Raw genomic sequence first — 55,108 nt, 5'->3', positions numbered from 1 at the left:
ATTTGAAAATTTGATGGTCAGTAATTAACCCTCATCCCTTATAATACGGGGATGTACGTGCGATTTCCCTGCCGTCCATGTCCTATACCTAGCAAAAGACAGTATATGATCACAGCCAATAGTGATCGTCAAATCGATCGTCAAATCGATCGTCTATTAAGTTGTTATTTTGGGAGATTCACGATACTTTGAAGCAATACATCAACACGTCTGAGCCTTTATTCCATATAGGCTTTTCATGATCTTGCCCTGACAGCATTTGAAAATTTGATGGTCGGTCCGTAATCAACCCTCATCCCTTATAATACGGGGATATTCGTGCGATTTTCCTGTGTTTCCCTTAGCTCGCTAGTGATTGTACTCATCTAACTTAATGTTCAAACTGTTGGTGCGAATCAAATTACTACTGAGCCAACAACGCCAATAACAAGTATTTAATTCTGTTAGCCGATGAATTTCTTGTACCAAGGCATCGCCTTATGGATACCATCTTGAATTCGATACTCTGGGGCATAACCCAGCTTTTCATGTGCTTTTGCAATATTGGCCTGCGAGTGCCTTACATCACCGGCACGGAAATCGCGATAAGAAGGAGGAGCGCAATGCTGAACATCGAGATCATTCAGTGCGCGCTGAATGGAGAAATAGAGTTCGTTTAAGGTGGTTCTGTCACCTAAGGCCACATTGTACACTTCATCTTTCGCATTATTTGGTGCTGTAGCTGCCAAAATATTCATTTGCACTGTATTATCGATAAAGCAAAAATCGCGACTGGTTTCACCATCGCCGTTAATGAATACCTCTTCACCTTGTATCATTGACGCTGTCCACTTTGGAATAACCGCCGCGTAAGCACCATTCGGATCTTGACGTGGGCCAAATACGTTAAAATAACGCAGTCCTATACTTTTAAACCCATAAGTGCGAGCAAACACATTTGCATAAAGCTCATTGACATACTTAGTTACAGCATAAGGTGATAATGGGTTACCGATATTTTCTTCAAGCTTAGGCAGCGCTGGGTGGTCGCCATAGGTTGAGCTACTTGCCGCATAGGTAAAGCTTTTTACTTGCTCTTCTTTGGCTGCTGTGAGCATATTAAGAAAACCCGTAATATTCGCTGCATTAGACGTGATAGGATCCGCGATAGAGCGTGGCACACTGCCTAGAGCCGCTTGGTGTAATACGTAATCTACGCCTTTAACGGCATCATTACAGACTTCATAATTACGAATATCACCATCTATGAACGTAAAATTATCCCACTGGCAAGCCTCAACTAAACCTTTTACTTCATCCAAGTTACGCTGATGGCCAGTTGCAAAGTTATCTAAACCCACCACTTTTTGGTTTAGTTTTAATAATGTTTCTAGAAGGTTGGAGCCAATAAAACCAGCAACACCAGTTACTAACCAGGTTTTGGGAGTGGCAACAATTTCGCTTTTGATTTGTTCGAATTTAGTCATGATGTCTCTTTACTAACAATTCAGTGCTTAAGGGGGGAAGGAGGGATAAACATTCTGTTAAGTAACGAATATCTACCCTCCCGTAAACCAACCTATAAACGCATATCTACGTCTGATTTATCCAGTACGTATTTCAAGTCGTAGAGTACGTGAGACTCTTTACCTAATGCGTGAATTTCTGCCGCACCCATTTGCTTAAACTCATTGTGGCCTACCGCCATGATAATGGCATCGTAGTGGTTGGATTTCGGCTGGGTTAACGATAAGCCGTACTCATGTTGCGCTTCTTCATTTGAACACCAAGGATCAACAATATCGACATTGATGTTGTATTCTTTTAGTTCAGCGACAATATCAACTACTTTCGTATTACGCAGATCTGGGCAGTTTTCTTTAAAAGTAAGCCCCATCACTAATACGTTGGCTCCTTCAACATGGATACGTTGCTTGAGCATCTTCTTTACCAATTCAGAGACAACATACTTACCCATGCCATCGTTCAAACGACGCCCCGCTAGGATCATTTCAGGATGATAACCAACAGTCTGAGCTTTATGCGTTAGGTAATATGGATCAACACCAATACAGTGCCCCCCTACTAAACCTGGACGGAACGGTAAAAAGTTCCATTTGGTGCCAGCCGCTTCTAATACTTCTAAGGTGTCGATGTTTAGCTTGTTGAAGATGATTGAAAGTTCATTAATCAATGCAATGTTGACATCACGTTGAGTGTTCTCTATTACCTTTGCCGCTTCTGCTACTTTGATGCTAGAGGCTTTATGCGTACCTGCGGTAATGATAGTTTTATACAGTTGGTCAACAAACTCTGCAACTTTATCATTCGAGCCACTGGTCACTTTTAAGATATTCGTAACCCGATGTTCTTTATCCCCCGGGTTAATGCGCTCTGGCGAGTAACCCGCAAAGAAGTCTTTATTAAATGTTAAGCCTGAAACTCGTTCTACAACAGGTAAACACACCTCTTCAGTAGCACCAGGGTAGACCGTTGATTCATAAATGAGAATATCGCCTTGGCTAACTATTGACCCCAAAGCTTCTGATGCTTTGATCAATGGGGTTAAATCAGGCTGCCTATGCTCGTCAATTGGCGTCGGCACAGTAATAATGTAAACATTGGCTTCTTTGAGTTGGTTTAGATCTGCCGTGTATGTCAGAAACTGAGCTTCTTTTAGTTCTTCTTCCGAACATTCAAGCGTAAAATCCGAACCACTTCTGAGCTCATCAACGCGAGATTGGTTGATGTCAAAACCTAACGTTGGCATCTTTTTACCGAACTCTACCGCGAGCGGTAAACCAACATAACCCAAGCCAATTATCGCTACTTTGGTGTTTTCGAACATGGACGCCATACTTATTCCTAAAATATTTAATTCCTAATTCTTAATTCTTAATTCTTAATTCTGCGGGTAATTTACTTCCAAAATGCCTCAGTTGTATTAAACATACTGAGACACTTTTTATTCATTTTGAGACAGTCTATTTTCGACAATCCCTTATAAAACCTAGATTTTGCTGTCTTTTTAAAAACTGCCCCAATAGGCCGCCAAAAGCAGCCTTTCAGTAGCTTGTCGCGCTTTTGAATTGCTATACTTGCTAACAAGCTAAATCTGGGTACGCTACCGCCCTTAGGTTTGGCTCCTAAAGGCAATAGTGACAATTTGTTCGCTTTATGCGTTTTTCATACGGTTTTAAATATGCGGGGCATTCTAGCAAAGTAAGTGCACATTAACCAGTTTGAAATTCACCCTGTCTGGTCGAACATCTTACCAAGCATTTACCCAGCGAGAGCATTGTACGTCTTGTAGGTACTGAGTGCCTATGTGGTATCGGTTTTCTTGTGCTGCGTCGCAGTAGCGTTTTTCTATATCAATAAAAATATTGCCGTTGCGGTACAGCGAGACGAAGCTCGGGTTATTGTTTACCGCCAATAACGCTTTAATCTCGGTGCGTGTTAGCCCTTGTGGGTAGTGGTTAACCAGCAGTTTCAAAAACTCGCCAATGCGTCCTTCTACTCGCGCTATCTCTTTTTCTAAAATGGTGACTTTTTCTTCCGTTGTCAGTTTTTTTAGGCTGATATCGTCCATTTGCCCTCTCCCTAATTCTACTTTTGTATCTTGACGTTTTTTGTCTGTATTCGCGCTTGGTCTGCCCTAGCCTTTGGTTTTCCTAAGCTTTTCGCTTCCTAAATCATTGGTTTTCAATAGCTTTTAGCTGTGTGAGCAAGCGCTTAGTCTGTGAATAATCGAATGGTCACTTTTTAGAATCCGTGCAGGGCGATTTGGATTGAACTAGGGCCTTGATACGTGCTTCGAACGGATTGGTGGTGCTTTTGGCTTGGTAGTCCGCTAGGGCCTGAGAGACGGGCGTGGGTTGTTTGTGAACCATGGTCTTGGCTGCCGGTTGGGTTTTAGCTTCCTTGGTCGATGTAGAAGCAGAAGCCCTTGCTGGTTTAGCCGCTTTTGTTTGCTTAGCCGCTCTAGCCTGCTTAAAGACTGGCGATGAGTCTCGCTTCGCTTTGGCTTGGGCGCTTCTTCTTAGCCAGCCATTCACAAAGTGACCAATGTGCTCAAAGGGTTTGCGCTTATCGGGGTTGATGTACAGCCAGGCTTGCATGGCATGCAGTTCTTGCAGCACATCTAACTTTGGGTAGGTTCGCTCTAAGATTTTGTAGAACTCATGATAAATCGGCGCGCTGCCCTCTTTGGTGAGCAGGTGAATCACGGCTTCATTCTGTTGGCTTATGGGGTTTGTGACGTTGGTTTTAGGTGTCGAGATCTCATGTTGTTCAGAACCGCTTGGAGGATCAAGTACATCGGTGTCATCCAAGCTGCCGTTTTTCAAGCTCAACTCTGTTTTATGTTCTTTATGAAAGATTATGTGTGCCGGATGATCACTCTCCGTGGTGGATCTTGAGTCACCCAGGGGAGTGTTTGAATGGTCGGTTTTCTTCGCATGTTCTGTCTTCTGTGGATATTCCGACGAAGCTGACGGTAAACCTGTTTGTTCTACATTCGTGTTCTCTTGATTCGCTTGGTCTAGATCGATCTGTTGAATGTGGCTGTCGCTGGGAAGGCGCAGCTGATATATGTTGCTGCGCTGGCGTCCTGAATCATCAAAGCGCTTTATCCGCTTCACAAAACCTTGTTTTTCGAGCTCGTTAACGTGTCGTTTCACGGTTCTTACCGACACTTCGCAATATTGCGCCAAGTAATTGAGGGAAGGAAAACACACGCCGCGCGCATCGGCGTTATCGGCCAATTTTAATAACACCAACTTGCTGATGGGCGAGCCAGTTTTTAATGGGATGAAAGAAAGAATTAGAGAAACACACATGGTTAACGCTCCTTGTTAATTAGTCATTCGTATAGAAATCCATTGATATACAGAAGCATTAACAACACTTTTTGGCGCTTTAGGGGCGAAAGGCCCATGAGATAAGTTGTAAGAAAAGATGTTTGGTTAATCGCCTCGGATAGATATGCAACATCAACCTTATTAAGCAATGGCTTTTCGAAGCACTTCTCACTTTTTTGTGTTCCTCCGTTTTCGCAGTATTGCCCGCCAACCCCAATCAAGATTCTTGAAGTACATTGCTCTCCCCATACAGCAATAAGGTGCTTAATGAAGGCGATTGTTTCTCTTTTTATTTCAGCGTATCAACCCGGAATGGCGAGCATCGAGTGCCGTGCTAACTCCCTCACTCAATCACGTCAGCCGTTATTTTTTAGTGATAGTGATGGGTTTGGCCAAGTACTGAGCTATGAAGTTAACGGTTATAAAGAAAGCCATTTAGAAGGTTGTTATTTTAATGAGGATGAATGCGGTGACACCCCCAGCTATGACGATATTTGTTGGATGATCAGCCGAGCACGGCGTAAGCAGCCTCTGGGTTATTACGTGATGTATTTACGCTATGTAAACCACCACCCCGGCTATGCAAAAACCGTAGCCACCAGTCTGCGACAACACATCGCATTGCACCCTGATTTAAAAGAATCGCTATCAACGTCTTTAATCGCCTATTTACAACAACACGAGGATTTATTTTGTCAAACACTCCACCAGCAACTGATCGAGTTCCAAACCAGCCATTAGAGGCTTCTGCTTTGCCAGAGCGGGCTTGTTCGCAAGAGCGAATGGGCTCACAAGATCAAGAAGACTCGGAAGAACAGGCTAGCAAGCTCACGCTCATCCCTTCGTTAGATCCTTGTTTGCCTTCAGCATCCTATTCATTCAGCCTGGTTTCGGTTTTACTCCGCTTACCTCATTGCCCGCCATATTCCTTTATTACTGTGCATTGCAGCGCCACGCCGCCACAGCAAGATGTAGGCGTAGCCGAGATTCGTCGATGGCATAAAAAGAAAGGCTGGCGCGATGTGGGGTATCACTTTGTTATTCGTCGCAATGGGGATGTCCAATTGGGCAGGCCGCTGTCGCAAACTGGCGCGCATGTGAAAGGACACAACAAGGGCAATATTGGGGTTTGTTTGGTTGGCGGTTGTAATGCCGAGCTGCAACCAGAAGATAACTTCACACTTGCGCAGCGCAAGGCACTGTTTGGTTTGATGGCTGCACTGCAAGAGCAGTTCTTGATTTCAGATGAGAATGTTAAGGGGCATAAAGATTGGGGCGTGAATAAGGCGTGTCCTGTTTTGAAGATAAAAGCTTAAGAGCAGGTGCGGGATTCGAAAAGTTAGGAAAATAAAGTGAGAGTGGTGCTTTTAGCTCCTCCCCTTTATCACGACTGTTACTTGGCAGAAAATATCAATATAAGGGGAGGCTGGGAGGGGTTGGTTAGGCATTAGCTAGCAACCCCCTCTAACTCCCCCTTCTATTAACACCATCACTCACAATAGTCCGGAGTTCAAGGGGGAGGACCAAAAGCTAAGTCTTCGAATAATTTGAAGTGCAGATGCGGGATTCGAGTCAGCAGGATACGGAAAGCTTGAAAACAGATCCCAGACACTTCGTTCCTCGCCTCTAAAGCAACAGAATGGCGGAATGACGAGAAAGGCGGTATATAACCATCAATAAACCAAGGAGCAGTATGACATTGTTCGGAAGAATATTCGGGAGCCAGTCTTCTATTAGCAAGGGGTTAGATGCACTCACCAACACAGGAGATGCGATGTTTTTTACTGATGAAGAAAAAGCGAAGCACAAGCTGGCACTGCTTAAGGCGTATGAACCTTTTAAGTTGGTACAGCGCTACATTGTGTTGTTGTTCACCATTCCTTATGTGGCACTGCATGTGATGGTGATTCTTGGCTGCATGCACGGTTACGATTGGAAGCCATTAGGGGAAATGACCAATGAAGCGTTTGGTTATCCGGTGCTAGCGGCGATTGGATTGTATTTAACGGGTGGGGTGATTAAAAAATAGATGCGGGTAGCGAGTAAACGGGATGCGAAAAGCTAAAGAGCAGATGCGAGGAGATTAAGAGCAGAGGTGAAGAGCGAGGACAAGAATATGATAGTGGTGCTTTTAGCTCCTCCCCTTTATCACGACTGTTACTTGGCAGAAAATATCAATATAAGGGGGGGCTGGGAGGGGCTGATTAGGCATCGCTAGCAACCCCCTCTAACTCCCCCTTCTATTAACACCATCACTCACAATAGTCCGGTGTTCAAGGGGGAGAACCAAAAGCTAAGTCTTCGAATAATTTGAAGATTGGATAAAGAATAGATACGGGTGGCGGGTAGACGGGATTCGAAGAGCTAAAAGAGCAGATTCGAGCAGCGGAGCTGGTAAACGAGTAACAAGAGATGAAGAACGGATTCGAGTGGCGCTTTTCGTATCTCGCCACTCGCATCCCGTTACTGTCCAGGGCAAGATTACGAAGCCCCTTGCCCTGCAAGGACTTGCGAAAGGTAAGCGTTATTGCGGTTCGCTTTTTTCTGCTTTCTTTTGATCCCTGCTTTGAAGCTGATTTCTTCCGTCAGCAGATTTAAAGCTATATGTCTTATAACTGCTAAATTCTCACCGGCTTGCTCTCGACGTATCCGACATTCATCTTCTTTAAAACCAACGTCTAATCGCCAGTGCATCTGATTTTCAATGCTCCAATGTGCTCGCGTGCTCTCTAGTAAAGCTTTAGCCGTTAGTTTTGCTGAGCTTATGTAGTGCTTGATTTGCATTGTTTCTGCTGGCTTATCACCTTCTTGACGAATTGAAACGACCATACCAATTGTGGAGAGTTCGGCCCAATCAAGCGCTATATCACCTAAGAAATCTGTATTGTGAACAACCATACTCAAACGCGTTTCTGTACGACCATGCACTTTCTCTTGAGTGACGTATTTATCACCTTCAAAACTATTAATCATACTAGAATTAAACACTTGGCTAATCGCTTGCTCCAATCGTTTTTGATTACCTTTTACCGCTAAGAGATAATCTGCATCTTGAGCGACTATCTTTTCAGCTATATCCTTCTGGCATCCCATAGCATCAATAGTCACTAAACAACCTCGCAAGGAAAGCATTTCAAGCAGTTCAGGGATCGCTTTTATTTCATTGCTTTTATCCGCAGTCTTCACTTGTCCTAGTACAACTTGGTTTGCTGCACTAAAGGCACTAACCATATGGATTGCACCACAACGCTTGTCTTTGTTGTATGTGCCTCTGAGAGTTTTGCCGTCGATAGCAATCACTTCACCCTCTGTCGTCTCATGACAGTCTTTCATCCACGCAGTAAAGCATCGTTGCAGTTGCTTGGCGGAAATAAGATTGATAACTCGGGCAATGGTATCGTGTACTGGTATGCCTTGTTTGAAATCACCATACTGCCTAAGCCATTCCAAGTTATCTTCACCAAAATCTTCAATATCCTCCCAACCTTCAGCACCAGCAATCACTGCTGCAATTGTTAAGAAGATAATGTCGGTTAGCGTGTGCTCTATTTTCCAAGCTTGGCGAGGGTCTCGAATAACTGAAATATGGTCCAAAAGGCTTAATCCATTCATTATGGCTAAATATCTGCTGTTAAAAAACAGTATATGATCACACCTAAATCTGATCATCAAATCGATCTTGAATGTATTGAATTTGTTGTGACTTCAGTGTACAAATTAGTGGAAACATCACTTCACGCTACCCCTTATTCCATATGGGTTTTTCATGATCTTGCCCTGCGTTACTGTCTTTAGCTCTTCGTTTACCCGGTTACTCGCATCTCGTTACTGCTCTTTAACTTTATTTCTTGTCGCTCGAATACGCGTAGTTGTAATAACCGTAGCCGTATGAGCTTGATGCTTTCTTCTCGATGGCGTTGAAGATAACGCCTTTCACTTCGATACCTGATTGTTCGAAACGGTTACGAGCCACTTCTATCTCTTTAATGGTGTTTTGACCGTAACGCGCCACCATTAATGTGGTACCAGCGAAGGCGCCGACAATGCTTGGGTCGGTTACCGCAAGTACAGGTGGGGTATCGACAATCACCAAGTCATATTCTTTTGATGCCCATTCCATGAGTTCTGCAAAGCGTGGGTGCATCAGCAGTTCAGATGGGTTAGGTGGTACTTGGCCGCGAGTAATAATATCTAGGTTCTCTACCGGTGTGGTTTTCACTGATTGAGCGAACTCTTGCTTGCCGCTCAATACATCAGAAAGGCCGTTATCCCAGTTCACCCCAAAGCTTTGTTGTAGGTAACCTTTTCGCATATCGGCATCAATCAACAATACCTTTTGGCCTGTTTTAGCAGCTACTGCGGCAAAGTTGGTCGAGATGAATGATTTACCAATGCCTGGCGCAGGGCCAGAGATCATCAAGATGTTATTTTTCGCTTCTAGCATCGCGAAGTGCAAGCTGGTACGAAGGCCACGCAGTGCTTCAACCGAAAGATCGGCAGGGTTCGATTCAGCAAGCAGTGCTTGAGTGCCCTTGGTTTGCTGTTTCTTCGATTTAAATCGGTTGGTTAGCTCAATCTGTAAATCTGATTTTGGTACCGCTGCGTAAACCGGAAGGCCGATTTGTTCAATTTGGTCTGGGCTTTCCACACCACGGTGGAACGCTGCTTTTACTAACACAAACGCGACACTTAGCATGCCACCCAATAGCGTTGCTAACACAACAATCAGCGGCTTCTTAGGTTTAACGGCGCGAGCATAAGCTTGAGCGTCATCTAAGATACGAACGTTACCGACCGTACCGGCTTTAATAATGCTCAGTTCTTGAACCTTGTTTAAAAGCTGGATGTAGATCTGTTGGTTTACTTCAACATCACGTGTCATACGCAGTACTTCACGTTGTGTTTTCGGCAGCTTTTGCACTTGCTTGTTCAGGCGCTCTCGCTCGCCCAACAACGTTTTACGCTTATCAATCAGTGACTTATATGCCGGGTGATCTTTAGTGAAACGCTGACTGATATCACTTTCTTTAAACGTCAGTTCATTCAATTGCGCTTCAAGCTCGACCATTACCTTCAGGGTTGATTGTGCTTCTAAACCCAAATCGATCGATTCGTTCTTTTGACGATAGTTGTTTAGCGTGTCTTCATAGCCCGTTAGCTCAGATTTAATACCAGGAAGGTGGCTCTCTAAGAACTCAAGGCTCTTCTCTGCTTCCGCTGAATTACGTTTCACGTTTTGTAAAAAGTAGATCTGGCTAATGTGGTTCAGTATTTCAGAAATCTGTTGTTTGTTTTCGCCTTCAAAGCTCAGCTTCAAAATACCGGTTTGCTTACCTTGCTCAGACAAAGACAAAGAAGCTTTCAACCATTCGATCGCTTCTAGTCGGCTACGTTGACTAATAGAGAATTCAAAATCGTTATGTGATTCAAAACCTGCCACAAACAAGCTGTAGTCGTCTGCTGTTGCTAGCTCACCCACTTTGCCTTTTAGGATAACGCGCTCATCGTCGCGAACTAATTGGTAAGTGCCCTGCTCGGCATCTAGGATCTGGATCGTGTGCCCGTAGTCGCTCGCATAGCTTGGCATGTTGAAACGGCTAACCGCAATGTGGTTGATGTCACCGGTTAAGCGAGCAAAACCTTTACCTACGATAGGTGCATAGTTGGGAGATGTCACCGTGGTGAGGTTAAACTTATCAACCGTTTCACCCAAGATCATACGCGATTTGATGATCTCCACTTCTGTCGTGGCAGAAGATTCCTGAGAGAACAATTCCCCCATATCACCAACCATAGAAGAGATGCCACCAGAGCTTTTCTCTTCAATTTGGATCAGGGCATCCGCTTTGTATATCGGCGTCGAAAGCAAAGCAAACGCAATACCAAACACAGCAAAAACGAATGTGGTGAGCATGATTAGCCATTTAGCATCTAATAAGATGCCAAGCAGTTTTCCTAAATCTATCTCATCAGAGTTATCTGTATGCGATTGCTGAGAGGGTTGTGTTGTCATTTGTTTGCTACTTCCTAAAGTATTGCTATTTAAGAGACTATATACGCTCCGCGTACTTCTCTTTTATATTATTCCGTTGGTGGCTTTGCCATGCCTACATTTAGAGCATGACATTTAAAAAGCTGTCTATTTAAAACCTACTGCATCTAAAATCTATTGCATTTAAACCTACAGTTTTTTTGCCCAAGCTTGCGCCGCTTCGTCAATCAGCTTATAAGCGTGTTCAAACGCCTCACGACTTTGACGATAAGGGTCAGGAATGTCTTTCTGGCCAATCCACTGACCAAACAGCATCGTTTTTCCGCGAGCCTCCGGCGATATTTGAGTAAGCGCTTCTAAATGGCCCTTCTCCATCACCAAGATCAAGTCATACTGAGCACAAAGCTGTGGCGTAACTTGCTGAGACTGATGGTTTTCAACATCAACCCCATTTTCAGCGGCGATTAAAATGGCAGTGTCGTCTGCAGGCTTACCAATTAAACGGCTTTTCTCAGCAGCGATACCGGCAGAGGCCACTTCTTTGTTGGGCAGCAAGTTTTGTAAAACTCGCTCTCCCGTCGGGGAACGACAAATGTTGCCCACGCATACGACTAAAATTTTATTAAACATAATGGTCTCTAATTGTATTGGGCTTATAAGCTGGGTTTACTTTTAGATGTAAAAATCAGGTTACACGTACAATGCAACCTGATGATTAATTAGGGTTTATTACAAACCAGGGCTTATTACCAATTACGAACGCGCAACATACCTTCGGTTAGGTCGTTGAAGCCTGAAATGGTTGGTACAAGCTGACCGATTACACGGTTCCAGCGGCTGATTGGCGCTGCCGTTACGTAAACAATATCATAAGGCTTTAAATCAAACTCGGTGCCAATCACTAAAGCTGATGCATCTTCCATATTCAGTTGGTAGATGTCTGCCATGCGTTCTGATTTATCATCAGAAGTTCGGATCACAAACACACCCGTTGCATCTGCCGTCAGCTGGTTAATACCACCTACGTTGCTGAGTGCTTCGGTTAGGCTCATCCCAACGCGATCAATCTTAAGTAGTTGAGGATCGTTCACTTCACCCATCACGAACACTTTCTGGTTGTCATTACGCGGTACGTGAACAATATCACCGGCTTGAAGTAAGCGGTTTTGAGTTAAGTCACCACGTTGCATCAAACCGTAAAGTGAAAGGTTCTCTTCCACGCCATTGCGGGTTAATGAAACATTACGCCAATCAGCATCTTCAGACAAACCGCCAGAACGGTTCACGGCATCCAATAACGTTAAGGGGATATTAGTAATCGCTTGTTGGCCAGGGTTTGAAACCTCACCGGTAATGTAGGTTTTCTTAGATCGGAAAGCCGCTACGTTTACATCAACTTGAGGGCTTTCGATGTATTTCGCCAAACGTTCCGCTATATCAGAACGAATTTCACGAACCGTTTTTCCTGCAACTTCTACTGTACCAATGTATGGGTAGAAAATAGTGCCGTCAGCATGAACCCAGTTACCCGCTTCTGTGCTGCTACGGTAAGAGCCCGCTGGAATGGTCAGTTCAGGGTGATCCCAGATCGTAATATTTAAGATATCGCCCACACCGACTTTGTATTCATACTTTGCGATGTCTACGTCGAGTTCAGGGTTGGCTTGTGACACCGACAATGTACCCGTTTGGTAAGTCGATACTGATTGAGCTGTCAGTGGGTAAAGGTTAACCACATCAGAGATATCAGATTCTTGCTGTTCCTCTGAAGGCTGAATCACATTCTTGTTGCCAGTAGAAAGGTGAGTTCCTGGAGTAGTACACCCTGCAAGCAATACAGGAAGGAGCGCTAAAAGGAGACGATTTTTATTAATCTTCATGTTAACCAAGTCATAGAAACGGAATGTGTCGTGATATCCCAAAGGACACCCAAAGAAGTTAGAACAAACAATTTTATCAGCTACGCAGTATTTAATAGAGTTAAGGAGGGCTATTACTGTGATATCGCTCCCACTTAATATCAAAGATAGGAACGCTACCGCCCTTTGATATTCCGCGACATCACACTGCGTAGTTAATCTGCCTCTATCTATCTGGAATTGAGATAGAGGTTTTTTGTCATAAACCGAGCCAAAGATCGGACTTTCACACGGTTATTTTATTGCGTATGCATTATCCACAATTTGTGTTTATTATCAACCTAGTTGAATGGTTAAAGAGCAGATACGGGATGCGAGTGAGCGAGTGGCGAAGAGCTAAAGAGCTAAAGAGCAGATGAGAGTAGCGAGATACGAGTAAACGAAGAGCCTAAAGCCGTGTCGGGATGCTTTTGGCTCCTCCCCTTTATCACAACTGTTGCTTGGCAGAAAATACCAACATAAGGGGAGGCTGGGAGGGGTTGGTAACACATAGATTAATATCCCCCTCTAACTCCCCCTTTGATGAACATCACCGATCAAAAACGAACGGCGTTCAAGGGGGAGAACCAAAAGCTAGACCCAATGAATATCACGATATCTTAAGCTATTCGTTATTCGATTATTCGAGACTGCTCTTTCCCCGCTCTTCGTATCCCGCTTACTCGTCACCCGCATCTGCTTTCGATCTACTTAACGCTACTCGGCCTTTGGAACCAAGGTGAGCGAGCATCGGTTTGATCGAACAAGTTGTATTGCTTGTTCAGCACTTGGCCGCCGTCACGCGTGATCGGTAACCAGGTAAAACCTGCGCGGCTTGAGCTTGGTTTCACAGTAACAAGATCAAACGGAATTGATACATAGAAGCCTTTGGTATAGCTGCCTTCACCGTACTCTTCAGTTGTCATGTCGGTTAAGCTGACAAACGCACCGGCAATAACGCCACTCTTGAATTGCTTAGAGAAATCGACACGAGTCCCGATATCACCCGCAAGAAATTTACCCACACCCACTTTAAGCAAGGTATCGCTCAAGAAGTCCCATTGTGGGGTGTAGTAACCGGTGATGAAGCCCGTCGTGCCCTTATCGATCACTTTGTACGTTCGGCTACTGTCATCTGGGTTAACTTGAATCTCTTGATCAAATGTGCCGAACCAACTTTCAGGATCGCGCTGGCTTATTGCAGTCATGTCTGCACCAATGGCCCAGTTTTGGTTGAATGGTCGATACAGGATTTCGCCACCCACACCCGCAAACATGCTTTCAAGGTACCCCCCGTAAGCTTGGGTGTAGACACCGCTGCCGTAGTCTTCAAACCACGTCAGTTGTAAGCGATCTAAGCGAACCGGATCGTCAACGTAAGAGCGGAATAAGGTTCTTACTCTTGGCGTTTGGTCAGTGCCGTCTGATGGGACGGTATAGTTAAACTTGTCGTAGTTATCGACTAAGTTAACGTACAAAGAGCCCGACAGTTCAACATTGTTTAACGCCCAGAACGAAGCGTTGGTGTATAAACCCAAACTGTATAAATAGAAGTTTTCAGCCGAACCGAACGATTGCGCTAGGTTTGGTGAAATCGACACATCGAATCGCTCACGCCCATCATGATAAATAACGGATTTCTTACGCTCTAACTCGTGAGTATCGGTTGCATCACTGGTTTGAGCATTGAGATAACTGTTATTAGCCGCCGCTTTGAACGCTTGTGCATCTACCGTTGTCTCAGTGAGTTCCATCGATTTATCATTTTCGATGATTTTGTAGGTGTCTATGTAACTCGGGACCGCGTTGGCAATCACGGTCGCACCGCGCTCAAGGGCGATATCTCTGTCTCGGTATTTAACCTGAGTACCCTTTACCACAATGCTGTTATCGTCGACCAAGATTTGCGCTTGTTCATAGCCCGCGATCGTTTCTAGCTCTTCCGCGAGGGCAGCCATATCAATATCATCAACCGTCTCGACATCGCTTGGGCGCAATTCTGCTGTTTCAGTATCTCGCCACACAGAATACATTTCATTGAAGTTGGTAGAAAGATCGAAGCCAAGGGTTAAAGTATCGCCTCGCTCATAGCTGACTTTCGCCGAACCCCAATCAGTGAAATGGTACACAGCACCCACGTTCCATGGCGTGTGCTGTGTCATGTCGACACCACCACGTACTACAGGGAAGTCTTGAGAGTAATCGTTGCCATCGTATTCAAGCTTTAAGGTTAACGGCTTATAAGGGGTTTGGTATTCAAAGCCGCCATAAATTGCAGCATCGCCTTTAAACCAACGCTCAAAATCGACACTGCCGCCATTGCCTTTAAAATCAGACGGGCGTTCACAATACTTGTCACTGGCTTTGCACAGTGGGTTAGTGAAATTGCCACTGGTGCCCATGTATCCCCAAGCCATGCCCAAGGTAAAATCAACAGGGCCAAAGCGTTTGGTTGCCGCGACAAATTCGCCATCGAACAAGCCAGTACCACCGAAGTCACGCACGCCTACTGACACTTCTGGTAAGTAGTACCCTTCTTCGATTAAACGCAGTTTAAAGTCGATGCCTTTATCTGTGTATTTAGTACAGCCACTGAATGAGTTTTGAGAGCAATCTTGATTGCCACCACCGCTATAAAAGAGATCTTGTACTTGTGTATAACGAATGGTGGTTTCAAGCCAAGGCATCACCTGTAGGCTGACGTTATAAAAGTAGTATTCGTTATTAAACGAGGCGCTAAAGTTGAACTCACCTTCTGGTGCCATTCGGCCTGTTGGCATTTGCATTAAGCCAACACCACCAAAGTTCATTTGCGACGTTCTGTATTCAGTGTCGTCGAATGGGGATTTTTCTGCTCGAATCGAAGAGGAATCTATGGTTGTTTCGGCAAAAACGGAAGCACTGTTGGTCATTAATAAAGCACAGGTAACCGATGCACACACTGCCGATAGAGGGAATGATTTCTGTTTCAGCATTACAGGCCAACCTTATGACGTAGCAAATCGACAATATCTTGGTTCAGCGTTGAGTATTCCGATGGCAAAGAGTAGAACGCCATAAATACGATGGCACCTGGTGCTAAGTAAACCGGCTGTTCGTTCCAGTATGCGTATTGAATGGTTTGTACCACGCCATCTGGCTGAACAACATAAGCCACGCTTTTATCTGCAGATTCACCAATAAAGCCATTCGGCAATGCATCGAGATAATCATTCAACGTTCCATGCTCAATCAGATTCATTGTTACCGACTCTTTCATTGCCCCCATCAACTGAATTGACGTTGGTCGTTGTGGTAAGTACAGAGAAAAGGCTTGAGTTTGACTGTCTGACGGCTTGTTAGTATGAGAACTTGAAACAAGCAGTGGGTTCTTATCTGATTGCGAGATAACCGCATTACGGTCTAGCTCAATAAAAACTCGATTGAGATATTGGAAAGAGGCTAACTGTTGGCGCACTAAGTTTGCTTCTGGCTCTTCTACTGCGAAAGCTTCAAGCTGGTTCAGTACATTGCGCTTTTTGGCTTCGATAGCTTGGTTAGCTTCTTTAAATCCAGTAACTGCAGTCGCTTCAGTATTGGTTATATCAAACAGTTGAGCCGAAAGGGGGAAGTAACCAATAGTACCGTTAGCGTTAGAGCTCGCATTCACGTTTGCGTCGTCTAATACACGAAGCAGTCGAACGTTAGTTTGATACTCAAGCGTCACACCTTGAAGAGGAAGCTCGATTGTTGTTTTAATCGACGAAGAGCGTTCAGGCGTAACAAGATCAGAAGCCGAAGAAGCGGAGCTCAAAGCAAACAAAGCGCTCATCATTAACAGAGCTCTCATCGTTAATAAAGTTCTCACCAATGGCAACCGACGTCCCATCATTTTTGATGTATGACTCATATAATTCATCATTTTAGTTCATTACCCTGTTCGTTAATTGCTTTGATAATGCTTAAGGACGGTTAACTCAAGCCTTGTCATATCAGGGCCTAAATACTGTATGGTTTTGACCACTTTGCCTTCGCTGTCGACCCAATATTCGTTGGTGATCTCTTGTTCTAATATTGGGAATTGAATTTTTTCTTGGAATTTCTTGGTATCGATAGACGCTAACGGAGTTTCAACCGTGTCATTTCCCACATACGTTCGGGTGATGTTCGCTTTATAGCCGAATCGATAGTTAGGTTGCCAGTCGTAAACCGCTTGCCATTTTTTAGCTCCGGGGTTGGCAGACACATCAAACGCATAAGCAGAGTCTGGCGACGAATTGTTTGCAGAAGAGAATGCATTCAACGGTTGGAATGCCAAACCAGAGAGGTTTTCGTAAGGAAGCAATAGCGTTTGTACAATACGTCCATTTTCAGTGACGATCATCGCTTTGTCAGAAGACATCCACTTTAACTGCTCTGCGCCCGTTTGCGGGTTTTCACCGACGTACGCTAAGACCATGAAGATTTTACCTTGGTCATTCACTTCTGCATAAATGCTCGAATAAGGTAAGTTTTGAATGTATTCCTTCGACAGCTCAACATCAGAGCTTCCAAAAAAGGCTTCATCAAAAGTGGAATTGACGTCTTGAAACTGCTGAGAACAACCAGCAAGAAAAAGACCAAGGGATATGATTAGAGGTTTAAGCATGATGAGTTCTGCTTCCTAGCAATCTTGTTGCTGATGTCCAATATGAAAATCTGATATAAAAAAAACCACTTTATGCTTTCACACAAAATGGTTTTGAACATACTCTAACAATAAATTAGTTAGTAGTCGTAGTTGTTGTTGCGCCGCTTTCGTTAGAAGCAACGGCTACTGCTGCCGCTGCTGCTACTGCTGCTGTCGCTACTGCTACTGTTGTAGCCGTACCAGTTGCAGCTGCAGATGCACCAGCGCCTGCTGCTGTACCAGTACTTGAACCAGCTGCCGCTGTTTCTTCTGCTGCGAATGCAGCACCTGAGAAGCTAACTGCTAATGCAGCTGCTAGAGCCATCTTTTTCATAATGATTTCCATTAATATAAACGTTTATATGTAGAAGATGATTTTCACACCCTCAAACAGTTGCTCAGCTTAAACAACTGATTGATCATGATAGATAATAACCACAATCAAGTAAATGGATAAATCATAAGCAATACCTTATAAAGCAATATTTAGGAAATAGCGTCACATAAAAATGGCCTTAGAGACTGTGGAGGTCAACAAAGCTATGTTTGTATAACGCAGAAGCCAGTACCAATGATCATAAGAGAGCGTAAACCATATCTAACTAAACCCTGTCGCCCGAGCCTTTACCTAGTACGGTTTGAATAATGTATTGAAAGTACAATTTAGTAGTCAACGTCTGAATCATGCGTTGATCCCACTCCGCGAGTTTTTTCGGTGTCGACATGTCGATATCATTGATTTGAGCCAATCCCGTCACACCAGGTCTAACAGAAAGAACGCCTCTTGATTCTCTCTCATCGATAAGTTCTTGCTGGTTGAACAAACAGGGTCTTGGGCCAACTAAACTCATTTCACCTTTCAAAACGTTGTATAGCTGAGGAAGTTCATCCAGTTTCGTCTTACGTAGAAATCCACCTAATTTGGTGACAGAGCTAGCGCCAACTAAATGTGTCGCAACAGATTTTGTTTCCACTGGCATAGTGCGGAATTTGACCAAGGTGAATGGTTTTTTGTTGCGACCAACTCGGGTCTGAAAAAAGACAGGAGAAGCCGTATCAAAATAGCCGAGGAGACAAATAACAACAAATACAGGCCAAAGGAACAACAAGCCAAAGAAAGCAAAAATAAAATCTAATATACGAATCAAAATGTAAGACCTATTATAAAATATCGGTGGGAAAACGTAAGTCGATGTGAGTACAGAAGTACGAGGTAATTATTTAGGTATTCAATCAAAACCATCACAAGGTTTCCACCCCAACATCTTTCTAGCCTTAGTATTATCTACTTCAAGATCATCAAACAATTGACTAGCCATAGCCTTCTTTCCCAGGAGTGTTGCAGCCATACGCATAAGCACGACGGGAAAAGGAAAGTTTATCGTATTTGTTTCTTCAACTTTGCTTAAAATGTTAACCAATTGTTTTGTCGAAACGGGTGTAGTATCAGCAGCCAAAAACACTTGATTAGAAGCTGCCGGATGAGTAATACACAACGCCAACAATGACACTAAATTCTCAATTGAGACAAAACTTTTACGGTTTGCGACTAAGCCGAATGGTAAAAATGGACATCTAGTGGCTATTCGAGACAATCGTGCAATGTTTCCCGGCGCATTCTTCCCATACACTAAAGCAGGTCGAATAATAACAAGTTCGATGTCACTTTGAGCAGCCGCTAGGGTAAGTTGTTTTTCTGCTTCATATTTTGAAAGAGCATAATCAGAAGCTGGCTCGGGGGAATCTTGTTCTGTGAATGGTTTTCCATGAGTAATATTGCCGTTGACACCAATACTACTTACAAAAATAAAACGTCGGACACCATTCTTAACGGCTTCATCAAACAGGTGCAATGTCGCTTTAGTATTAACCTCCCTAAACAAGTCGATAGGAGAAAGGGCTGTATCATCCAAAATATGCGCCCTACCAGCAAGATGAATGACGACATCAACACCATCAATCGCCCTATTCCAGTTTGTTTTGTCAGATATATCACCAGTAACAACAGTTTCAACAGATGGAGGGAGGGCTTTGCACTTACCATCCAGTTGACGCACGGATGTTCGCACCGTGAAATCATTTTGTAAGAATGTAACCAATTCTTTACCAATAAAACCGTTACCGCCAGTTACTAAGACCATTTCCAAAGCCACTTCTCTCTGAATTACGTATGCTGTAGTATATTAGTATATCAAGTCTATTGGTGGTTATCATGTGGTCAATTAACAATAAAAATAAATTTTTAATCCAACGCTTTGTCGATGCTACTTCTGGTTTTTTTCTATCATTATTTTTTATAGTAGGAAAAAGAAAGAAAAGAATAATATTCAACTCAACCGTTAATAAAGACTTTACGTTTAATTCAAAGTACTTATTTCTAAATCATAAAAATAAATTTGAAGAACTTGGTTTCGAAGTAAAGTTCATAATAAATGATGATAAAAAAAGAGAACATCTTAATAGAGAGTTAGGGGATTATTTTATATCGAACAAAGGTTTCCTTCAGAAAGTGTATATTTTAAAAGCAAAATGCTGGGTTATGAGTACTATGGATGCTCCTGTCAGTGGGCTTTTCATGAAGTATCATCGCCTCGTAATTCAACTCGGGCACGGAACACCACTAAAAAACATCGGCCTTATGGACCAATCTGCTGGTTTAATGAAAAAATTATATTATAAAGTGATGAGCACAAATATTAGTTATTACTTAAGCCCATCAGATTACTTTTCAGATTACATAGGGAAAGCGTTTGGAGTAACAAACGAACAAGTTCTGGTAGCTAGGCAACCCCGATTAGATTCTATGAATAAATCCTGCTCAGAGTTTATAGAGAGTTTCAGAAAAAATAAGAATACAAAATTTACTCTTTATAGCCCTACATGGCGCCCATATGATGATGTTAGGCTATTCCCATTTCATGACTTCAATAAACATTTATTAAACAGTAAATTAGAGGAAGAAAATACTGTAATATTTATTCGTCTCCATCCCAAATTTGAAGTTAACCTTTCCCAATTCGTAGGGAAAAATATCGTCAACCTTGATTCAAAGAAGGTAGAAGATATTACTGAGCATCTTAATCAATTCGATACGTTGATCACTGATTATTCGAGTATTTATTGTGATTTTGCAATGCTGAATAAGCCTGTCGGATTTCTACCTTATGATATCAATGAGTATTCAAAACATGTAGGGTTTTCATTCGATTACAATGAGCTAACGTGGGGAAAAGCCATAAAGAAACAAGATGATTGGTTCAATCACATTAAACCAATCAATAAAGACACAGCTAAAAAAATAAACTTAGATCAGTCAAAACAGGATATTAGTCATTTTATGATTCATTATTTTGAAAGTAGTCTCTTCTGAGTGATTTTTGTGAGGTGAATACAGTGCGCAATGAGGTTGTAGAAATACGGGCAACTAATAATATTAATATAGCGACTAATATATGAATAGAATCTAGAATTAATACCGCAATAATACCCAAAAAGAAAACAAGATAAAGCATACCATTACACACTTGAATAAATTGATTATTATCCAAACTTAGTTTCTTAAGCAACCTTGGTTGGTGTGGGGAAAACAACAAGTATTCCAAAAATAAAAAATACCCGAGAACTACGATAATATAAAAAATAGCGTAATGAGGGCTAAGTATAAAGAAAACCATAATAGAAGCGAAGAGAACTAAAAAGTCAGATAGCATTTGACAGTAAGGACTGTATGTGCGAAGTACTATTTTTTGAGATATATCCTTTCCAATAAAAACGTATTTTTTATTATCTATAATATTCTTTTGATGATTAATAAGCTTGCCTTTATATATCTTAACAATCATATCAAAAATGTAGAGAATAATAACAAGGCAGACCCAAAACCCTATATATACATTCCTACCCAACTGTTGTTCAATATCAAGCAAAAAAGATATATTTTTAGCGCCTGACAAAATAAATAACAATTTAATCGGGATAAACATCACGACCATATTTATATATTTACTTAAAAATATACAAAAAGATAACTTATTAACTTCAACTAAAGCATCATTTCTAAAAAATGGATATAATGAACGTAACACCGAGAAAAATGCAACGTTTCTTGCTAAAGCAGTTTTTATTTTATTAAAAAATTTCATAGCTTAATCAGACATTTTTTATAGTTAAATGATCTATATGTTGTGAGTAATAGATGAAGTGTGAGGAAAATCAAAAATTTGGACTTTTCAACGTTAATCATTGAACACCTCATCAACAAAATTAAGTAACAAAACCCTTTTCAAGTAGCTTCTTGCTTATAATACGAAGTTAACCACTAAAGCTAGCATAACACCTAATTTTTAATGATTTTTTCTATAACTCGCGTTGTAGAGAAGCCATCTTCAAAAGGGTTAAATCTCTCGTTGAAAGAATTATGATTTACTATTACGTTGGATTTTAACGCATCTGATAAAGAATGACTATCATAAAAAATTTGACCAGGGAGATCTTGATCAATATCAATATAGAAACCTCTTACTTCTTTCTCATAGACCTCTCGATCATACATGAAAAAAAAGATGGGGCGATTTAGCACTGAATAATCGAAAAACACACTAGAATAATCTGTTATCAGAGCATCAGCGATAAGATATAGGTCATTAACATCATTATAATTAGAAACATCTATAAAACGACTTGATGTTTCAATTGAGTCTGAAAAATAATGGCCTCTAAATAAAAAAACATAACTATCATCAAATTCACCTAAGAATGTTTCATTTTCAAGAGGATTGTTAAAATAAAAGCTAGCCGTCTCTTTCGAATATTGATTATCACGCCAGGTTGGTGCATAAAGTATCACTTTCTTACTAGGCTCTATACCTAGCGTCAACTTTATATATTTCAGTTTGGCAAGGTTATTAACATCATTAATCAAAGCATCATTTCGTGGGTAACCCTGTTCAATAATTTTATCCGAGTCAATTCCAAAACTAGAACAGAAACGTTCAGAAGCATAAGAACTTGGAGAAATAAAATGGTCGTAACGTCTAGAATCTGCTAAGTAGCTAAAATACATACCTTTTAAACTTGATGTCGCATAAGCGCTAGCCTTTACATCCAAACCCAACCGCTTCAAAGGAGTCCCATGCCAGCACTGAATATATTTTTGGCCTTTCCTTTTTACAAATCTAAAAGGAAGGCGGCAGTTTGTTATCCAAAATGCTGATGTAGCATATTCACGATCGTATTCTTTTGTACCACGTATAACTACCTTCGTATTAGAATTATTGCTCAGTACTTTAAAAAACTCGTGCTTTTCAGAATCAAGGACCCAAACAAATGACGTATTATCGTTGGTTTTCAATAAACATTCGTAAATACTAAATGGAGAGTCACATACACTTTTACCTTGAAAACATTCAAAAATGTACTTATTGAATATAACCTTTTGATTAAAATGAGCAGTAAAAAACTTTAGCATTGATAGTTTTACTAATAAATATTTAACTATCAGATCTAAATAACCAAACTTAGACAACCACAATTTAATTTTTAAAATCACTAAGTCAATATCCAAAAAAATTTATTACTGATAATAAATACACTATAATGGTACCATAATTCATTGAGGAGAACATGATGAAACTTTCAATAATCGTACCATTATATAATACAGAAGAATTTATACAAGAGTGCTTGACTAGCATCTTACAACAAAGTTTTACTAACTATGAGTTAATTATCGTAGATGATGGCTCAACAGATAACTCTATCTCCATTGTCGAGAGTTACATGGAAAACGATAATCGAATAAAGCTTTTCAAACAAAAAAATTCTGGGGCAAGTGTTGCTCGTAATTATGGTATCAAGCAATCTTGTGGTGAGTATGTAACTTTTATTGATTCAGATGACTTTATCCATGAAGATGCATTACTTAACCTTGTAACTACAGCTGAACAGACAAACAGTGATATAGTTTTAGGTAAAAGACAATTTAATGTTGACAATAAACCAACCGACGATTCTAGACTAAGGAAGTTATTTAAAGAAAAAATCATAACTACAAATGTCGCCGAGTCTCCAGAAGTTAGAAAGGTAATTGCAATCCATGGAAAAATATTCAAACGTTCTTTTTTAATTGAAAACAAACTCACATTCCCTGAAGGTATGTCTAGTGAGGATTTTATTTTCACATATTTGAGTTACGCCCATTCTGATAATATCTCTGTCATTCCAAACCTAGTATACAGCTATAGAGTGAGAGCAAATGACAACAAATCTATCACACAAGATCGCTTATCTGAATATAATATCAAATGTCGGTTTAAGCAGATGACTATGACTGAAGATATTTGTAGAAAATTTGATAGCTTAAATATTTCATACGAACAAGAGTTAAAGTTAAATTATAATAGTAGGCTACCTAGACACATAGCAGCAATAAATCATGTTACACAAGAGTCTATATTGGCATTTGATCTAATAAAAAACAACATAAAAGATAACTATGAAAAAATTTACTCTTGTGTAAATGAAAACAATAAGATTAGATACCATTTAATCAAAAACAATAAAATTAAAGAGCTCACGATATTCAATAGAGCTGTATCAAGAAAAAAAGTATCTGTTATCAATATATTGAAGTTATGCATCGCTCTGAAGAGTTACACTATAGCTAAAAAGCTTCTTAAAAAGAAAGTGATTTTATAAAAAATAAAGCTGTAAACCAAAAAGGGTTTACAGCTTTATGTTAACTAACTTTATATCAGCTAATCATGGTGTTTAGAATTTTGTTAGAAGCGTTCCCTCTCTCAATAGTACAAAACTCGTTATAGAAATCTTCATTGTAAGTCAGCTTCCCACTCAGTCCTTTTTCAATTTCATCTTCTAACTCAGGATGTTCAATTACAATTGGGCCTGGGCTTAAATTCATAATATCAAAATAAAACCCGCGTAATACATCTTTATATTTATCTAAGTCGTAAGTGTACAAAATCACTGGTTTTTTAAGATTAGTATAATCAAACATCGTAGAGGAATAGTCTGTAATCATGATATCGGATACTATATATAGCTCCTGAATATCAGGATAGTTAGATACGTCATATGCAAAATCTTCTACACCAGTAAGATCTAAGTTGTCCGCTATTAAATAATGCATTCTTAGCAAGATAATAGCACTATCACCAAACTTCTCCTTCAACCTACAAAGATCAAGTTTAAGGTTAAACCCGTACTGCTTATCTGTTCTTTTCTGGTCATCACGCCAAGTTGGGCAATACAGAATGACTTTTTTATCACCTTCAATGTTAAGGGAGTTTTTTACTTTTAATACATCGCTTTCAGAATGATTTATGAGAATATCATTTCTTGGATAGCCACATTCAACAATTATATCTTTATCTACACCAAATGATGATTGAAAAACTTTTGTTGAAAATTTGTTAGCCGATACTAAGTAGTCCCAACGCTGCGCATTTTTATAAAAATTATGTTTGTAGTTAGCGGTCGCAAAGTAAGCAACGTCCATATCTAAACCAAGTTTTTTCAATGGTGTACCATGCCATGTTTGCAAATACACTTGCTCTTCTCGCTTCGTAAACATAGCTGGAATTCTCGCGTTGAATATCCAATATTTTGATGTGGCCATGTAGTATAAATGTTTAAAACTTTTGTTCCTAACCTTTATGGCTTTTCCAGGAATATCAATTCTATTATCATCTACTACCCAAATACACTCAATATTTGGGTGATTTTTTATACATTCTAAATATAAGTATTTTGGGTTATCACTATAATATTTACCGAAAAAGCTAGAAAAGACAGCTCTATTACTTTTCACTGGGAATTTTTGAAAAAAATAATATGTTTTCTTGGCAATTAAACTCATAATTTTACGGCGAAAAATATAAAGGATAAAGAAAGTAGCCACTGAATTGATTAACAATAAAAATAAAGACATTTAGTTACAATAGCCTAAGATTTGATAAAAATATGAACAATTATATCTATCCTGTACAACCTTGTATACTCAAATGTCATAGCCTAACTACAGTCAATACTCCTGATAAGACCTCATGCATCACAAAGAGAGAAGTTCCCTCCACTACTGCACTATTTAATAAACAAAATCATATAAATAAAAGTAGTACAAAAAGGAGGGCAGGCGAACAAAAAACATACAATTCAGGGCGATACTGTACTGTTCAACAAAGAACCGACAATTACAACTAGCTAACCTCGTTCAAGAACATTAAAATGATCACCAATTCCCTCTTCACTTCTACTTGTAAACTAAGATTAGAAAGACATCAAGGTATCTAATGATTAAGCCAATACGACTTATCCTCAACACAAAGCGGAAAAACAAACGCTTAATCAGTATTAGTTACGATGTTTTTGCAATAACCTTCTCGCTTTACTTAGCGATAGCTCTAAGATTGGGTACCTACACATTCGAGTTGGGCCTAGATGAATGGGTAACCTTACTACTCACTCTCTCGATTACCATTTTTAGTTTTGCCAAACTTGGAATGTACCGAGCAGTTCTACGGTATATGATGTTTCCCGCTGTTGGTAATATATTCTTTGCCGTGTTTATTTCATCGCTAACCTTAGTAATGAGCGGTTTCTTCCTTCATACCTTTGTGCCTAGAAGTGTCCCTTTTATCTATGCTGGTCTAGCTATACTGACATTAGGTGGCCCAAGGATTATGATTCGTTCCGCCTATGATCAAATGATCAAGCGGAAAAAACCAAATGTTTTTATTTATGGAGCAGGAGCTACAGGTCGTGAACTTGTGTACGCTTTAATTCATGGCGATGAATACAACCCTGTAATCCTGTTAGATGATGATCCAAAGAAAAGAGGCAATATTTTATTTGGGTTAAAGGTCCATCACCCGAGTGAATTTGAACATCTTCAATCTCTTTATCAACCAGTCAAGCTGTTATTGGCTATCAACAATATCAATAAAGGTAAAAGGTTAAGGTTGGTTGAAAAACTATCTAACTGGCCTATCGCGATCCAGTCAGTTCCATCGGTAGAGGACATCGCTGCAGGTAAAGCAACCGCGACCGAAGTGAAAGACCTCGATGTTGCGGACTTGTTAGGACGCACACCGATAACCCCTGACAATAATTTATTAACTAAGAATATTATAGGCAAGAGTGTCATGGTCACTGGTGCTGGAGGCTCAATAGGCTCTGAACTGTGTCGCCAAATAATAACTCAGAAACCGAAAACGCTGATCTTATTCGAGTTAAATGAATATAACCTTTATAAGATCGAACAAGAGCTAAATGCGACTAAGCATAATCTTAAAATCGAAACTCAAATTATTGCTGCGCTAGGCTCAGTTCAAAGACAAAATCGCCTTGAAAAGCTGATGACAAGCTATGACGTTGACACTTTATATCATGCCGCGGCCTACAAACACGTGCCTCTTGTCGAAGATAATGTCGTAGAGGGCATTCGAAATAATGTTTTTGGGACATTATCCTGTGCGCAAGCTGCTATAGAATGTGGCGTTAGAAATTTCACTCTCATTTCTACAGACAAAGCCGTAAGGCCAACAAATGTAATGGGAGCAAGTAAAAGAATGGCGGAGCTCGTTCTTCAAGCTCTAGCAGACAAAGACACACAGACTACTTTTACTATGGTGAGGTTCGGCAATGTTTTAGGATCATCTGGGTCTGTTGTTCCATTATTCAAAAAACAAATTAAGGCCGGTGGTCCAGTAACGGTGACTCACCCTGATATTATTCGCTACTTCATGTTGATTCCTGAAGCGGCGCAGCTCGTCATTCAAGCTGGCGCAATGGGTAATAATGGCCAAGTGTTCGTGTTGGACATGGGAGAACCAATTAAGATCCTAGACCTAGCAAAACGCATGGTGCACCTTATGGGAATGAAAGAAAACATTGGTTCAAGCTCGGATGAAGGCGATATTGAAATCAGGTTTACAGGCCTAAGACCTGGCGAGAAGCTGTATGAAGAGCTTTTGATCGGAGATAATGTCGAAGGAACCAGCCACGAAAAAATCATGACAGCTCAAGAGAGCAAACTGAGCTGGCCTGAAATGCAAGTTCTGTTAAGCGAACTAGATGAATGTTGCCATGATTTTAATGTGGAATGTATAAAAAGAATACTATTAGATGCTCCAACAGGGTACAAATTAACAAAACAATAAGAGCTTTTTCTTAAATTCATAAATATAGAAACGATCAATAATCAACCAGTTCACATGTGATGTTTCTACCTTTTTTTTAATTTAAAAACAAAGCCCTAGATGTAATTCTAGCCAAATTAATATTAAATTGCTTTTGTTATTTCTATAATTTCAGTTGTCGATATCGAAGGGGTTCGAGGGAAGTAAACAACTTCACAAATATCAGAAAACTCATCAAAACGACCTTTCCAGTCATCTCCCATAGCTAGTATATCTGCTCGGTAAAATTCAATATATTCGCGCTTTTTCTCTAATGAATGCTCAAAAAAAACCTCATCGACAAACGAAAGTGATTGGACAATTTTCATTCTATCTTCTTGAGTGTAAATTGGGTTTCTCTGTTTTTTACTAAAATTAAGTTGATCAGTTGATATACCAACTATCAATGTGTCACCTAAAGATGCACAACGTTCTAATATATTGACATGCCCTACATGAAAAATATCATATGTACCAAATGTGATTACACGTTTACTCATTTTTTATTCCTATCTTTTAAAAAACCGTCGGGAAGGTTTTCCTTCTTATTATAGATGCTTAAAGTATATCAGGATTACAACCCAAACAGGAGAAGGCCTGTTAATCATTGTAGAGACCCACTTTGCAAGTGCTACTTTGGGCCCCTATCCTTCTAAAATACAACTCCGAGCATTTTATAGTAACTGTTTTCCATGCTCAAACATTAGCGAATGCAATCCAATGCAAGCTTCAGCTAAGTAATACCGCAAGAACCCGATATTAATTACAATAAACACTTTCCTTAAAGGACAGCATGACTAAGCTTGCTGCTTAGGATGACAACATGACTACGCACTTCAAATCTGAAATTAAAAATGAAACTGTCTCATTGTCTATGTGCTCAACAAGCCTATTGCAATATGGATGTTGGCTACTGACAACTATGTACACCAAACCCCAAAACTCGCTATACTCCTGACCTAGAGTTTTTCGCCCAATAACGAATAAGAGTTCAAGATATGCAAGAGTTAGTTCCATTTGTTCAAGAGAATATGATTTTAGCCATCGTATGGATCGGCTTGGTTGTTGCCATCATTGCGAACGTTATCAAGACATCAAACGCAGCTTATAAAGAGATCACGGCAGCGCAAACCACACACATGATTAACCGTGAAAACGGTATTGTGGTTGATATTCGTACTAAGGATGAGTTCAAAAAGGGCCATATTACGGACGCAGTTCACATTTTGCCGTCAGACATCAAAGCAAATAGCTTTGGTAGCCTTGAAAGCCACAAAGCAGACCCAATCATCGTAGTATGCAAGACAGGTCAAACCGCTCAAGAAAGCGCGAACTTGCTGGTTAAAGCAGGTTTCGAAAACGTAAGCGTGCTGAAAAGCGGCTTAGTGGCTTGGAGCGAAGCTAACCTACCTTTGGTTAAAGGTAAGAAGTAGTTCAAAGCAAGAAGTAAGCTGACCGATAAACTAACTTTCAGGCTTTGTTCGATAAATAGAATGAACAGAGTCTAATTTAAAATTTTTAAGGACAAGAAAATGGCTGAAGCAGCACAACAAGACGCACAACAAAACTTCGCAATCCAACGTATCTTCCTAAAAGACGTATCTTTCGAAGCGCCAAACTCTCCAGACATGTTTCAAAAAGAGTGGAACCCAGATGTAAAACTGGATCTAGACACTCAAAGCCGTGAACTTGGCGAAGGCGTGTACGAAGTAATTCTACGTCTAACGGTTACAGTTAAGAACGCAGAAGACACAGCATTCCTTTGTGAAGTTCAGCAAGGTGGTATCTTCTCTGCAAGCGAAATGGAAGCTGGCCAACTGGCACATTGCCTAGGCGCATTCTGCCCGAACATCCTGTTCCCATACGCGCGTGAAACGATTTCTAGCCTAGTGGTTAAAGGTACGTTCCCACAACTGAACCTAGCTCCAGTAAACTTCGATGCTTTGTTCATGAACTACCTACAGAACCAAGCTCAACAAGCTGAAGGCGAACAGGCTTAAGTCTCAAAGTAGAACTTAACTCTAACGTTTCAAGCGCTAGTTAGCTTTTAAATGCACATCGTAACTTCTGCGATGTGCATTTTTTCTTTACACTGTACTAAGATTGAAAGCTCTTCTTATTTTAGTGGATAGCTTTTTCAGAACTCTTCGATTTCCCTCATTATTTTTAGGTGGAAGCATGACAGAAACAACTCGCCCGACTAATACGGCAGACGCTTACGGTAAAGACAGCGCTTACGGCAAAGAGATCGCCATGACTGTCATTGGTGCAGGTTCTTACGGAACCTCTTTAGCTATCTCTCTAGCGCGTAACGGTGCAAACGTTGTTCTTTGGGGGCATGACCCTGCTCATATGGCTCGTCTTGAATCTGAGCGAGCTAATAATGAGTTTCTACCAAATATAAAATTCCCAGAAAGCCTAATCATCGAATCCGATCTTGAGAAAGCAGTAACAGCAAGTCGTGACCTTCTCGTTGTTGTGCCTAGCCACGTGTTTGGTATTGTTCTAAACAGCCTGAAACCTTACTTAGGTACAGATTCTCGCATCTGTTGGGCGACCAAAGGCCTAGAGCCAGAAACAGGCCGCTTACTTAAAGATGTCGCGCACGATGTGCTGGGTGATGGGTATTCGTTAGCGGTTCTATCAGGGCCGACCTTCGCCAAAGAGTTAGCGATGGGCATGCCAACGGCTATCTCTGTAGCTTCACCTGATGAAGTTTTCCTAGAAGAGCTCCAAGAAAAAATCCACTGCGGCAAAACATTCCGCGTGTACGCAAACTCAGATTTCATTGGTATGCAGCTTGGCGGCGCAGTGAAGAACGTTATCGCAATTGGCGCAGGCATGTCGGATGGTATTGGCTTTGGTGCCAATGCACGTACCGCGCTTATCACTCGCGGTTTAGCTGAGATGAGCCGATTAGGTGCAGCTCTTGGGGCGCAACCAGAAACCTTCATGGGCATGGCAGGGTTGGGTGACTTAGTACTAACCTGTACTGATAACCAATCGCGTAACCGTCGCTTCGGTTTGGCACTTGGCGCAGGCAAAGATGTAGATACCGCACAAGAAGAAATTGGCCAAGTCGTTGAAGGTTATCGCAACACCAAAGAAGTTTGGTTATTATCAGAACGCATGGGCGTTGAGATGCCAATCGTTGAACAAATTTATCAAGTGCTGTATCAAGGGAAAGACGCACACTTAGCAGCACAAGATTTGCTTGCTCGAGACAAGAAGTCAGAGCGATAACATCGCTTATTAAGTCGTGGGATAAAATAGATAAGATGGATGGTAAAATGAAACACTGTGAACAACAAAAAGTTTGGCAATGCATTGTGAAGGAAGCTCGACAGCAGTCGGAGCAAGAACCTATGCTTGCGAGTTTTTACCATGCCACCATTATCAACCACGAAAGCTTAGGTGCTGCGCTTAGCTACATCCTAGCAAATAAGCTAAAAACAGCATCAATGCCAGCAATGGCAGTGCGTGAAGTGGTTGAACAAGCATTTAAGCAGGACCAATCGATTATTGATGCGGCCGCTTGTGATATTTGCGCGACGGTAAACCGAGATCCTGCGGTTGAGATGTACTCGATGCCTCTGCTTTATCTAAAAGGCTACCACGCTCTTCAAGGTTACCGAGTGGCTAACTGGTTGTGGAAGCAAGGTCGTATTGCGCTTGCCACTTACCTACAGAACCAAATTTCAGTTGCTTGCCAAGTGGATATTCACCCGGCGGCTCGTATCGGTAAAGCTATCATGCTTGATCACGCGACAGGCATTGTGATTGGTGAAACAGCCGTCGTTGAAAATGATGTCTCTATCCTTCAAGACGTGACTTTAGGGGGTACGGGTAAAGAAGGTGGCGATCGTCACCCTAAGATCCGAGAAGGCGTGATGATTGGTGCAGGTGCTAAAATCCTCGGCAACATTGAAGTGGGTGAAGGCGCTAAGATTGGTTCTTGCTCTGTGGTTCTACAAGCCGTACCGCCTCATACGACTGTCGCTGGTGTTCCTGCAAAAATTGTTGGAAAGCCGAAAACTGATAAGCCATCTTTAGACATGGATCAGGGGTTTAACGGTCGCTCTCAGAACTTCATCCATGGTGATGGGATTTAAGAGCAGATTCGGGATCCGACGAATAGCCGATAGCCGAGATGCGAAAAGACTCGCAGCAGATGCTGATTATTAATAAGAGCAAAATGACGATAATGATGAAACCCGTTCAATCAATGAGCACTGTTCTTTTGATATCTGCCAGCCTTGGTGTTGCTCTTTTGTCTTCATCATCATTTGCTGCATCTCAAGGTGAACTGAAAGGCGTATCAAGCGAAATCTCTCGTCAACAGAAAGCGCTCTCTTCCCAGCAAAAGAAACTCGATAGCCTACAGGCAAACCTCAAGAAGCAGGAGCTGTCCATCGCTTCACTTGAAAAAGCGATTCTAGACAGTAAAAAGCAGCTCAATACTGCTAATGCTAATATTGCTAATTTAGACACAAAGATTAAAGCGCTCACTGCACAGAAAAAAGTCCAGACAGACAAGTTAGAGCAGCTCATTCAGACTTACTACATGACGAGTCGAGCTAAGGCTTCTTCTCACATTCTCAACACCGGTGTAGAAGAAGATCGCATCAGTCATTATTACCAGCACCTTGCCAAAGCTCGCTCCGCAACCATTAAAACGATTGAACAGACGCAACTTGAATTAGAAGAAAGCCACAAACAGCGTCAACTTGAGCAAGAACAGATAGCAACACTGCTAAAACAGCAAACCACCAAGCGCGATACGTTAGCCAAAACTCAAACGCAGCGTAAGAAAACGGTTGGCAGCATCAAGAAAAACATCTCGGGTGACAAGAATTACCTAGCAGAGCTTCAGCGAAATGAAACACGCCTCAAAGCTGAAATAGCGAAAGCAGAAAAAGCGGCTCGAGAACGACGTAATGCAGTCCCGATGGATGGCCTAGCAAAACGTAAAGGTAAGCTGCCTTGGCCGATCAAAGATAAAGTTCTACATAACTACGGTTCACGTCAAACGGGGCAAATTAACTGGAAAGGCATGGTGATAAACGCCAAGTACGGTCAGCAGGTAAAATCGGTTTACTCTGGCACGGTGGTATTTGCAGAGTATCTGCGTGGCTATGGATTAGTGGTGCTACTTGACCACGGTAAAGGTGATATGACGCTCTACGGCTTTAACCAAGCACTTTTAAAGAAAGAAGGTGACAAGGTTAAAGCTGGCGAAGCGATTGCGCTTGCTGGTGACACTGGCGGCCAAACGCGCCCTTCACTGTACTTTGAGATTCGCAGAAACAGCCAAGCCCAAAACCCGAAGAGTTGGTTAGTTCGATAAAGAGCAGATACGGGATGCGAGTATCTTTCTTCGAATCCCGTATATCGCTTACTCGTCTCTTTCTATTTAGAGTTCAACGCCCGTACACCATCTTCTAATAATGTCAGCTGTTCAAAACCTTGCGCGGTCGCAATTGGTTTAACGGTCGCTATCATCTGCAGCATTCCTTGATGAACGACTTGCTCGGTAATTTGGGCTTTTGGAGACATCGCAGACTGATACGCCAACCAACCCGATGCGATCAAGTGAAGAGAAGTGACCATCGATTTCATTTCCGTATCCGTTGCTTTGAGCAGGTTCAACTCAACGAAGGCTCGCATGATATCGACAAGATTCGTTTGCAGCTTTTCTTGTACGGCCATGTAATCAAGGTGGAGTTTTTCATCACGTGACAATATTTCAGGCAGATTCGCATAGAAGAATCGGTACTTCCACATCAGTGTGAAGATAGAATCTAAGTAAGTCTTTAGTAACGTCAGGCTTTCTTGTTGGCCTTGAATCGGTGTGAACCTTTCAAGTAACTCTGTCGAATAGAGAGTAAAGATGTCACGGACAATTTCTTGCTTGTTGCGGAAATGGTAGTAGAGGTTACCAGGGCTAATCTCGATATGCTCAGCAATATGATTGGTCGTAATACTACGCTCACCGTGCTCATTAAAAAGCTCTAGAGCAGCGTAAACAATCTTGTCACGTGTTTTCATTAGTTATTAGTATCCCTATCCGTTTAGGGGTTCAGTATATCGCCACTAAACGGATAGATCGAGCTGTTAACATCTGGTCTAATTAGCATTAGCTAAAATAGAGCCGAATCAATCACTGCCAAACAGATCTCGTGTGTACACCTTATCTGCAACGTCTGCGATCTCTTCTACCATTCGATTAGAAACAATCACATCGGACACCGCTTTGAACTCAGCAAGATCAGAATAGACTTTCGAGTTAAAGAAGTGCTCTTCTTTCAATACCGGTTCAAACACGACGACTTCGATGCCTTTGGCTTTTAAACGCTTCATGATCCCTTGGATGGAAGAAGCACGGAAATTGTCAGAGCCCGCCTTCATGATCAAACGATAAATACCGACAATTTTAGGCGAGCGCTTAATAATTGAATCCGCAATGAAGTCTTTTCGGGTACGGTTTGCATCAACAATCGCACCCACAATGTTGTTTGGTACATCTTGATAGTTTGCTAATAGTTGCTTGGTGTCTTTTGGTAAGCAGTAACCACCGTAACCAAATGAAGGGTTGTTGTAATGATTGCCGATACGAGGGTCTAAGCCCACACCTTCTATGATCTGACGAGAATCCAAGCCATGCGCTTCCGCGTAAGAATCAAGCTCATTGAAATAAGAAACTCGCATCGCTAGATAAGTATTTGAGAATAACTTTACTGCTTCTGCTTCCGTTGAGTGAGTAAACAGTACGTCGATGTTTTCTTTTTCCGCACCTTCCACAAGAAGATTCGCAAACACTTTAGCGCGTTCAGAACATTCACCAACGATAATACGTGATGGGTGTAGATTATCGTACAGGGCCTTGCCTTCACGCAAAAACTCCGGTGAGAACATGACGTTTTCGCAGTTCAGCTCTTGCTTAATACGCTCGGTATAGCCAACCGGCACCGTTGATTTAATAACCATCACCGCATCAGGATTGATCTCCATGACGTCTTTGATGACAGATTCTACAGAGCTGGTATCAAAATAATTGTTTTTAGGGTCATAATCGGTAGGTGTAGCAATGATGACAAATTCAGCATTTTTGTAAGCGGCTTTATCCGTTGTTGCCATGAAGTTCAGCGTCTTATTTGATAGAAAGTGCTCAATCTCATTGTCTACAATCGGTGACTGCTTATTGTTTAGCATTGCCACTTTTTCATCGATGATATCTACCGCAATGACTTCATGATGTTGTGCCAAAAGCATAGCGTTTGATAGACCCACATACCCTGTACCGGCTACTGCAATCTTCATGATAATACCTATAGTTTTGAGTAATTAACTCAACATAATTTATAACTTAGCTTGCCGTATCATACTCTGGTTGGGGAATTATTCCACTAGCCCGCTTTATCCATTCCTTGCTATACTCGTGACAGTTTTGTATTCAAAAGAGTTAGAAAATTATGATTATCGTAACGGGTGGTGCTGGCATGATTGGCAGCAATATTGTTAAGGCGCTTAATGAAGCGGGCCACAACGATATTCTAGTCGTCGACAACTTAAAAGATGGTAAGAAATTTAAGAACCTTGTAGACCTAGACATCACGGATTACATGGATCGTGATGACTTCCTAACTCAAGTCATGGCCGGTGATGATTTTGGTCATATTGAAGCTGTTTTCCATGAAGGAGCATGCTCTGCTACCACTGAGTGGGATGGCAAATACATGATGCTCAACAACTATGAATACTCAAAAGAGCTACTTCATTACTGTGTTGAGCGTGAAATTCCTTTCTTGTATGCCTCTTCAGCTGCAACTTACGGTGAGACCGACACTTTCATCGAAGAGCGAGAGTACGAAGGTGCATTGAATGTCTACGGCTATTCAAAACAACAATTTGATAACTACGTTCGTCGCTTAACCGCGGATGCAGCAGCACACAACGAAACGCTTTCGCAAATCGTAGGGTTTCGTTACTTCAATGTTTATGGTCCACGCGAGCAACACAAAGGCAGCATGGCCTCTGTCGCTTTCCACCTAAACAACCAAATGAATGCCGGTGAAAACCCGAAATTGTTCGCAGGTAGCGAAACCTTTAAGCGTGATTTTGTGTATGTAGGTGATGTTGCGGCTGTAAACTTGTGGTTCTTAGAGAATGGGGTATCAGGCCTCTTTAATCTAGGTACTGGCAATGCTGAGTCGTTTGAAGAAGTCGCCAAGGCAGTTATCAAGCACCATGGTAAAGGCGAAATCGAAACGATTCCTTTCCCTGAGCATTTAAAAGGTGCTTACCAAGAATTCACTCAAGCAGACCTAACGAAGCTTCGCGGTACAGGTTGCGATATCGAGTTTAAAGCAGTAGCCGATGGCGTTGCTGAGTACATGAAGATCGTAAACGCTTAACGGTATATTTCAGATTAGGACCAATAATACACCCTACTTTTAGCGTGTATTATTGGGAATGTCTAACGAATATAATCATTCCCAGAGTGACCGATATTAAGTTAACTCTCTGATTTAAATAATGTAGTGAATGAATGACCACACAACGCAATGATTTTGATCCAAAAGCTTACAATCCTGAGTTTGAATGGGGTTTTCTAGCACCTAAATACTGGGGAACTTGGATTGCTGTTTTGTTATCGTCTTTAGTCTGCTTCTTACCTAATAGCATTCGTTTAGCATTAGCTAAGTTTATGGCTAAGCAAGCTGTAAAAATTAAGAATAAGGCTAACCGCCGAGCTCGCGTAAACCTTGAGATGTGCTTTCCTGAGCAATCTATCGAAGAGCGCGAAGAAACTCTCTATCAGTCATACGTTACATCTATATCGTTTTTGATGGGGTTTGCTTCTTTAACACTAAAGAGCAAAACTTGGCTAGAGAACAACACTTCGATAAACGGTCTGAGCAACCTAACCGATATTACAGACAGTGGCGAGAATGTGATCTTGCTGGTGCCACACACATGGGCTATCGATATCCCAGCGGTATTATTAGCTTCACGCAATTTACCTGTATCTGCGATGGCGAAAGCACAAAAAAACAAACTCAGTGACTGGCTAATGCACCGACAGCGCGTGCAATACGGCGGTCGTGTTTATGATCGCAGCGGTGGTATCAAACCTTTCATCAAGTCGGTACGTGATGGGTACCTGGGTTACTACCTCCCTGATGAAGATCTTGGCCGTGAGCACAGTGTCTTCGTTGACTTTTTCGCGACTCAAAAAGCAACTATCTCAGGCCTTGGTCGATTATCTAAGCTGAGCAAGGCTAAAATTGTCCCACTATTTGCTCAGTACGATAGCAGTACAGGTCAATACACTTTGGACTTCTACCCTGCTCTACCATTCCCGACAGGAAGCGAAGAAGAGGATGCTCGTATGATGAATCAATGTATCGAGGATTACGTAAACCAAAAACCTGAACAATATATGTGGATCTTAAGACTGCTTAAGACTCGTCCTGATAGTAATATAAATCCTTATAATAGTTAGCATTAAATTCAACAGTATGAATATTATTAACAGAAAGCAGATTTATACAGCACTCTTACTATTACCTTACTTTCTTGCTGTTACAGGTATGTTAGTTTTAGATAGTGGTGATAAGAAAATGATCCCACTATTTTTGATTAGTATCATCGTCAGTATATTAGTATTTAAAAAAGAAACTATATTAAATAACATACAGAGCCCGTTTGTGTGGTTAATTGGCATTTCATGTATATATACAGTATTTAGTTATTATTATCATGGAGCAAGCTCTAGAGAACTGAGGTCACTGATTGGCGTTACTCTTTTTCTTATAGCTTTCCCATATCAAATGCTTACTCAAAAAGTAATTCAATGGGTAGTTTTGATCGGTAGTTTTGTTGTATGTATCAATAGCATCTATTTTAATTTTTACATGGGAGTATCTCGCGATGCTGGCTATATAAATCCCATACCATACGCAACAGCATGTGCTCTTCTATCCGTAGTGGCATTTTCTTTGTTAATCGAAGCCTCAAAAACAAAAGAAAAAGCGATGCTTTCAATAGCATTCTTACTATCTTTACCTCCTATAATTTCCAGCGAAACTAGAGGAGTTTGGTTAGCCTTAACAATAAGTCTTTTTATTATTTGTCTCATCAAATGTGTACAAAAGGCTCCAACAAAAAAACAATTAATCTCTATACTTTCCATCACTACATTGTCATTTTCTTTTGGTTCTTACTTATTTAAAGAAAGAATCACAGAAAGATATGAACGAACTGTCTATGAGATACAAAAAATTCAATCGGGCAATTATAAAACTTCTATTGGTCAAAGATTGCAACTATGGCAACTAGCTCCTCAATTAATTGAAAAAAGACCAATACTCGGTTATGGGAGTGAGACGCCACTGTTATTAAAAGAAAGGCGGGAAAAAAAAGAAATATCTAAGACTACTTATCGACTTGCTTCACATCATTACCATAATCAATTCATTAATAAGATGGTTAAATCTGGTATTATCGGTCTAATACTCACACTGGGGTTTCTAATCTACCCATTAATGACATTGAAGCATCTAAACGCAACTGATAAGTATCTAAAAATTGGTTTGGTTAGCTTATTTTTCGTGGCTGGATTAACCGATGTTCCTTTTAATCACCCTCAACCACTAATGCTATATCTATTATTTCTAGTCCCTATCTGCTCAAGATGTAAGAGAGTTTCCAATGACTAAAATCTTTGTGATCAACTTAGAATCTTCCACAGAAAGAAAAGAAAATATTAGCCGTCAACTAGGCGAACTATCTCTTCCTTTTGAGCTGTTTTCTGCCGTGGACGGCAGAACATCACCTCCTCATCCATTACTGAAACGTTATAATGATGAATTAAGCCAAACATATAGAGCAAAAACGCTTAACGCTGGTCAATTAGGCTGTTACGCAAGTCACTTTTTACTCTGGGAAAAATGTATAGAGCTAAATCAGCCAATAATTATTATTGAAGACGATGCTTTGTTATTTAAAAAGACATTTTTAAATTTTTTAAAAGATATTCCTGAACTACCTGAATCTATCGAATGTATTCGGTTATTTAATAATAAACGTCGAGAGTTCAGTTCTTATTCTATACTAAAATGTTCTTCGACCAACATCCACAAATTCACAAAAGGGCATATGAGTACAACTGCTTATTATCTTACACCTCAAGGAGCGAATAAACTGTTACTACACTCTAAAGAGTGGTACATGGCTGTCGACATATATATGGATCGATTTTGGGCGAATGAAGTTGAATGCTATGGAACTAAAGAACCTTGTGTCACTAATGACCCTAAGTTTGACTCTGAAATAGGCTACGCAAAAAAAACAGCTAATAGAAGTCTATTAAAAAAATGTAAACGTGAGTGGTTTAATCTTAATGAAACCATCCAACGCCATCTACATAATATAAAATTCAAATACTCGAAGCGGTAATCCAATGAAAATTCTTATTGCTAGTTCCTACTATCATGCTCGAAATAGTGTACGTCCTGAAGCAGAAATGTTTATAGAAATGGTAAAGCAAGGTCATGAGGTCACAGTCCTTACCCAAGGCGATGCAGAATACGCTCAACGGTTTCAAGAAAATGGCGTAAGAGTTGTTGATGCCTACCCAAATAAAAAGATTTGTTTAAAGACTATCAAAGCTTATAGGGCTGAACTGAACAGCAAAGCCTATGACATTTTTTATGCATTTAATTCTAAGACGATACCAAACGCTGCGTTTGCTTGTATTGGTAAGAAAACAAAATTAATCACATATCGCGGGACTACAGGTGGCCTGTATCGCCATGATCCTTCAGCCTACCTCACTCACCTGCACCCAAAAGTCAGTGGTGTTGTATGCGTATCAAAAGCTGTCGCCAATGACGTTAAAAAGAGAGTTTGGTGCAATAAAGATAATGTAGTTACCATCTACAAAGGTCACGAACTAGACTGGTATACTGTTCAGGAAAATAAGCCAGAAGAGTTTGGCTTAGACTCCAATAATGTCATTGCTGTGTGTGCTGCTCATGTTAGGCCCAGCAAGGGAATTGATGTTCTAATCAGAGCTACACACTTTGTTGATAACCCAAACTTTCATCTTCTTTTAATTGGCAGTGGTTACGAACCTTATTTTGATATGGCGAAAGATAGCCCTATGTCAGAGAGAATACACTTCATTGGTCACAGAAAAGATGTTCCATCCATTATGGCTATGGCTGATTTTCAAATTCAACCATCAATCAGTGGAGAGGGGCTCCCAAGAACGATTGTTGAAGCTATGGCAAATGGGACACCGTCAATAGTGACAACAACGGGCGGCTCCCCAGAGCTGATCGAAGAAAACGAAACTGGCCACATTGTTCCTGTAAAAAATGCTCAGTCTTTAGGTGAATCTATAAACAACATGGCAAAGAGTAAAGAACGATGTTCAGAAATGGGACATAAAGCAAAGATCAGACTCCAACGCTACTTTTCGTCATCAGAAACAGTTAAACAACACATTCGCTTTTTTGAGAAATTAACGAACAAATAGCTTAGTAATCAAAGGGCAAGTAAGTGGATAACCAACTTGCCCAAACGACCTACTTGTGGTCTTGAATAATTCTGTTTACCACTGCTTTTTGAGTCTCGACTATCGCATTGAGTTGTGCCAAAGAGCTCAATTGGTAATTGCTCTTGTCATTGGCTAAAACTTTAAGCTTCAATTGTAAATTTTTCATATCGTCATTAGAGGCCAGTTTGTACACAGTCACGAGTGACAGCCACTTTCTCGATGAAGATTTAAATAATTTAGCTACATTTCTCTTAAACGTATTTTCTAACAATTTACCAATGGGCATCTTATTAACACTCATAAAAGGTAAGTCGTGTAATATTAGCTCTACATCCATAGATTCAGCAAAGTCATACCACTTTTCATCGTCAAATGCCGGGGAGAAACGAACTCCTTTCCAAGGGATGCGAAGTGCGTCCGCAATAATTGCACCGTGCATGGCCTCAGTCACAACGGACTCACACTCTTGAAGAGCCAACAAAAAAGTCTCGACCGGTTGTTTTGCTGTAATGTATGTTAAACCTATCTTCTGGCAAACTTTATCCCAATCGATAAAATCTTCACTACGATGATGAGGTATAAAGCCAATCTTCCCTTTTTGTATTTCCGCTTTAGGGAAGTCAACTTCACGAAGGAGATAAGCACCATCTCCAACCACCAGTTCGGGGTTTAACCCTAATTTTTTTGCCGTCCTAGGCCCTCTTACACCATAAACAGTACACTTGTCAGATAACTTGGGGACGTTCCACTCCCATGCACCTGATGAGAAAATAATAACTTCGTCCGCACCTGAAAGCGTTTTATTTAATCGCTTCTCCGTCAAAATCGTCCCTATGCCTAAAAAATAACGAGAGCTATCTTCTACAATCAAGTCACCAAACAGTTGTGGCCATAGCCAAGGGTTAAGATCATCCCCTACATTGTAAGTATCTGACAGGCAGTACTCTAATTTAAAAGCCACTGGTTAACTCCTTTCTTTTTCGATAAGCCACAAGCCGACATATTTATTGAAATTCACCTGAGCGTAAGTCATAGCCATAATGAAACCGACACTACCATCCATAAAGCCACGACGGATAATGTACACAAGGAAAAACGTCCACATCGCTCGAAGTAGAGCAAGGAATAAGCCGTGTGATTTCTTGCCTTTACGATGGTACTTTTGCGAGCCGAGCCAGGCGTACTGCGCTGCTTTATCTAGGCCGTGGCCATAGTCACGATGGGTGTAATGAAGAAGAAATCCCTTCAATATCCCTGTAGAGCCTTGCTCCGGAACGACGGTCTCGTGAACCTCGTCTAACGTATATCGAGAGCCTTCTCTCTTAAACAGTCTTAATACTGCACGAGCACTGCGGCCATGTTTTAGAGTCGTGCCATAAAGAGTCACTCCCCAAGGAAGTTTATAAGCAGTGTGTTTGATTTGATCTTGTTTTAATAGTTCAACAAGAGCGTCGCTCATCTCTTTATCGAGAGCTTCGTCAGCATCAATTGATAGCACCCAATCACATGTCGCTTTATCTAGCGCTCGCTGTTTTTGCTTACCAAAGCCAGGCCAATCTGTGATTGTCACGTTATCTGTATATTTTTGGCATATCTCAACGGTTGCGTCCGTTGATCCGCTATCTAACACAATTAGCTCATCGGCAATATCAACCACAGATTTTAGGCAAGTTTCAATTCGGTCTTCTTCATTCTTGGTAATAACAATGACAGACAGGGTATGTTTTCTCATTATTCAGCCCTAGAATTTCCAATAGTTTAATGATTTACGGATTTTAAAGTTACGAATCCAATTTTTTGGTTTTTTATCCTGCCAACCGCTTTCTAGCACATCCGTAATAGCACTCAGAACTCTCGCTGAGGATTGACCGTCCAAATATGGCGTTATTGAAGGACCATAATTAGCAATGGCTTTATCTCTTGTTTCATCAGGCAGCATAGCTTGTTGAATTGCTGACTCTAATTGCTCGGCTTGAGTAATGTTAATAAAGCTTGCTTGAGGGTCTCGATTATTTACCGTGACAACAGGCTTATTGAGCAACAAGAATTCCTGAAATATCGATGAGTTGTCACACACCATAACATCAGCACGATGTTGCATTTCAATCACTCGGTCATTATCGAAAAAGAGAAGGTTATCCCCTTCCAGTGCTTGATATTTCGCTCTCGTCTCTTGATTCATTTTCGGATGAAGAGTCACTAACCATTGCCACTGACTCAGTTGACTGAGGCGCTTAAGCTCTTCATAAACCAACTCTGCACACGATAAGCTTGGCGAAAAGGTAGAAGCGAATAGAATTTGCGGTCTTTCAAAATGCTTGTCACTGGTTTGATAATTAAACAAGCTATCGAGCTTCAGCCACCCGGTCTCTTTAACTTGAAAATAGCCGCGCTGCTTAGCTAGCGGCTCAAGCGAGCTTGTTCTTTCATGGCCTTCGGTGCAATACAAATCAAATAAACCACGTTCAGGGTATAAGTTCCCACGTTTGCTCTCGTTCAAACCATGAAATACTTGTACCTTCACCCCTGGAATAAACGCTGGAACACGATCACCGGGCACTAGAACGGCAGAAGGACTAAAGGCAATAGCTTCTGTCAAAGAGACGCTCTGCTCTTGATCCAGTAAAAGATGTTCAGAAGCGTCTTCACCAACAAGCAACCACTTAACCTCATGGCCGAGTTGCTTCGCGTAATCATAGAATGGGCGAAGAATAGCAAATGAATAATTTTGCTCGACGTAGAGCAAGAAACGATAGGTTTGATCGGTTTGCATAAGCGATGAGATAAAATTCACCATGTCCGTTTGAAAGCGCAACTAAGCATTTAATTATAACGCTCTTTACTTTCGAGATTGAAGAAAATACTCTTCTGAATATTGATTTTGCCTTCTGGTGTCACTGTTCTTATGCTTATACGACTTATCTATACTCTCATATTGTCATTAGCTTCTCCGCTACTGCTGTATGGGCTTTATAAGAGCAAACCTGGAAAGCCAAGTTTTGGTCAGCGTTGGAAAGAACATTTCGGGATCACACCGCAAACTCAAGGTAAGAATCCTATCTGGATTCACGCAGTATCGGTTGGTGAATCGATTGCCGCCGTACCGATCATAAAGCAACTGAAGCGACGCAATCCAAACCAAGCCATTATCGTTACCACCACAACCAGCACGGGTGCAGAGCAGATAGAAAAACTCGGTGATTTGGTCGAACATCGCTACATGCCGATTGATTTTTCTTGGTGTGTACGAGGCTTCCTTAAATCAGTAAAACCAAAGCAAATGTTGATTATGGAAACAGAGCTTTGGCCAAACACGTTACATTGCGTCGCGAAAGCTGGGATTCCTATTTCAGTACTCAACGCTCGCCTATCTGAGCGCTCGTGCCAGCGCTATGCTAAATTCCAATCCGTCTTTAACCTTCTAGCGAAAAACCTTTCTCAAGTACTCTGCCAATACCCAAGTGATGCTGAGCGCTTTATACGATTAGGGTTAGATAAAGCATCGGTGCATGTGACAGGCTCAATCAAGTTTGATATTGAAGTCTCTTCTGAACAAGTAGAAAAAGGTAAAGCTTTGAGGGACCAAGTCGGCTTTAATCGTGATGTCTGGATTGCTGCGAGTACCCACCAAGGTGAAGATGAAATTGTTTTAGATGCTCATAAGCAACTTCTAAAAGACAAACCAAGAGCGTTATTGATGATTGTACCTCGTCACCCTGAACGATTCAGCCAAGTGACGGAACTGGCTAAACAGCAAGAATTCAACACCATCACTCGAACAAGTCAACAACCAATCACCTCTGATGTTGAAGTGTATATTGCGGATACGATGGGAGAAATGTTGGTATTACTCGGTGGCGCTGATGTCTGCTTTATGGGCGGAAGCCTTGTGGGCGATAAGGTAGGTGGCCACAATCTTCTAGAGCCGGCAGCACTACAGTTACCTTTACTCAATGGCCCTAGCTATTTTAACTTCAGCGAGATCACTGACAAGCTACTGGAAGCCAATGCCGTGGTTATTTGTCAAGATAGCCAAGATATCGCAGACCAACTCCAACAACTGTTCAAACAATCAGAGCTGCGTAAAACTAAAGGCTTAGCGGCTTATCAAGTGGTTGAGCAGAACCGAGGAGCGTTGGATAAAACCTTGGCATACATTCTTAATTAATGACCATTCTTAGCTAGTCACCACTCTTAACTAACAGCAACTAACCTTGGTAACCTTGCAATAACGGTTCCCAATCCTGCTCTTGCCATTGAATCTGACGCTTGTTTACTTCTTTTAGGAATGAGCGTTTTAAGCGATTCAAGTTACCTTCTTTCCAGTCATTACCCGCTTGCTGACCGCACTTATCAAAGTCAATAATCCACACCTTTTGAGAATCATCAAGCAGGATATTGTGAATGTTGAGATCAGTGTGGTCAACGCCAGCATTGTGCATTTTGCGTATCTCTTGACCAATTTTTTGATAAATGTCCGCACCTATCGGATTAGCTACCAAGACATCAACCAGGTCTTTCGCATTGGGAATCCGTTCCGACATCAGATCAGCACGATAAAATAGTCCGCTTTTAATGGCTCTAGCAGCAATGGGCTTCGGTACATTAACACCTGCATTAGCCAAGACATTGAGAACGTTGAGCTCCATTGCACAGCGCGTGTTTTTCCAATCAGAGAAACGATATTGATCTTCGACTAGCTTCCCAAACAATCCGCCACGGCGATAATGGCGCAATGCGGCCTGTATATCATCAAGCTGAATGAACCATGTGGTACCTCGTCCTTGAGCACTGCCTGAAATGGCGTCTTGTTGCTGCCAATATTCAGCCTCAAAGATCTGATCGATATCGCCCTCTGGTACCTGAGCCAAAAGTTCAGGGTCGTACCAAATCGTTTGGTTCTTAGTGCTAATCGTTTCCATCTATGAGGCCTTTGGGTCGCTTTTCGTCATTGCTATTTTACAACTAATGCGAGTATCTGCATAATTCTGATGTTATTCACTTTTTTCGGGCACTTTATGTCACTGTTCTCAACTGCACCTCAATCTCTTTGCATACTTCGCCTCTCCGCGATTGGTGATGTTTGTCATGCTATTTCTGTGGTTCAAGCCATCCAGAAGCAGTGGCCTGAAACGAAAATCACTTGGATCACAGGTAAAATAGAAGCCATGCTGATCGGCGAGCTACCCGGTATTGAGGTGATTGTTTTCGATAAGAAACAAGGCTTCAAAGGAATGCGTGAATTATGGCGTCAGCTATCTGATCGTAAATTTGATGCTCTTCTGCATATGCAAGCCGCACTCAGAGCCAGCGCACTATCATGGGGGATAAAGGCGAAGTGCAAAGTGGGATTTGGAAAAAACCGTACTCGTGAAATGCAATCACTCTTTACTAATCGCCATCTACCTATTTCAGACAAGTTTCATGTATTGGATAACTTTGCCGAATTTGCTCGCTACATTGGTGTACCCTTCGATAAGCCTCAATGGAATATCCCTTTAACACCTGAAGATGAACAATTAGCAATCAGCACCATGGCAGACAAACCGACCTTGGTTATCTCCCCTGCTGCTAGCAAAGATTCTCGCAACTGGCTAACAGAGCGGTACGCAGCTATTGCTGACTATGCTGTCGAACAAGGCATGCAAGTGGTGTTATGTGGTTCTCCAGCGCCAAGAGAGGTAAACCTTGGTAAGGATATCGAAGCGCTATGCCAATCTCCAGTTATCAACTTAATAGGCAAAACTAATCTAAAACAGCTCACCGCTGTACTCAAACATGCAACGGTGGTATTGGCACCTGATACTGGCCCAGCCCACTTGGCAACTACGCAGTCAACGCCTGTAATCGGCTTGTACGCACACAGCGACCCTCGTAGAACAGGACCTTACAACGATCTCGATATCGTAGTGAGTGTTTATCAACAGCACGTAGAAGCACAACAAGGTAAACCAGTCGCAGACCTTCCATGGGGAACCCGTGCTAAAGGCGATGGCCTGATGAAAGACATCACACTCGATATGGTAAAGCAGCAACTCGATAAGGCCTTAAACTCTAGTAAAGCACTGAATTCGAACACTACATTAAGCAAGGACAGCTAAAATGAGCACACACGTTATTTATCCAGGAACTTTTGATCCGGTGACCAATGGCCACCTTGATATCATTGTTCGTGCCGCTAGCATGTTTGACCATATCACTGTTGGAGTAGCAGCGAGCCCAAGTAAAAAAACCATGTTTGAATTAGATGAACGTGTAGAGTTGTTACGTGATGCGGTGTCTCACTTACCTAACGTGTCTGTTGAAGGATTTTCGGGGTTACTGGTCGATTTTGCTAAACAGCAGCAAGCGAATGTGTTGGTGCGAGGCCTAAGAACAACCATGGATTTTGAGTACGAGTTTGGACTCACTAGCATGTACCGCAAGTTACTACCAGGGCTTGAAAGCGTGTTCCTTACCCCTTCAGAAGAATATGCTTTCCTCTCTTCAACCATTGTTCGTGAAGTCGCTATACACGGCGGAGATATAAGTCAGTTTGTGCCACAAAAAGTCGCAGATGAAATTAAACGAAAAACATAAAAATAAGCCTCCCTTCAAAAAAATAGCGCTCATTGAGCGCTATTTTTATTAATATTTATAACTTAACTCCCCCCTAACACAGTCGCTCTTACACTACAGAGTCAACAATAGTCAATCAGCTATACTGCCTCAATATTCTTGAAGCCCGTCACAACCATAACCTCTAACAAAGCGAACAATCATTACAAAAAGCCAAACGAGTGATAACATAATTTCTTGTGAATAAATACATCAATATAGCTTTATGAAATCATACTGTATTACCTTAAAAGCAAACCATTGTAGGCAAAAATCAACAGCTAACGCCCTTAAGGATGCTCAGGTTGATTTTGAGTTTTTTATCGGAGTGGATGCACGAACCGATGAACATCCTCTACTAACAAGAATTCACGATAGAGCTTTTTTACACAATATGGGTAGACCGCATGCAATTGGGGAAGTGGGGTGTTATGCAAGCCATTATCTTATTTGGCAAAAATGCATAGAGTTAAATGAACCCATTTTAGTCTTCGAAGATCATGCCGATATTGATATCGATATATTTCGCAATACTTTGACTATCGCCGAGCAGCATATTGAGCAGTGTGGTTTTATTCGCTTACAAGACAGTAAGAATAGACTACATTATTCAGTTGATAAGTACGATACACAGCATCTTGTAAAGTATTTGAAAGTTCCTCAAGGAACCGCCTGCTATGCTATATCTCCCAAAGCGGCACAAGCTTTCATCGAACAAAGTTCAACTTTTAATTATCCAGTTGATGTATTCTTAAGGAATACTTGGATTCATAAGCACCCCATGTTTGGTGTTTCTTCTGCTGGATTACAGCGTAGTAAACGGCCGTCAATTATCGGTAGTCGTAAACATAAAGGTAGAAAAGACTATTCTGTCGCCTTTATGAAGATTGTGAACAAAATAAAGAGTATGGCACTTAATCTATCAACAAACCTTTATCACCTTGCAGTACTAGATAAAGAGTTCAGACCAAAATTCTAGGTCTAGGAAAAGTACACTCACATTAAATTGCCCCCTCTCTTTATGCTTATACCTAAAAAGCAATCATGCGATTACCTATAAAATAGCGCTCATTGAGCGCTATTTTTAATTCAAAGCTATCAATTACTACAGCGAGTAGTAGGCCTTATACCAATCTGCGAAAGCTTTCGCGCCTTCTTGGATCTTCACTTGAGGTTTATAACCAACCGCTTCAAACAAATCTTCCGTATCAGCGTAAGTCGCGTACACATCACCAGGCTGCATTGGCATGAAGTTCTTTTTCGCTTCAACACCTAGAGCACCTTCTAATGCTTCGATGTAGTCCATTAATTTAACCGGGCTGCCGTGACCGATGTTAAACACGCGATACGGAGCAGAACTGGTTGCTGGTGACCCTTGTTCAACGGTCCAATCTGGTTGCTTGGCTGGAACTCGGTCTTGCACACGAATAATACCTTCAACAATATCATCGATATAAGTGAAGTCACGCATCATGTCGCCGTTGTTATAAATGTCGATTTCTTTGCCCGCTACGATTAGATTCGCAAACTTGAACATCGCCATATCAGGGCGACTCCAAGGGCCGTAAACCGTAAAGAAGCGAAGACCTGTCGTTGGTACGTCGTATAAATGAGAATAGGTATGCGCCATCAACTCATTCGACTTCTTAGTCGCGGCGTACAGTGAAATCGGGTGATCAACACTGTCTGCTGTATGGAATGGCATTTTTTGATTCAAGCCATAAACGGAACTCGATGAAGCATAAACGAGGTGTTCAACCTTATTATGGCGACAACCTTCAAGAATAGCTAAGTGACCGACAAGGTTGCTATCGGCATACGCCATTGGGTTATCAATTGAGTAACGAACGCCAGCTTGCGCCGCTAAGTGAATCACGCGGTCAAACTTTTGCTGTGCGAAAAGCTCAGCGATACCTTCTCTATCAGCGAGATCCAGCTCGATAAAAGTAAGCTTTTCATGCTCGATACGCTTAAGGCGATCATGTTTCAGAGAGACTTCGTAGTAGTCATTTAGGTTATCGATACCAACAACCTCATGCCCTGCCGCACATAGTCGCTCTGACACTGCAGAGCCAATAAAACCAGCAACGCCAGTTACTAAATATTTCATTCTACTATTCTCAATTCATATAATTAGTACAATTGTAGCCACTCGCTAGCCTATCGACTAGCAATAAAAAGTGAACACGAGTTCAGATTTTCTATACTTGGCACTCTTCGCAATAAAACGTATTGCGCTGTCCGATTTTTAGCTCTTGAATCAATGCTTCGCAGCTTGGACACTTTTCACCTGCTTTACCATACACTTGCAGCTCTTGTGCGAAGTAGCCTGGTTTACCATCAGCCTGAGAAAAATCTTTCAGCGTAGTACCACCTTGCTTGATAGCCGTTGCGAGTACTTGTTTAATCTCATCGGTTAACAAGATCCATTCGGCTTTGGTCACTTTGTTTGCCGATCGTAACGGGTGGATTTTTGCAGAGAACAAGGCTTCGTTAGCGTAGATATTCCCGACACCGACCACTACTTTGTTGTCCATGATGAACTGCTTGACTGCGACTTTACGCTTTTCTGCTTTCTCAGCAATGTAGTCAGCGTTGAAGTCATCGGTTAGTGGTTCAGGGCCAGAACCGAGTAACACAGGGTGTGTTTCGTCGGGAGCAGACCACAACCAAGCGCCAAAGCGGCGAGGGTCGTTGTAGCGCAATACTTTGCCATTGGTGAGCTTAAGATCCACGTGATCGTGCTTGGCTGCTGGAAAGTCAGCGTCTAATACGCGTAGTGAGCCAGACATACCAAGGTGAACAATGGCAGTGCCAGTATCCGTTTCAATCAATAGGTACTTTGCACGACGCGAGATGGAGCGAATCATCTGCCCTTCTAATGCTTTTAACTCTTGTGGGATATCCCAACGCAGCTTGGGCGTGCGAAAAGTAAGAGTTTTAATGGTCTCACCGACTAAATGAGGCGAGATCCCCATTCTGCTTACTTCGACTTCGGGTAATTCAGGCATAGTTAGTCGTCCGATTTAGAGGAGTGGTTAGCGTTAAAGCTTGGAAACAGGTAGCTCTCTTCAATAGACACCGCCAACCACTGATCATTCCAGTTTTTTAACAACCAGAACTCAGGCAATTGATAATAGGTAATACGCTGGGGCTCTTCTTGGTCTTGATACCATACTTCGATGGTGTGTGGTGTATTTAACCGAGGCGTAAGGTCTGTGTAGGTCTGTGAGTCGACTTCCGTGCCCACAAGCTCTTTCCAACGTTGTGACAGCTCTTGTGCATTGGTGGCTTGAGGAAAGTCAGTATCTTCGAACTGGTAAACCCATTGATTATCTTGTTGAATGACAGACCACTTAGCAAAGTGTAACGCTTGAAGCTTTGCTGTTGGGTTCAGGAGATAAGGATAAGGGCTATCAACCTGCGGTTCAGGCTCGATAAGGTACGCTTTGATCAATGTTGGAAGGTTTAACACGCCAATAAAAGCGATCACACTGAACATGAGTATGTTGTTCCACCGGCGTCCACGATATCTCATCTGATTCTGCTCATCTAACCTATTGAACATTCAGTATATCGTGAAAGTGGCAATACTTTCTATGTTGTACAGATTTCTATCTATCAGAGGCTATATCAAGCAAAAATAATTGAGTTCCTCAAATTTTAGATATAAAAAAACCCAGCGATTAAACTGGGTTTTTCAATTCTTTCTTCTACTGAAGAAGAGCAAAAAAAGCATCAATTACTTGATTTTAGCTTCTTTGTACATAACGTGTTGGCGAACTACTGGATCAAACTTTTTGATCTCAAATTTGCCTGGCATGTTACGCTTGTTCTTATCAGTTGTGTAGAAGTGACCAGTACCTGCAGAAGATACTAGACGAATTTTCTCACGAATGCCTTTAGCCATTGCTTAATTCCTCTTAAACGTTTTCGCCACGTGCACGGATATCAACAAGAACAGCATCGATGCCTTTCTTATCAATGATACGCATGCCTTTAGCAGTTAGACGTAGTTTAACAAAACGTTTTTCGCTCTCTACCCAGAAACGATGAGTTTGTAGGTTCGGCAGAAAACGGCGCTTAGTAGCATTGCGTGCGTGTGAACGGTTGTTACCCGTTACTGGACGCTTACCAGTTACTTGGCATACTCGGGACATGAATGTCTTCTCCAATCGTTTCAGCTCGATATCAACCTTGGTGGCCGAACCTCTCTATCAATTAAAATAGAAGGTAAAAACCGTTATGGAAAATCCATACAAGGCTATCAAAGGTCGCGCATTATACTAACTTGACACGCATTGCTCAAGACCCGAACAGATCCTTTTTACGGATTTCGTGATCTTTTTTTGTGCAGCGCAGCTTGCTTGAGTAATCAGAGCTGATTTTAGGTCTAAAAATGTGGCCGGAATAATAGCAGATTTAACGCAACTAACAACCTAAAATGTGATTCAAATCCATCCACGCTCTGCAAAAGAGACAACTTCGCCATCTCCAACGACAAAATGGTCGAGAACTCGGATGTCCACCAGCGCTAATGCGTCGGTCAATCGGCGTGTAATCCTCCTATCCGCTTGGCTGGGCTCCGCGACACCCGAAGGATGGTTATGAGCCAAGATTAATGCCGCCGCATTGTGATGAAGTGCCCGTTTAACCACTTCCCGTGGGTAAACCGATGCGGCATCGATGGTTCCTTCAAACATAACTTCGTCTTTGATTACCCTATTTTGGTTATCGAGGAACAATATATAGAAGGCTTCTCGCTGGCGATCACGCAACATGCTCGAAAGATAAAGCTTAGTATGACTAGGGCTAGTGAGTGCATCTCCGCGAGATAACGTCTCTGCTAGATAGCGCTGTGTCATCTCTAACACAGCCTGTAATTGAACATACTTGGCCTGCCCCATCCCTTTATGGGCACAAAATTCTTCCTGCGTTGCTGAAAAAAGATGACGGAGCGAGCCAAAGTCTTTGATCAACTTGTCAGCAAGTTCCAACACGTTCATTCCTTGTGTCCCTGTTCGCAGAAATATCGCGAGCAATTCCGCATCACTCAAAGAATCAGGCCCTCGACTCAATAACTTTTCTCTCGGCATCGATTCGGCAGGTATTTTATCTATTGGCATATAAAGACAATCATTGGTCATGAACACAACCCATCACCTTAATGAGATCGTAATCAGAGATCCTTCGATAGAGATCAAAGGAAACGAGTCACTAGCAAAACCGTGTAATTGATAAGTTTGATAACACCAACTTGATGAGCGTCAAATCTGTTCTAATTCTGCTTCTAGGCACTAATCCTTTGTTCTGATATCGTAAGTCCCAGAGAAATTAAGGAACAGAATCATGCAAACATTGGTTAATCAACTGGATAACGCTGACCTACAAGGCCTAGCTGGGAAAAAAATCCTACTTGGCATTAGTGGTGGTATCGCTGCGTATAAATGTGCCGAACTGACTCGACGCTTAATTGAGCGTGGAGCACAAGTACAAGTCGTGATGACAAATGCAGCCAAGGAGTTCATCACTCCTCTCACCATGCAAGCCGTCTCTGGAAGGCCAGTGTCTGATAGTTTGCTTGATCCTGCTGCTGAGGCTTCCATGGGGCACATCGAGCTCGCAAAGTGGGCTGACTTGGTATTACTAGCGCCAGCAACCGCTGATCTGATTGCGCGCATGACAGCTGGCATGGGTAACGACCTACTGACCACTTTGGTTCTAGCAACCGATGCGCCAGTTGCGGTATCTCCGGCAATGAACCAACAGATGTACAGCCACCCTGCCACTCAAGAGAACATCGCAACACTAAAACGTCGTGGTTGTGAGATTTGGGGACCGGCGGCTGGCGAACAAGCGTGTGGTGATGTGGGAATGGGTCGCATGCTAGAGCCTATGCAGCTCGTGCATCGCTGTGAAGACTTCTTCCAACCTAAGCCACTTGCTGGCCGTTCTGTGCTTATTACTGCAGGCCCGACTCGTGAAGCGATTGACCCGGTGCGTTACATTACCAACCACAGCTCGGGCAAGATGGGCTATGCACTGGCTGAAGCAGCCGCGAAACAAGGCGCAACAGTGACTCTAATCAGCGGCCCTGTTTCATTAGCAACGCCAAATAAAGTTAATCGTATTGATGTCGACAGCGCACAACAGATGTTTGATGCCGTTACTGCTAACGCTTCTCAACACGATATTTTCATCAGCTGCGCCGCAGTTGCCGATTACCGCCCTGAGACCATTGCAGACCAAAAGCTTAAAAAGGTCGACGGTAAAGACGACATGACCATTCAAATGGTTAAAAACCCAGATATTGTCGCTTCTGTCGCTTCAATGACCGAGGGTCGCCCATTTACTGTCGGCTTCGCAGCAGAAACTCAAGATGTTGAGAAGTACGCACGCGGTAAACTGGAAAGAAAGAACCTCGATATGATCTGCGCCAACGACGTCTCAGTTGAAGGCCAAGGCTTCAATAGCAGTAGCAATGAGCTGCACCTTTATTGGAAAGGCGGCGATAAATCTCTGCCACTGGAAAGCAAAGACACACTTGGTTTCCAGATCCTCGATCAGATCCAACAGCTTATTAATGTATAAACGCACAAATTTGCTCTGATAATCTGCTGACACCTCTCGATTCTGTTGACCTAGGGCTTACAAAACTAGGAAACAGAATTGAATGGTGTTTATAATCCTTCTTCACTCAATCCTCATCTTTAGGAAAGGAAGTAAATAGATGGCTGGTACTCGAAAATCAAACCGTCGTGAAGAAATCCTACAAGCTCTCGCACAAATGTTGGAATCGACCGAAGGTGCTTCTCGTATCACAACGGTAAAGTTGGCCAAGCAAGTGGGTGTTTCTGAAGCTGCGTTATACCGCCACTTCCCAAGCAAAGCCCGCATGTTTGAAGGCCTGATCGAGTTCATTGAAGAAGCGTTGATGTCTCGAATCAACCGTATTCTGGATGAAGAGAAAGACACGCTAGAGCGCATACGCCTAGTACTACAACTTATCTTAGTTTTCTCAGAACGTAACCCAGGCCTGACTCGAATTTTATCTGGTCATGCTCTAATGTTTGAAAATGAACGCCTGCGTGATCGCATCAACCAACTTTTCGAACGCATTGAGACGCAACTTCGCCAGATCCTGCGTGAAAGAAAGCTTCGTGAAGGGAAATCATTCCCGGTTGATGAGAAAATCTTAGCCGCTCAACTACTCGGTCAAGTTGAAGGCAGCTTGAATCGATTTGTTCGCTCAGACTTCAAATATCAACCGACAGAAAACTTTGATGCTTATTGGGCTCTGCTAAGCGCTCAGATTAAGTAACAATCAAATTAAGTAGCAATCAAATCTTAAGTGATGGTTATGACGACGAAAACTTCTCCGACAAACAGCACTGCACAACACGTTATTACTAAGCCACCTTTTACTCTGGCGTTACTCCACCCTAAATACTGGGGAGTATGGTTCGGTTTTGGGTTATTGGCGCTTATCGTTAACGTTCTCCCTTATCGCCTCTTACTGCTGTTAGGCCGATCGTTAGGCTCTTTGGGTGCTCGCTATGGTAAAAAGCGCGTCGCGGTCGCAACACGTAACTTGGAACTCGCCTTCCCAGATAAGCCTGCAGATGAAGTCGCGGCAATGGTCAGTGAGAACTTCAAGAACACCGGTATGGCACTCATCGAAACAGGTATTACCTGGTTTTGGCCAACGTGGCGTTTCAAGCGAATCCTAGTAGATAAAGACACCCAAACACTGCGTACACATAAAGCCAACGGTAAAGGTGTTCTTCTATGCTGTGTGCATGCCTTAAATCTAGAGATCACTGCGCGAGCAATGGCTGTATTAGGTATTTCTGGTTTAGGTGTTTATCGCCCGCACAACAATCCGGCTTATGAATTCATTCAATACCGTGGTCGTACTCAAAACGGCAACCGCCTGATTCACCGTAAAGACGTGAAGCGTATGATTCGAATCCTGCGTCAGGGTGAGATCCTTTTCTACCTACCGGATCATGATTACGGTCGTAACAAGTCTGTGTTTGTGCCTTTCTTCGCTGTAGAAGATGCATGTACTACAACAGGCACTAGTATTCTGGCTTATACGAGCCGATGCGCACTTGTTCCGGGTTCTGGTTTTAGAAATGCCGATGGCAAGTATGAGATCATGGCCGATGAATCGATCGAAGATGACTATCCACAGAAAGATGAGAAAGCGGCTGCCGCCTACATGAACCGCTACCTTGAGAAGATTATCTTAAGAGCACCAGAACAGTGGATGTGGCTGCACAAGCGCTTTAAGACCATGGAAGACCCAGAAGTGGAGCGCGGCATTCGTTATAAATAATGAATACTGAACCAATCGAGTAGGAGGAGG

53 protein-coding genes are annotated in these 55,108 nt (G+C 41.8%); 23 read left to right on the top strand and 30 right to left on the bottom strand.

The genetic code is table 11. The features are described from left to right. Nucleotides 1–443: 443 nt before the first annotated feature. The 4 genes from AB4583_RS01340 to AB4583_RS01325 all read right to left on the bottom strand — a co-directional run bounded on the left by AB4583_RS01340 (nucleotide 444) and on the right by AB4583_RS01325 (nucleotide 4,820). Nucleotides 444–1,466, bottom strand: a complete 1,023-nt coding sequence (locus tag AB4583_RS01340; RefSeq protein WP_372116075.1) for an SDR family oxidoreductase — start codon at nucleotides 1,464–1,466, stop codon at nucleotides 444–446. A gap of 92 nt (nucleotides 1,467–1,558) precedes the next feature. Beyond that, a complete protein-coding gene (tviB, locus tag AB4583_RS01335) occupies nucleotides 1,559–2,836 on the bottom strand; it encodes a Vi polysaccharide biosynthesis UDP-N-acetylglucosamine C-6 dehydrogenase TviB (protein ID WP_372116074.1) in 1,278 nt (425 codons plus the stop codon). Nucleotides 2,837–3,250: 414 nt separating this feature from the next. Beyond that, nucleotides 3,251–3,571: a hypothetical protein gene (locus AB4583_RS01330; protein WP_372116073.1), complete on the bottom strand. Its 321-nt coding sequence runs from the start codon at nucleotides 3,569–3,571 to the stop codon at nucleotides 3,251–3,253. A 166-nt stretch (nucleotides 3,572–3,737) separates the two neighbouring features. Beyond that, the gene (locus AB4583_RS01325) at nucleotides 3,738–4,820 is read right to left on the bottom strand and encodes a helix-turn-helix domain-containing protein (RefSeq protein ID WP_372116071.1); all 1,083 of its coding nucleotides are present in this window, start codon (nucleotides 4,818–4,820) and stop codon (nucleotides 3,738–3,740) included. A gap of 288 nt (nucleotides 4,821–5,108) precedes the next feature. Between AB4583_RS01325 and AB4583_RS01320 the strand changes: the two genes are divergently transcribed. The 3 genes from AB4583_RS01320 (at nucleotide 5,109) to AB4583_RS01310 (ending at nucleotide 6,870) form a co-directional block, all read left to right on the top strand. Further along, complete coding sequence (locus AB4583_RS01320) at nucleotides 5,109–5,582, top strand: hypothetical protein (RefSeq protein WP_372116070.1); 474 nt, start codon at nucleotides 5,109–5,111, stop codon at nucleotides 5,580–5,582. A gap of 11 nt (nucleotides 5,583–5,593) precedes the next feature. After that, the gene (locus tag AB4583_RS01315) at nucleotides 5,594–6,157 is read left to right on the top strand and encodes an N-acetylmuramoyl-L-alanine amidase (RefSeq protein WP_372116083.1); all 564 of its coding nucleotides are present in this window, start codon (nucleotides 5,594–5,596) and stop codon (nucleotides 6,155–6,157) included. A gap of 377 nt (nucleotides 6,158–6,534) precedes the next feature. Beyond that, on the top strand, nucleotides 6,535–6,870 hold the full coding sequence (locus AB4583_RS01310) for a hypothetical protein (protein ID WP_029224976.1): 336 nt from the start codon (nucleotides 6,535–6,537) through the stop codon (nucleotides 6,868–6,870). A 452-nt stretch (nucleotides 6,871–7,322) separates the two neighbouring features. Here the strand turns inward: AB4583_RS01310 and AB4583_RS01305 are convergent, their stop codons facing one another. The 10 genes from AB4583_RS01305 to AB4583_RS01260 form a co-directional block, all read right to left on the bottom strand. Beyond that, a complete protein-coding gene (locus AB4583_RS01305; protein WP_372116080.1) occupies nucleotides 7,323–8,453 on the bottom strand; it encodes an ISAs1 family transposase in 1,131 nt (376 codons plus the stop codon). Nucleotides 8,454–8,682: 229 nt separating this feature from the next. After that, a complete protein-coding gene (locus AB4583_RS01300) occupies nucleotides 8,683–10,854 on the bottom strand; it encodes a polysaccharide biosynthesis tyrosine autokinase (protein ID WP_372116068.1) in 2,172 nt (723 codons plus the stop codon). Between the two features lie 168 nt (nucleotides 10,855–11,022). After that, nucleotides 11,023–11,463, bottom strand: coding sequence for a low molecular weight protein-tyrosine-phosphatase (locus AB4583_RS01295; protein WP_017069276.1), 441 nt, complete (start codon nucleotides 11,461–11,463; stop codon nucleotides 11,023–11,025). Nucleotides 11,464–11,579: 116 nt separating this feature from the next. Then, the gene (locus AB4583_RS01290; protein ID WP_136975805.1) at nucleotides 11,580–12,713 is read right to left on the bottom strand and encodes a polysaccharide export protein; all 1,134 of its coding nucleotides are present in this window, start codon (nucleotides 12,711–12,713) and stop codon (nucleotides 11,580–11,582) included. Nucleotides 12,714–13,438: 725 nt separating this feature from the next. Then, nucleotides 13,439–15,706, bottom strand: coding sequence for a YjbH domain-containing protein (locus AB4583_RS01285; RefSeq protein WP_372116067.1), 2,268 nt, complete (start codon nucleotides 15,704–15,706; stop codon nucleotides 13,439–13,441). Further along, entirely contained in the window at nucleotides 15,706–16,632 is a 927-nt protein-coding gene (locus tag AB4583_RS01280; RefSeq protein ID WP_372116065.1) for a capsule biosynthesis GfcC family protein, read from the bottom strand. Before AB4583_RS01280 ends, AB4583_RS01285 begins: the two co-directional genes overlap by 1 nt. A 21-nt stretch (nucleotides 16,633–16,653) precedes the next feature. Further along, nucleotides 16,654–17,358: a YjbF family lipoprotein gene (locus tag AB4583_RS01275; protein WP_372116064.1), complete on the bottom strand. Its 705-nt coding sequence runs from the start codon at nucleotides 17,356–17,358 to the stop codon at nucleotides 16,654–16,656. A gap of 115 nt (nucleotides 17,359–17,473) precedes the next feature. Then, a complete protein-coding gene (locus tag AB4583_RS01270) occupies nucleotides 17,474–17,713 on the bottom strand; it encodes a hypothetical protein (RefSeq protein WP_372116063.1) in 240 nt (79 codons plus the stop codon). A gap of 268 nt (nucleotides 17,714–17,981) precedes the next feature. Then, nucleotides 17,982–18,530 carry a sugar transferase gene (locus AB4583_RS01265; RefSeq protein WP_372116078.1) on the bottom strand — a complete coding sequence of 183 codons (549 nt, stop codon included), beginning with the start codon at nucleotides 18,528–18,530 and terminating at the stop codon, nucleotides 17,982–17,984. 78 nt (nucleotides 18,531–18,608) lie between these two features. Then, nucleotides 18,609–19,520, bottom strand: a complete 912-nt coding sequence (locus AB4583_RS01260) for an NAD-dependent epimerase/dehydratase family protein (RefSeq protein ID WP_065584530.1) — start codon at nucleotides 19,518–19,520, stop codon at nucleotides 18,609–18,611. A gap of 71 nt (nucleotides 19,521–19,591) precedes the next feature. On the opposite strand from AB4583_RS01260, the gene AB4583_RS01255 reads away from it, so the two are divergent. Beyond that, nucleotides 19,592–20,749 (top strand): CDP-glycerol glycerophosphotransferase family protein, encoded by a 1,158-nt coding sequence (locus tag AB4583_RS01255; RefSeq protein WP_017070576.1) that lies wholly within the window; start codon nucleotides 19,592–19,594, stop codon nucleotides 20,747–20,749. Here the strand turns inward: AB4583_RS01255 and AB4583_RS01250 are convergent. Further along, complete coding sequence (locus AB4583_RS01250; RefSeq protein ID WP_372116062.1) at nucleotides 20,715–21,521, bottom strand: hypothetical protein; 807 nt, start codon at nucleotides 21,519–21,521, stop codon at nucleotides 20,715–20,717. The two genes, AB4583_RS01255 and AB4583_RS01250, sit on opposite strands and share 35 nt — an antisense overlap. Nucleotides 21,522–21,715: 194 nt before the next feature. After that, nucleotides 21,716–22,942: a CDP-glycerol glycerophosphotransferase family protein gene (locus tag AB4583_RS01245; protein WP_372116061.1), complete on the bottom strand. Its 1,227-nt coding sequence runs from the start codon at nucleotides 22,940–22,942 to the stop codon at nucleotides 21,716–21,718. 59 nt (nucleotides 22,943–23,001) lie between these two features. On the opposite strand from AB4583_RS01245, the gene AB4583_RS01240 reads away from it, so the two are divergent. After that, nucleotides 23,002–24,075 carry a glycosyltransferase gene (locus AB4583_RS01240; protein WP_017070573.1) on the top strand — a complete coding sequence of 358 codons (1,074 nt, stop codon included), beginning with the start codon at nucleotides 23,002–23,004 and terminating at the stop codon, nucleotides 24,073–24,075. A gap of 55 nt (nucleotides 24,076–24,130) precedes the next feature. Here AB4583_RS01240 and AB4583_RS01235 read toward each other — a convergent pair whose 3' ends face one another. Then, the gene (locus tag AB4583_RS01235; protein ID WP_372116060.1) at nucleotides 24,131–25,327 is read right to left on the bottom strand and encodes a CDP-glycerol glycerophosphotransferase family protein; all 1,197 of its coding nucleotides are present in this window, start codon (nucleotides 25,325–25,327) and stop codon (nucleotides 24,131–24,133) included. A gap of 361 nt (nucleotides 25,328–25,688) precedes the next feature. Between AB4583_RS01235 and AB4583_RS01230 the strand changes: the two genes are divergently transcribed. After that, the gene (locus AB4583_RS01230) at nucleotides 25,689–27,557 is read left to right on the top strand and encodes a nucleoside-diphosphate sugar epimerase/dehydratase (RefSeq protein ID WP_017070571.1); all 1,869 of its coding nucleotides are present in this window, start codon (nucleotides 25,689–25,691) and stop codon (nucleotides 27,555–27,557) included. A 122-nt stretch (nucleotides 27,558–27,679) separates the two neighbouring features. Here the strand turns inward: AB4583_RS01230 and AB4583_RS01225 are convergent, their stop codons facing one another. Continuing rightward, a complete protein-coding gene (locus AB4583_RS01225; protein ID WP_017070570.1) occupies nucleotides 27,680–28,075 on the bottom strand; it encodes an adenylyltransferase/cytidyltransferase family protein in 396 nt (131 codons plus the stop codon). A gap of 498 nt (nucleotides 28,076–28,573) precedes the next feature. Here AB4583_RS01225 and AB4583_RS01220 point away from each other — a divergent pair, with 498 nt between their 5' ends. The 5 genes from AB4583_RS01220 (at nucleotide 28,574) to AB4583_RS01200 (ending at nucleotide 32,922) form a co-directional block, all read left to right on the top strand. Beyond that, nucleotides 28,574–29,008 (top strand): rhodanese-like domain-containing protein, encoded by a 435-nt coding sequence (locus AB4583_RS01220; RefSeq protein ID WP_012603060.1) that lies wholly within the window; start codon nucleotides 28,574–28,576, stop codon nucleotides 29,006–29,008. A 99-nt stretch (nucleotides 29,009–29,107) separates the two neighbouring features. Further along, entirely contained in the window at nucleotides 29,108–29,575 is a 468-nt protein-coding gene (gene secB, locus AB4583_RS01215; RefSeq protein ID WP_009847959.1) for a protein-export chaperone SecB, read from the top strand. A 178-nt stretch (nucleotides 29,576–29,753) separates the two neighbouring features. Continuing rightward, nucleotides 29,754–30,818, top strand: a complete 1,065-nt coding sequence (gene gpsA, locus AB4583_RS01210) for an NAD(P)H-dependent glycerol-3-phosphate dehydrogenase (RefSeq protein ID WP_372116059.1) — start codon at nucleotides 29,754–29,756, stop codon at nucleotides 30,816–30,818. Nucleotides 30,819–30,865: 47 nt separating this feature from the next. Beyond that, complete coding sequence (gene cysE / locus AB4583_RS01205; RefSeq protein ID WP_009847961.1) at nucleotides 30,866–31,687, top strand: serine O-acetyltransferase; 822 nt, start codon at nucleotides 30,866–30,868, stop codon at nucleotides 31,685–31,687. Nucleotides 31,688–31,770: 83 nt separating this feature from the next. Next, entirely contained in the window at nucleotides 31,771–32,922 is a 1,152-nt protein-coding gene (locus tag AB4583_RS01200) for a murein hydrolase activator EnvC (protein WP_017066282.1), read from the top strand. Nucleotides 32,923–32,984: 62 nt separating this feature from the next. Here AB4583_RS01200 and AB4583_RS01195 read toward each other — a convergent pair whose 3' ends face one another. Beyond that, complete coding sequence (locus tag AB4583_RS01195; protein WP_017063104.1) at nucleotides 32,985–33,623, bottom strand: TetR/AcrR family transcriptional regulator; 639 nt, start codon at nucleotides 33,621–33,623, stop codon at nucleotides 32,985–32,987. Between the two features lie 108 nt (nucleotides 33,624–33,731). Then, nucleotides 33,732–34,895 carry a nucleotide sugar dehydrogenase gene (locus tag AB4583_RS01190; RefSeq protein WP_017071086.1) on the bottom strand — a complete coding sequence of 388 codons (1,164 nt, stop codon included), beginning with the start codon at nucleotides 34,893–34,895 and terminating at the stop codon, nucleotides 33,732–33,734. 152 nt (nucleotides 34,896–35,047) lie between these two features. Between AB4583_RS01190 and rfaD the strand changes: the two genes are divergently transcribed. From rfaD to AB4583_RS01165, 5 genes are all read left to right on the top strand, one after another. Beyond that, the gene (gene rfaD / locus AB4583_RS01185; RefSeq protein WP_010433822.1) at nucleotides 35,048–35,989 is read left to right on the top strand and encodes an ADP-glyceromanno-heptose 6-epimerase; all 942 of its coding nucleotides are present in this window, start codon (nucleotides 35,048–35,050) and stop codon (nucleotides 35,987–35,989) included. A 134-nt stretch (nucleotides 35,990–36,123) separates the two neighbouring features. Further along, complete coding sequence (gene lpxM, locus AB4583_RS01180) at nucleotides 36,124–37,080, top strand: lauroyl-Kdo(2)-lipid IV(A) myristoyltransferase (protein WP_372116058.1); 957 nt, start codon at nucleotides 36,124–36,126, stop codon at nucleotides 37,078–37,080. A 16-nt stretch (nucleotides 37,081–37,096) separates the two neighbouring features. After that, the gene (locus tag AB4583_RS01175; protein WP_372116057.1) at nucleotides 37,097–38,296 is read left to right on the top strand and encodes an O-antigen ligase family protein; all 1,200 of its coding nucleotides are present in this window, start codon (nucleotides 37,097–37,099) and stop codon (nucleotides 38,294–38,296) included. Then, entirely contained in the window at nucleotides 38,289–39,035 is a 747-nt protein-coding gene (locus AB4583_RS01170) for a glycosyltransferase family 25 protein (protein ID WP_372090281.1), read from the top strand. The genes AB4583_RS01175 and AB4583_RS01170 overlap by 8 nt, the downstream gene beginning before the upstream one ends. 4 nt (nucleotides 39,036–39,039) lie before the next feature. Continuing rightward, entirely contained in the window at nucleotides 39,040–40,119 is a 1,080-nt protein-coding gene (locus tag AB4583_RS01165; protein ID WP_102413997.1) for a glycosyltransferase family 4 protein, read from the top strand. A 49-nt stretch (nucleotides 40,120–40,168) separates the two neighbouring features. On the opposite strand, the gene AB4583_RS01160 is transcribed toward AB4583_RS01165, so the two are convergent. The 3 genes from AB4583_RS01160 to AB4583_RS01150 are packed head-to-tail and all read right to left on the bottom strand — an operon-like array spanning nucleotide 40,169 to nucleotide 42,913. Beyond that, nucleotides 40,169–41,101: a polysaccharide pyruvyl transferase family protein gene (locus AB4583_RS01160; protein ID WP_372116056.1), complete on the bottom strand. Its 933-nt coding sequence runs from the start codon at nucleotides 41,099–41,101 to the stop codon at nucleotides 40,169–40,171. Between the two features lie 3 nt (nucleotides 41,102–41,104). Then, complete coding sequence (locus AB4583_RS01155) at nucleotides 41,105–41,872, bottom strand: glycosyltransferase family 2 protein (RefSeq protein ID WP_017063097.1); 768 nt, start codon at nucleotides 41,870–41,872, stop codon at nucleotides 41,105–41,107. A 9-nt stretch (nucleotides 41,873–41,881) separates the two neighbouring features. Further along, nucleotides 41,882–42,913, bottom strand: coding sequence for a UDP-N-acetylglucosamine 2-epimerase (locus AB4583_RS01150; protein WP_372116055.1), 1,032 nt, complete (start codon nucleotides 42,911–42,913; stop codon nucleotides 41,882–41,884). Between the two features lie 132 nt (nucleotides 42,914–43,045). Here AB4583_RS01150 and waaA point away from each other — a divergent pair, with 132 nt between their 5' ends. Then, nucleotides 43,046–44,308 carry a lipid IV(A) 3-deoxy-D-manno-octulosonic acid transferase gene (gene waaA / locus AB4583_RS01145; RefSeq protein ID WP_372116054.1) on the top strand — a complete coding sequence of 421 codons (1,263 nt, stop codon included), beginning with the start codon at nucleotides 43,046–43,048 and terminating at the stop codon, nucleotides 44,306–44,308. A gap of 40 nt (nucleotides 44,309–44,348) precedes the next feature. Here the strand turns inward: waaA and AB4583_RS01140 are convergent, their stop codons facing one another. Continuing rightward, nucleotides 44,349–45,062: a 3-deoxy-D-manno-octulosonic acid kinase gene (locus tag AB4583_RS01140; protein WP_372116053.1), complete on the bottom strand. Its 714-nt coding sequence runs from the start codon at nucleotides 45,060–45,062 to the stop codon at nucleotides 44,349–44,351. 96 nt (nucleotides 45,063–45,158) lie between these two features. On the opposite strand from AB4583_RS01140, the gene AB4583_RS01135 reads away from it, so the two are divergent. From AB4583_RS01135 to AB4583_RS01125, 3 genes are all read left to right on the top strand, one after another. Then, on the top strand, nucleotides 45,159–46,241 hold the full coding sequence (locus AB4583_RS01135; RefSeq protein WP_372116052.1) for a glycosyltransferase family 9 protein: 1,083 nt from the start codon (nucleotides 45,159–45,161) through the stop codon (nucleotides 46,239–46,241). A 1-nt stretch (nucleotide 46,242) separates the two neighbouring features. After that, complete coding sequence (gene coaD, locus AB4583_RS01130; RefSeq protein ID WP_372116051.1) at nucleotides 46,243–46,719, top strand: pantetheine-phosphate adenylyltransferase; 477 nt, start codon at nucleotides 46,243–46,245, stop codon at nucleotides 46,717–46,719. 244 nt (nucleotides 46,720–46,963) lie between these two features. After that, nucleotides 46,964–47,716 (top strand): glycosyltransferase family 25 protein, encoded by a 753-nt coding sequence (locus AB4583_RS01125; RefSeq protein ID WP_016792613.1) that lies wholly within the window; start codon nucleotides 46,964–46,966, stop codon nucleotides 47,714–47,716. A 126-nt stretch (nucleotides 47,717–47,842) separates the two neighbouring features. Here AB4583_RS01125 and AB4583_RS01120 read toward each other — a convergent pair whose 3' ends face one another. From AB4583_RS01120 to radC, 6 genes are all read right to left on the bottom strand, one after another. After that, complete coding sequence (locus tag AB4583_RS01120; RefSeq protein WP_372116050.1) at nucleotides 47,843–48,847, bottom strand: NAD-dependent epimerase; 1,005 nt, start codon at nucleotides 48,845–48,847, stop codon at nucleotides 47,843–47,845. Nucleotides 48,848–48,938: 91 nt separating this feature from the next. After that, nucleotides 48,939–49,748, bottom strand: coding sequence for a bifunctional DNA-formamidopyrimidine glycosylase/DNA-(apurinic or apyrimidinic site) lyase (gene mutM / locus AB4583_RS01115; RefSeq protein ID WP_372116049.1), 810 nt, complete (start codon nucleotides 49,746–49,748; stop codon nucleotides 48,939–48,941). Between the two features lie 2 nt (nucleotides 49,749–49,750). Then, entirely contained in the window at nucleotides 49,751–50,275 is a 525-nt protein-coding gene (locus AB4583_RS01110; RefSeq protein ID WP_032546317.1) for a hypothetical protein, read from the bottom strand. Between the two features lie 204 nt (nucleotides 50,276–50,479). Next, the gene (gene rpmG / locus AB4583_RS01105; protein ID WP_002535344.1) at nucleotides 50,480–50,647 is read right to left on the bottom strand and encodes a 50S ribosomal protein L33; all 168 of its coding nucleotides are present in this window, start codon (nucleotides 50,645–50,647) and stop codon (nucleotides 50,480–50,482) included. 13 nt (nucleotides 50,648–50,660) lie between these two features. Beyond that, a complete protein-coding gene (gene rpmB, locus AB4583_RS01100; RefSeq protein WP_004728407.1) occupies nucleotides 50,661–50,897 on the bottom strand; it encodes a 50S ribosomal protein L28 in 237 nt (78 codons plus the stop codon). Between the two features lie 291 nt (nucleotides 50,898–51,188). Then, on the bottom strand, nucleotides 51,189–51,863 hold the full coding sequence (gene radC, locus AB4583_RS01095; protein ID WP_372116076.1) for a DNA repair protein RadC: 675 nt from the start codon (nucleotides 51,861–51,863) through the stop codon (nucleotides 51,189–51,191). A gap of 223 nt (nucleotides 51,864–52,086) precedes the next feature. Between radC and coaBC the strand changes: the two genes are divergently transcribed. The 3 genes from coaBC to lpxL all read left to right on the top strand — a co-directional run bounded on the left by coaBC (nucleotide 52,087) and on the right by lpxL (nucleotide 55,078). Further along, nucleotides 52,087–53,328 carry a bifunctional phosphopantothenoylcysteine decarboxylase/phosphopantothenate--cysteine ligase CoaBC gene (gene coaBC / locus AB4583_RS01090; protein WP_017063087.1) on the top strand — a complete coding sequence of 414 codons (1,242 nt, stop codon included), beginning with the start codon at nucleotides 52,087–52,089 and terminating at the stop codon, nucleotides 53,326–53,328. A gap of 139 nt (nucleotides 53,329–53,467) precedes the next feature. Continuing rightward, nucleotides 53,468–54,058: a nucleoid occlusion factor SlmA gene (slmA, locus tag AB4583_RS01085; RefSeq protein ID WP_004741428.1), complete on the top strand. Its 591-nt coding sequence runs from the start codon at nucleotides 53,468–53,470 to the stop codon at nucleotides 54,056–54,058. 39 nt (nucleotides 54,059–54,097) lie between these two features. Further along, entirely contained in the window at nucleotides 54,098–55,078 is a 981-nt protein-coding gene (gene lpxL, locus AB4583_RS01080; protein WP_017059266.1) for an LpxL/LpxP family Kdo(2)-lipid IV(A) lauroyl/palmitoleoyl acyltransferase, read from the top strand. The last annotated feature ends 30 nt before the right edge of the window (nucleotides 55,079–55,108 follow it).

This window comes from Vibrio sp. 10N.222.49.C12 (assembly GCF_041475025.1).
GTDB classification, from domain to species: Bacteria; Pseudomonadota; Gammaproteobacteria; order Enterobacterales; family Vibrionaceae; genus Vibrio; species Vibrio crassostreae_C.
This window is presented reverse-complemented; position numbering and strand designations above follow the sequence as displayed.

Excerpts from the sequence above, each read along its gene's own strand:
- AB4583_RS01340 (WP_372116075.1), bottom strand. The coding sequence starts at position 1,466 with ATGACTAAATTCGAACAAATCAAAAGCGAAATTGTTGCCACTCCCAAA.
- tviB (WP_372116074.1), bottom strand. The coding sequence starts at position 2,836 with ATGGCGTCCATGTTCGAAAACACCAAAGTAGCGATAATTGGCTTGGGT.
- AB4583_RS01330 (WP_372116073.1), bottom strand. The coding sequence starts at position 3,571 with ATGGACGATATCAGCCTAAAAAAACTGACAACGGAAGAAAAAGTCACC.
- AB4583_RS01325 (WP_372116071.1), bottom strand. The coding sequence starts at position 4,820 with ATGTGTGTTTCTCTAATTCTTTCTTTCATCCCATTAAAAACTGGCTCG.
- AB4583_RS01320 (WP_372116070.1), top strand. The coding sequence starts at position 5,109 with ATGAAGGCGATTGTTTCTCTTTTTATTTCAGCGTATCAACCCGGAATG.
- AB4583_RS01310 (WP_029224976.1), top strand. The coding sequence starts at position 6,535 with ATGACATTGTTCGGAAGAATATTCGGGAGCCAGTCTTCTATTAGCAAG.
- AB4583_RS01305 (WP_372116080.1), bottom strand. The coding sequence starts at position 8,453 with ATGAATGGATTAAGCCTTTTGGACCATATTTCAGTTATTCGAGACCCT.
- AB4583_RS01300 (WP_372116068.1), bottom strand. The coding sequence starts at position 10,854 with ATGACAACACAACCCTCTCAGCAATCGCATACAGATAACTCTGATGAG.
- AB4583_RS01295 (WP_017069276.1), bottom strand. The coding sequence starts at position 11,463 with ATGTTTAATAAAATTTTAGTCGTATGCGTGGGCAACATTTGTCGTTCC.
- AB4583_RS01290 (WP_136975805.1), bottom strand. The coding sequence starts at position 12,713 with ATGAAGATTAATAAAAATCGTCTCCTTTTAGCGCTCCTTCCTGTATTG.
- AB4583_RS01285 (WP_372116067.1), bottom strand. The coding sequence starts at position 15,706 with ATGCTGAAACAGAAATCATTCCCTCTATCGGCAGTGTGTGCATCGGTT.
- AB4583_RS01280 (WP_372116065.1), bottom strand. The coding sequence starts at position 16,632 with ATGATGAATTATATGAGTCATACATCAAAAATGATGGGACGTCGGTTG.
- AB4583_RS01275 (WP_372116064.1), bottom strand. The coding sequence starts at position 17,358 with ATGCTTAAACCTCTAATCATATCCCTTGGTCTTTTTCTTGCTGGTTGT.
- AB4583_RS01270 (WP_372116063.1), bottom strand. The coding sequence starts at position 17,713 with ATGAAAAAGATGGCTCTAGCAGCTGCATTAGCAGTTAGCTTCTCAGGT.
- AB4583_RS01260 (WP_065584530.1), bottom strand. The coding sequence starts at position 19,520 with ATGGTCTTAGTAACTGGCGGTAACGGTTTTATTGGTAAAGAATTGGTT.
- AB4583_RS01255 (WP_017070576.1), top strand. The coding sequence starts at position 19,592 with ATGTGGTCAATTAACAATAAAAATAAATTTTTAATCCAACGCTTTGTC.
- AB4583_RS01250 (WP_372116062.1), bottom strand. The coding sequence starts at position 21,521 with ATGAAATTTTTTAATAAAATAAAAACTGCTTTAGCAAGAAACGTTGCA.
- AB4583_RS01240 (WP_017070573.1), top strand. The coding sequence starts at position 23,002 with ATGATGAAACTTTCAATAATCGTACCATTATATAATACAGAAGAATTT.
- AB4583_RS01235 (WP_372116060.1), bottom strand. The coding sequence starts at position 25,327 with ATGTCTTTATTTTTATTGTTAATCAATTCAGTGGCTACTTTCTTTATC.
- AB4583_RS01230 (WP_017070571.1), top strand. The coding sequence starts at position 25,689 with ATGATTAAGCCAATACGACTTATCCTCAACACAAAGCGGAAAAACAAA.
- AB4583_RS01225 (WP_017070570.1), bottom strand. The coding sequence starts at position 28,075 with ATGAGTAAACGTGTAATCACATTTGGTACATATGATATTTTTCATGTA.
- AB4583_RS01220 (WP_012603060.1), top strand. The coding sequence starts at position 28,574 with ATGCAAGAGTTAGTTCCATTTGTTCAAGAGAATATGATTTTAGCCATC.
- secB (WP_009847959.1), top strand. The coding sequence starts at position 29,108 with ATGGCTGAAGCAGCACAACAAGACGCACAACAAAACTTCGCAATCCAA.
- gpsA (WP_372116059.1), top strand. The coding sequence starts at position 29,754 with ATGACAGAAACAACTCGCCCGACTAATACGGCAGACGCTTACGGTAAA.
- cysE (WP_009847961.1), top strand. The coding sequence starts at position 30,866 with ATGAAACACTGTGAACAACAAAAAGTTTGGCAATGCATTGTGAAGGAA.
- AB4583_RS01200 (WP_017066282.1), top strand. The coding sequence starts at position 31,771 with ATGACGATAATGATGAAACCCGTTCAATCAATGAGCACTGTTCTTTTG.
- AB4583_RS01195 (WP_017063104.1), bottom strand. The coding sequence starts at position 33,623 with ATGAAAACACGTGACAAGATTGTTTACGCTGCTCTAGAGCTTTTTAAT.
- AB4583_RS01190 (WP_017071086.1), bottom strand. The coding sequence starts at position 34,895 with ATGAAGATTGCAGTAGCCGGTACAGGGTATGTGGGTCTATCAAACGCT.
- rfaD (WP_010433822.1), top strand. The coding sequence starts at position 35,048 with ATGATTATCGTAACGGGTGGTGCTGGCATGATTGGCAGCAATATTGTT.
- lpxM (WP_372116058.1), top strand. The coding sequence starts at position 36,124 with ATGACCACACAACGCAATGATTTTGATCCAAAAGCTTACAATCCTGAG.
- AB4583_RS01175 (WP_372116057.1), top strand. The coding sequence starts at position 37,097 with ATGAATATTATTAACAGAAAGCAGATTTATACAGCACTCTTACTATTA.
- AB4583_RS01170 (WP_372090281.1), top strand. The coding sequence starts at position 38,289 with ATGACTAAAATCTTTGTGATCAACTTAGAATCTTCCACAGAAAGAAAA.
- AB4583_RS01165 (WP_102413997.1), top strand. The coding sequence starts at position 39,040 with ATGAAAATTCTTATTGCTAGTTCCTACTATCATGCTCGAAATAGTGTA.
- AB4583_RS01155 (WP_017063097.1), bottom strand. The coding sequence starts at position 41,872 with ATGAGAAAACATACCCTGTCTGTCATTGTTATTACCAAGAATGAAGAA.
- AB4583_RS01150 (WP_372116055.1), bottom strand. The coding sequence starts at position 42,913 with ATGCAAACCGATCAAACCTATCGTTTCTTGCTCTACGTCGAGCAAAAT.
- waaA (WP_372116054.1), top strand. The coding sequence starts at position 43,046 with ATGCTTATACGACTTATCTATACTCTCATATTGTCATTAGCTTCTCCG.
- AB4583_RS01140 (WP_372116053.1), bottom strand. The coding sequence starts at position 45,062 with ATGGAAACGATTAGCACTAAGAACCAAACGATTTGGTACGACCCTGAA.
- AB4583_RS01135 (WP_372116052.1), top strand. The coding sequence starts at position 45,159 with ATGTCACTGTTCTCAACTGCACCTCAATCTCTTTGCATACTTCGCCTC.
- coaD (WP_372116051.1), top strand. The coding sequence starts at position 46,243 with ATGAGCACACACGTTATTTATCCAGGAACTTTTGATCCGGTGACCAAT.
- AB4583_RS01125 (WP_016792613.1), top strand. The coding sequence starts at position 46,964 with ATGAAATCATACTGTATTACCTTAAAAGCAAACCATTGTAGGCAAAAA.
- AB4583_RS01120 (WP_372116050.1), bottom strand. The coding sequence starts at position 48,847 with ATGAAATATTTAGTAACTGGCGTTGCTGGTTTTATTGGCTCTGCAGTG.
- mutM (WP_372116049.1), bottom strand. The coding sequence starts at position 49,748 with ATGCCTGAATTACCCGAAGTCGAAGTAAGCAGAATGGGGATCTCGCCT.
- AB4583_RS01110 (WP_032546317.1), bottom strand. The coding sequence starts at position 50,275 with ATGAGATATCGTGGACGCCGGTGGAACAACATACTCATGTTCAGTGTG.
- rpmG (WP_002535344.1), bottom strand. The coding sequence starts at position 50,647 with ATGGCTAAAGGCATTCGTGAGAAAATTCGTCTAGTATCTTCTGCAGGT.
- rpmB (WP_004728407.1), bottom strand. The coding sequence starts at position 50,897 with ATGTCCCGAGTATGCCAAGTAACTGGTAAGCGTCCAGTAACGGGTAAC.
- radC (WP_372116076.1), bottom strand. The coding sequence starts at position 51,863 with ATGCCAATAGATAAAATACCTGCCGAATCGATGCCGAGAGAAAAGTTA.
- coaBC (WP_017063087.1), top strand. The coding sequence starts at position 52,087 with ATGCAAACATTGGTTAATCAACTGGATAACGCTGACCTACAAGGCCTA.
- slmA (WP_004741428.1), top strand. The coding sequence starts at position 53,468 with ATGGCTGGTACTCGAAAATCAAACCGTCGTGAAGAAATCCTACAAGCT.
- lpxL (WP_017059266.1), top strand. The coding sequence starts at position 54,098 with ATGACGACGAAAACTTCTCCGACAAACAGCACTGCACAACACGTTATT.